This is a genomic window from Mycobacterium sp. 1482292.6 (assembly GCF_001672995.1).
In the GTDB taxonomy this organism is placed as follows: domain Bacteria; phylum Actinomycetota; class Actinomycetes; order Mycobacteriales; family Mycobacteriaceae; genus Mycobacterium; species Mycobacterium europaeum_A.
The window spans coordinates 1-57,671 of the sequence record NZ_LZKV01000232.1 but is presented as its reverse complement, the minus strand read 5'-3'; the positions used below and the strand labels follow the sequence as shown (position 1 = coordinate 57,671).

The window sequence follows — 57,671 nt, the reverse complement described above, 5'->3', positions numbered from 1 at the left end:
CGCAAGGCGCCGCGCGGGGATCCGTTCACCGCATCCTGCGGCGGCGCCACGGAGGCCGGATTGCCGGTGATCATGCCGACCACCCGATCGACGTCGAGCGCCGAGCGAAACGTGTTCTCGCCGTCCACCCGGTTCTGTTTGACGCTGTTGGCGAAGTAGTCGATCTGCGCCGAATACTCCTCGCCGCGAAGGTAATACCACACCTGTTCGGTGAGGTCGGTCGTGTACCGGATGGTCCAGCCCTTGCCGAACTCGGGGAGCCGGGGGTGCGCCTCACGCAGGTAGATCTGGCACTCCTGGCGGTCGGCGGTGATGCGGCCGTTGGTTCCCCACACCGAGACCTTCGTCGACATCTTGCGGAAGCTCTCGTCACTCCAGTTCACGCACAGCTGCCCGGTCGCGCCGTCGGGATAGCGCATGGTGCAGTAGACCTCGTCGTCGACGTCGCGCGAGAACACGCTCTGGCGGACCACCCCGTCGACCGAATGCGGCACGCCGGCCACGAAGTTGATCAGATCGATGGCGTGACAGGCGTAGTCGTAGAGGGCGCCGCCACCCTCGGCCTTCACGCCCCGCCAGGTGCTGCCCTTTTCCCGGAGCACCACCGGACCGTACGCTTCGGCGCGGACATGGTGGATGCGCCCCAGCGCGCCGGAGGCGACGATCCGCGCCGCCTCCCGGAAGGAGCCGATGAAGCGGCAGTGATAGCCCACCTGGGTGACGAGCCCCCGCGTCTCCGCCAGGGTCACCAGCCGCTCGCCATCCGTGACATCGAGCACGAACGGCTTCTCGCAGAAGACGTGTGCCCCAGCCGTTAGCGCCTTTTCGACGATCGGTGCGTGCAGCCTGGAGGGGACGGCGACCACGACCGCTTCGGCGTCGGTCGCCGCCAGCATCCGGTCGAAGTCGTCGTAACAGTTCAGGCCGGTGTATTTGGACAGGACGTCGCGCACATAGCCGGCCGAATCACAGATGCCCACCACGTCCAGGTCTGGATGCGTGCGCAGGATCGCGAGATGCGACAGCCCCATCTTTCCGAGACCGACCAGGGCCGTACGAATCATCGTGTGCGCCTTTCACTCTTCGTTCGAGTCCCGCGGCGACGTGTGCGGCGAAGGTGTCGAGCCGCAGGGGCGGGAGGGGTTCCACTTTGCTCGGATGATGGCGCCCGGTGCACGGATGCAGCACGGCCGCCGCGCAGTCGATCGCTGCGCCGACGCCTATCAAGACATACGGGCATCCCTGTCCTCGTACGCAGTGAGATCGCCTGCTCTAGGGGCGCTCAACGCAACGATGATGACGTTAGCATCGGTGGGTTGCCGATTTCGGCGATCTCGTCGATCTCGTCGCCCGCCGCCCGTCGGCGGCGTACATCCACCCGGTGCCGGCCGAGTTTCGTTTGTATATGCCAGAACGCGATTGAGGCGAGGCCGGGTTCATTACCATTGAGCTGCCACCGCGCCTCGTGCGGTGAGGGCGGGAGCGAAAGCTCTTGTCGTGCGGCCGAGTTTGGTCGCGAGCGCCTGAGATGAGGGAGGACATGGGCCGCCTGCTCCTCATCGCGTCCTCCGGCGGGCACATCTACGAAATGTTTTGCCTGCGGGAGTTCTGGCAGGACAAAGATCGGTTCTGGGTGAGTTTTCCCACCGCCGACGCCCGGTACCTGCTGCGCGACGAGAAGGAGATCTACTGGGCGGCGCACCCCACCGTCCGCAATGTTCCCAACCTGCTGCGCAATCTGGTGTTGGCGCTGCGGCTGCTGATCCGCCACCGGCCCGCGATGATCCTGACCACCGGATCGGGCGTGGCCGCCCCGTTCCTCTGGCTGGCCTGGCTGCTGCGAATCCCCACCGTCTTCGTCGAGTCGATCACCCGCATCACCGAGCTGTCCCTGACCGCCCGGATGGTAAAGCCTTTCGCCTCCCGGTTTCTGGTGCAGTGGCCCGAGTTGGTCGACCGCATTCCCCGCACCGAATATCACGGGAGGATCGTGTGATCTTCGTGATCATGGGGATGGAGGTGCACCCGTTCGACCGGCTGGCCCGCGCGGTCGACGAGCTGGCCCGGGCGGGCACGGCCGGGGAGGACTTTTTCGTGCAGCTCGGCACCTGCCGCTACGAACCGCGCCACGCGAAGTTCGAACGCTTCCTGTCCTTCGGGGACGTCTGTGACCAGATCCGGTCCGCATCGGTGGCCATCAGCCACGCCGGCGCCGGATCGGCCTTGCTGTGCATCGAGCAGGGCAAGCATCCAGTGGTGGTGCCCCGTCGCTCGCGGCTCGGTGAACACGTCGACGAGCACCAGCTGCCGTTCGCCGAGAAGCTGGAGGCGGGCGGCCTGGCCACCGTGGTCCTGCAGATGGAGGAGCTTCCAGCGGCGATCGCGGCGACGCGGTCTCGGGTGGCACCCGCCGATGCGCTGGGCCGCGCCCGCGAGCTGACCGGATGGCTCGAGACGTTCTGGCGTGGACTGGCCTGAGCGTTTCAGGTCAGCGCCGCCGGGCCGTCGTCACCGCGGCGATGACCTCCAGCAAGCGGTCCGCGACCAGCTCGACCGAGCACCGCAGTGCGTAATGGCGTGCGGCCTCGGCCCCTTGCGCCGCGGCGACGTCGGGGTCGGCCAGGAAGTCGAATGCGGCGGCGAGCCCGGCCACGTCGTCGATGCCGACCGGGGGACAACCCGGTGGCTGGTACTCGGGCAGGGCACCGGCGGTGGACACGATCGGCATCACGCCCAATTGCATCGAGAGCACTTGCACGCCGCTTTGCGAAGCACGCCGGTAATGGGCGATCGAACCCTTCGCGGCAGCCAGCGCCGGGATGACGTCGGCGTAACGGAAGCTGCCGTTGCGCCAGCGCGCGTGTTTGGGCAGGGCGGTCGCCTCGAGTGACCCGCCGCCGATGAGCACCAGATCGTCTCCGCGCCAGGCGCCCCCGAGCACATGTCGCTGCCAGCCCTGCAGCACGACGTCGACGTTCTTGTACGGGTTGAGGCGGCCGAACATCACGAAATCGCGGCGCCCTTGCGGCCCGACGAACGCCGGCAGCCGGTCCAGGTCGAGGTCGCTGGCCAGCGGCACGACATGCACGGGCGTGCCGGCGATGTCGCGGCGCGCGGCGACGGCGGTCGCGACGTAATCGCTGTAGGTGACGGTGGCCGCCGAACGGGCGCCCCAGCGGTCGAAGACCGCACGTTCGTAGGCCGGCGTCAGTTCGTCGGGATCGTGTGGCCGATCGTCGTGCACCACCTGGATGCGTGGGACCCGTCCGGCCAGCGCGATCCAGCGGGGATCTCTGACCAGTTCGGCGATCACCACGTCCGGCCGGTACTCGCGGATGCGGCGCCAGGCCCGCAGCGTCGGGAGCCACGTTGCGCCCCTGCGGAATCGCGGGTCGAGCACCAACTCATAATCGCGCGCGGCGTCGGACTCCGGGTGCTGGTCGGAGGTCACCAATAACACGTCGGCGCCGTGGCGCAGCAGCGCTTCGGCCTGCACGCGCACCGCCGGCCGTGTCCACGGCGAAAGCCAAAGCACCCGGGGCGAATTCACAGCACGGCCTCGATCGCATCGAGGTAGGCATCGGCCATCGCCTCGACCGTGTAGTGCTTGCGCATGCGCTCGTAGCCACGTTGCCCCACCGACGGCAACGCGCCCAGGTCGGCCAAGATCCGGGACAGCTGTTCTCGCCAGCCCGAGACCGACACGGGCTCGACGAGGAATCCGGCCCGGCCAAAGTCCAGCATCTCCGGGACAGCGCAAACCGCCGACGCCGCAACCGGTATGGCTCGCGACATCGCCTCGAGGATCACCACCGGGAAGGCCTCGGAGCGGCTCGGCACGCACAGCAGATCCGCGTCGGCCAGGGCCGGGCCGGGCCCCGCCGACCAGCCGCGCCACTGCACCCGCTCGCCCAGGCCGGCAGGGGTGGCCGCCTGCAGCCTCTCCCGGTCGGGTCCGTCGCCGAAAATGGATAACCGCCAGGGCATCCCGTCGAGCCCGCTCAGCGCCTCGATCAGCAGGTGGGGGTTCTTGTGTTCGACGATGCGGGACAGCATCACCAAATGCAGCGGCTCGCCGCCAGGTCGCTGCCGGGGGCTCGGCTCGCCGATGTCCGCGACACCGTTGGGTGCGATGAATCGCCGTCCCCGCAACCGATGCTGGGCGACCAGCATGTCCCAATGCCGTTGCGCCAACACGATGAATCCGTCGGCACGCCGCATCGCCGCCGTCAACGGCCGCGAATAGATGGGCCGGTCCTCCTCGGGGGGGACGTGCGGCGCAACCAGCCAGCGTCGCTTTCGGCCGGCCGCGCGCCACAAACTACCGAAGCCCACCTCGGTGTTGGTGTCGCCGGTGACGACCACCGCCGGACCCTCGGCGACGTCGACCATCGGCGCCCACCAGGGTTGGCGCACGACGCGCACGGCGTCCGGAATCTCCGAGATCAGGGGGCCGAGCCGCTGAACGCAGACGATGGTGACCGGGAAGCCGCGACGGACCAATTCCGTTGCCAGCAACGCCTTTTGCCGCTCGGCCCCGCCGTAGACCAGGCGGTTGGTGGTGATCACGATCGTCGGCAGCGGCGTGCGGCGGCCTCGGGCGGCCCCCCGCGCGACCCGCGGTGGCCGCCGCAACCGGTCCAGCAGGGCGGCGCCGGCCAGATACGCGTCGGCGAGGTGCACATTCTTTTGGTGCTCGAGCAGCAGCGCGGCGTTGGCCCGGCGCAGGTCCTGATCGCGGCCCGCATCGCCGTCAGCGGGTGGCGCGGTGGCGCGTTCGGCGCCGAGCTCGTCGGCCGACAGAACGCGCCATCCCGCAGCGCGGGCCCGGGCCTGCCAGTCGGCGGCCTCGCCGGAGCCGAAGAATTCCTCGTCGAAGCCGCCGATGGCGTTCCAGGCAGCGCGGTTGATCGCCAGCACGGTCGCGCCCGCAACGGGTCTCGGCCGTATCGTTGCGAGGCCCCGTGGTGCCCAACCGGTTTCGGCGGCCCGCACAATCGGTGAAACCGCCGCCACCCGAGGCTCGCGAAGTAACTCCCGGGTGCGGGTGAGCGGGCCCAGCAGCCGGGCGTCGGGATCGAGCACCAACAGGTCGGCGTCGGCGGGGGCGTGGTCCACCAGCGCGTTGCACGCCGCGGCGAAGCCGACATTGCCCGGTTTCGACACCCATTGCACCGCAGGGTATTCCGCGGTCAGCTCGGCTCGTCCGGGAAGTTCCTCGTCGCTGTTGTGGTAGACGTAGACCGCCGCCGCGGTCAGCTGCTCGGCGACACTGGCCAGGCAGCGCTGTAGCGACTCGTGGCTGCGACGGTGCGCGATGAGCACCGCCAGCGAGCGGACGGTGGGCAGGTCGGTCGGCTCGCCGACCGGACGCTTCAGATACGCCCGATCCGTTGTGCGTTTCATGCCGCCAGCTGATTGCGGCGCAGGGAGGTCAGGCTCGACCAGCCGAGCGGGCCCGCGACGGCGCTGGTGGCCAGGTAGGCCGCCGCGGCGGCGAGCAGGACCACGACGACGTGATGCCCCGAAAGTAGCAGCGCCACAGCCACACTCGCTGCCGTCGGGATCAGCAACCGCAGCACGAACAGCATCGGCGTGCGGTAGCCGCAGTGACGGCGCAACCACCAGGTGCTGACCATCATGTTGAAGAACTCCGTGCACACCAGCGCGACGCCCGGCCCTACCGCACCGTACCGCCCCGCAAGGCTGAGGTTGAGTGCGACGTTGAGCACCAGGGTGGCCATCGTCAACCAGAACAGGATCCGCTGATGATGACTGGCGACCAATCCCTGGCCAAGGGTGCCGCCGACGAAACGCAGGGCCGCCGCGACGAACAGCAGCGCCAGCGTCGGCGTGCCGCGCTCGACGAACGCTTTGTCGCCGAAGAACGCGATCAGCGGTCCGGACAGCAGCGCCCCGACGGTGGCCACGGGTACCGCCACAAAACACATCAGCTCCACGCTGCGGCGCAGAAATCCCGCGAAGGCGGCGACGTCACGCGAAAACAGCTCGGTGGCCGTCGACAGCGTCGACTTGTGAAAGATCAGCGAGACCACGATGGTGTTGAACGCGACCGTGAAGGCCAGCCCGTACACCCCGACTTCGGAATGCGTGCTCAGCAAGGACAGGATCACGCCGTCGGCGCGGCAGTACAGCAGGCCGACCACCAGGAAACCGATCAGCGGCAGGCTTTCCCGTAACAGGTCGGCCGCCTCGTGCGGTGCGAAGATCGGGCGCACCGAGATTTGCCGCGTCGCCGCGGCGCCCTGGATCAGCAGCTGCACGGCGGGCGGGATCAGCTGCGCGACGGCGAACCAGATGACGTCCGACCGCATCGCAACCAGGCAGGCGACCATGGCCAGCGTGCCCGTTCGGGCGGCGACGTCGGAGATGGCCACCGCCGAGAATCGGACGGTGGCAAGAAATACCGGCTCGAAACGGGTCACCATGGTCTGCATCAGCAACGCTCCCGAGAGCACGACGAGCATCACTCGCACCTCGGGGTCGTGATAGATGAGCAATCCGGAGACGGCGGCCAGCACCGCCAGTGGCACGCAATAGATCAGGGCCAGGCCGCTGTTGATGCGCACCAGGCGCTCCAGATCGCCGCGGCCGGAGGTCACCCGGCGCACGATCACCGTTGCAATGCCGAGATCGGCCAGGCTCGTCCACATGGCGATGAAAAGCACCGCGATGGAGAGTTGGCCGTAACGCCCGGGCCCCAGATAGCGAGCGGTCATGGCCACCGAGACCACCGAGGCCAGCATGCCCAGAGCGCGGCAGATCAACTGGATCGAGAACGCGTGCGCCATCCGGGTGAGCGGCACCGACGGCACCACCGCATCGGCTGCCGTCGGCTCAGTCATGGCTCGCGAGCCTAGTAGGCTCCGTGGCTTGTGAGTACCGCTTTCACCGTCTTGGCGATAATCACCAGATCGCCTGACATCGACCAGTTGTCGACGTAGGACTGATCCAGCCGCACCGACTCTTCCCAGGAAAGGTCCGAACGGCCGCTCACTTGCCACAGTCCGCTGACTCCGGGCTTGACCAGCAACCGGCGCTTCACGTCGTTTTCGTAGTTGTCGACCTCGCGCCGCAACGGAGGCCGCGGCCCGACGACGCTCATGTCGCCTTTGAGGACGTTGATGAACTGGGGCAGCTCGTCGATGCTGTAGCGGCGAAGGATTTTGCCGATGGGGGTGACCCGGGGGTCGTCGCGCATCTTGAACAGCATGCCGCCGGCGCCCTCGTTGAGTGACAGCAGTTGCTCGAGCTGGGTGTCCGCCCCGTCGGTCATGGTGCGGAACTTCAGCATCGTGAAGGGCTTTCCGTCGACGCCGATGCGTTCCGACGGGTAGAAGACGGGCCCCCTGCTGGTCAGCTTGATGGCGATGGCAGCAGCGATGAGAATGGGCGCGGTGGCGACCAGCGCCGCCAGCGAGAACAGGAAGTCGAAGGCCTGCTTCTGAAAGCGGTGTGCCCCTTCGTATTGCGGCTTGTCGACGTGCAGCAGGGGCAGGCCCGCGGTGAGGCGCAGCGTCAGGCGCGCCGCGGTCACGTCCATCACGCCAGGGGACACCACCAGGTCGACGTCCATCGTCTCGAGCTGCCACATCAGCTCTCGGATCCCGTGCATCCCAAAGTGATCCGTCTGCGTCAGCGCCACTGTGTCCGCGCCGCAGCTGGCGATAGCGGTGGCCGCATGCGTCTGGTCGCCCAGGATCGGGATTTCCCGGCCGCCGATGGTCAGCGTGTTGCCGCGGCCCGGACCATAACCGGGGATGCAGACACCGACCACGATGCAGCCGGCCAGCGGATTGCGGGCCAGTTCGTGCGCGAGGTGGGTCACCGCCTGGCGGTCGCCGATCGCCAAAACCCGGGTCTGGCAATGGCCGTCGGCCCGCTTGCGGTTGACGTGCTTGCGCCACCCGCTGCGGCTTCCCAACAACGCCAGCGTCCCGACGGGCAGCGCGATGGCCAGATAGCCGCGGGCCAGATCGACCTTGGCAAGCAGCGTGACCATCGCGATGATCCCGAATGTCCAGAAGGATGCCGTGCCGATCCGCCGGTACTCCTCGATGCCCGCCCCGATGATCCGGCTCGAGCGCGTCTGGAACACCGCGAGGGCCGACAGCCACAGTGCCGCGAAGAGGAAGGAGAACAGCGTCATCGTCGGGTCCGAGTAACCCGAGGTGTTCGCGATCTCCCCGAACCGGACATACTGAGCCAACAGCACCGACGCGCAGACGATCACCGAGTCGCTGATCCGCAGGTACTGCGAGTACTGATCCTGCCAGCGCCGCAACGCGTTGCCGCCGGCCGAGGACGCCGGAGCGGCGGTTGCCGGGGAGCCGTTGGTGTCGCCGCGGCGCACCGCGGTCGTGTCCGCGGGCCAGGGCTTAACCGGTCGGCGGCTGGGCATGATGTCCACGGTGTTGCGAATCATTACCGACTGATGCATGTCGCCACCTGTTCCACTGGAACCAATCTGGGTTTGCGTGCGGGCCAGCTCGCGTCCTGCTCCGAGATGACCGTGACCGGAATGGGCCACGAGATGCCGAATTCGGGGTCATCCCAACGGATCCCCTGCTCGTCGGTCATCGCGTAGTCCCCGCTGACCTGGTAGCTGACCTCGGTGTCGTCGACCTGAGTCTGGAAGCCATGCGCAACGTAGGGCGGCAGGTACAGCGTCCGGTGGTCGTCGGCGCTCAAGTCGACCATCACGTGGTCGCCATAGGTCAGCGAGTCGGGACGGACGTCGACCGCGACGGCGGCGATGGCGCCGCGCGTGCAGCGGACGAGCTTGGCCTCGGCGTGTGGCGGCACCTGACGGTACAGCCCACGCACGGTGCCCCGGGTGTAGTTGAAGACGATATTCGTCTGCGAGACATCGAAATTCAGCCCGTGATTGGTGAAGTCCCTGGCGCAGAACGTCCGTGAGGAGAACCCGCGATGGTCACGGTGGATTTCTAAATCGATGACGGTCACCCCGGCGACCTTGGTGGGCGTGTATTTCACTTACCGCTCCTTCTTGACTACCGGGCCTGGAAAACCGTTGCGCTCATGCGTGGGTTTACGCGTATCCGGCGGCCGGCGGGCGGGTCATCACGGTCGGGATAACGCCGTATCGGGGTCCGAGCGACTTGCCCGTCGCGGCCGCCAGGCGCGGCAACGACCCCATGACGCTGGGGGGCACGTTCGCGCCGGCGAGGTTGATCGCGGGCAGCGCGGAGACGGCGCTGTTGGCGGCCGGGATCACGCTCGTCCAGCTCGCCGGCACGGCCAGCGGGCCCAGCGACGCGGCGCTGCCGAGGCTGCCGAAGACACCCGAGCCGATCGAGCCGAGCGATCCGAGCGCGCCCGCGCCGGAGCTCGCCGCGCTGGCTGCCCCCGACACCGCGGCCGCGGCCCCGCTGCTGGCGGCATTCGCCAAGCCCTGTGCGGTTTGGGCCATGCCGAGGATGGAGGACATCCCATACAGCGGGGTGGCCGCCGCCGAGAACGCGCTGGGAATGGCGCCGGGTATACCCGACGCGAGGCCCGTCATGATCGACGAGTCGGTCGCCGTGCTCCCGGTGGTTCCGAGGGTGGTGCCGACGTCGCTGCCGGTGTCGGTCAGCATGGAGACGCTGGACTTCATCGGCGAGGAAAGCTGGTGCAGCGTGGTGGGCACCTTCGACACCACCTGGGCGAGGTTTGCCTGCTCGGTTTGCGCGGTGACCCGCCCGACCGTCGCGGCCTGCTCGGCCATCCCGCTCTCGTTGGTCATCTTGGGCGCCGGGTTGAACTGGGTCACCGAGCACGCGGCCGCGGAGCCCGCGGCGTACTCGTACATCGCCGCGGCGTCCTGCGCCCACATTTCGCCGTACTCGGCCTCGGTGGCCGCGATCGCCGCCGCGTTCTGGCCGAAGAAGTTGGTCGCGACCAGCATCGCGAGCTGCGCCCGGTTGGCCGCGACCGCCGGCGGGGGGACCGTCGCCACGAAGGCGGCTTCGTAGACCTCCACGGCGAGCCGCGCCTGACCGGCCGATTCCGCTGCCCGGGCGGCGGCCCCGGCCGTCCACGCCATGTACGGCGCGAACGCGGAGGCCATCGCCAGCGACGACGGGCCCATCCAGCGCTGGGTGGTCAGGCCCGCGATAACCGTGCGGTAGCAACTCGATGCGGCATGCAATTCGGCGGCCAGGCCGTCCCAGGCCACCGCGGCGGCGATCAGCGAAAGCGGGCCGGGTCCGGTGTACATCCGGATGGAGTTGATCTCCGGCGGAAGCGCTCCGAAATCGATCATTTCAGACCGTGACGGGCTGCCGGGCCGACGCGGCGCCGGCGGCGGGAGAGGTGGAGGCGATCGTCGGTGCGTCGACAATCCGCTGGTCAGCCGTGGTCCGTCGGCCGGTTGAGGCCTGTGACCAGCGGTTCGCCGTGACGAACGACATGTGCTTCCCCTTATGCGGTGCAGACGGTCGAGACGATGTTTAGGCCGTTACCAAACTGACGATCTGACAATAGCGTACAAAACATACCAATGGTTTGACAATACCGTGTGATCTAGACCTCAGGTATTTACGCACGCGTCAAACGGGACAGCCGTATGACTGCTAACCTCTGGAGTGGGCTACATGTCTTGAGCGACACGGGTGCGTGTTCGCTCCCACCCCTGAAGAACCGAGGTAGTTGTGCCCTGCATGAGCAAGGCGTTCGACGACGTAACGGCGGGCGAAACGGCCCGCGGCGTCGGCCTCGGCCGAAACGGCGGCGCCCAACCCGCGCCGCGGGGTACCTGAGCTCGCGAGTGTTATGACGACCCATTCGACTGACGGACGAGCGGACGCGACCCGGCAACAGATCCTGCGGGCCGCATCCCACCAGTTCGCCCGGCGCCCCTACCACGACGTCGGTCTCGACGACATCCTCGCCGAGGCCGAGCTGACCAAGGGCGCCATGTACTTCCACTTCAAGTCGAAGCACGCCCTGGCCGTCGCGATCATCGACAGCCAGACCGAAGCCGGCGCCGTCGCCGTGCAAGAACTGATGACGCGCGGCCTCTCGGGCCTCGAGACCCTGATCGACTTCTCGTATCTGATCGCCATCAAGGACATCAAGACCGATGCCGTCAGGTCGGGACTGAATCTGATGGAGTCGGTCGGCCTCTCGGACGGGCTGCAGGCGAAGTTGTTCGATCAGTGGATCAAAGCCCTGGGCAGGGTCGCCGAGCAGGCCAAGGCCGAGGGCGATATCAACGACGAGTGTGACCCGCAGGACATCGGCCGCCTGATGGTTTCGCTGCACATGGGGCTGCGCAAAACCAGCGACCTGGACGACCCCGAGCGGTTCCTGCGCGACCTGGAGAAGTGCTGGTCTTTGCTGCTGACCGGGATTCTGCAAGCGGACCGCACCGAATACTTCCGCCAATTCCTCAGGCGGCGTGCGGCGCTCGCCATCACCACCAGTTCAGCGGATGCCGACGACCAGTAACGGCGCGGGCAGTTTGCACGGTCGGATCGTTGTAACGACTGATACTGTGAGCCGTCTTGCGGGCAATGTGAAACCAGATGAGCGCTCTGCGCATCCGATGAGATCCCGGAGGTGCGTGCACCATGGCGCGCCAAGTTCGCTCTGAAGCCACCCGCCGGAAGATCCTCGACTCCGCCATCGAAGTGTTCAGTGACGTCGGGTATGCCGCCGCCGGTTGGAGCACCATCATCGAGCGGACCGGAATGACCAAGGGCGCCCTCTATCACCATTTCGATTCGAAAGAATCGTTGGCGTCGAACATCATCGAGGAAGGCTCCGACACCCTTCTCAGCGCTTTCCGCAATGTCTGCGGATCGTCGTCGCCCGGGCTGGAGAACCTGCTGCACGGCACGTTCACGATCGTGGAGGTGCTGAGCTCGGACAAAATGGCCCGCGCGGCCGCGCAATTGGCCACGGCGTTAAGCGGATTCAACGCCGCGGCCTCGCGGTTCTACGCCAACTTGATGCTGGAGACGGCGCAAGAGGCTCGGCGGGCGATCAAAGAGGGAGACCTCCGCAACGAAATCGACCCCGACGTGCTCAGCGCGTCGGTCATCGGCACCATCTTCGGGGCGCGGTTGGTAGCCAACGCGATATCCAGCCACGGCAGGATCGGCAACATCGTCGGCGACCCCACCGAGCGCCTGCATCAGATCTGGAACCTGCTGCTTCCCGGTGTCGTCTCCGAGGCATCGCTGCCCTACTTTCAGCAATTCCTCCGGCGCGAAGAAATGCGTCATGCCGCGGCCAGGGCGTCCCGCGAGGACGCCACCGCGGAATCGCAAACCGATTAGATTTCGCCCATAGCCGGTGCCGAGGCGCCGCGGGATCTCGAAGAGGCGTTGCGAGATACCTTTTCGCGGTCGCCACGACGGCGATTCCGTTATTGGGGTTGAAGCGCTTTCAACAATGCATACTGTTCCGGTGATATACCGGAAATCTCTCGGTCGAGTAATTGCGCTGGCCGGTGTCGTCGGATTCTTGCTGATGAGCGCTCCGGCATCATGGGCTGCGCCGGCCGACCCGGCCCCGTCGACGGACTCGACGACGACCCTGTCGCTGCTCGACGTCGGGTCCGCCTCCACCCTGGAATTCTGGGGGCTGACGAGCAGCCAGCAGCTGACCGTGCCGGTGCTGCACGGCCTGACGCCGGCCGCTTTGAATACGACGGTCGAGCTGCCGATCAATCTGCGGTCGGGGATGATCACCGTGACGCAGGGGGAGCGCACCCTTGCCAGGCTGAACCTGCCCACCGCCGACCAGACACCGATCGCGATCCCGTTGGCGGGCGCGGAAGTCAACGACAATTGGCTGACGGTCACCGTGCACGCATACCTGGTTCCGGTGGACGGATACTGCCTGTATCAGGAAAGCCCCCTGCGGCTGACCAACGGAACCGTCACCTACACCGGGGCCGAATTGCCGCCGACCACCGTGGCCCATTTCCTGCCGCCGGTGCTGCGGAAGCTGAGCATCTATCTGCCGCAGTCGCCCTCGACGGCGGAGTCCGACACGGCAATTCAGCTCGCCGCCTCCGCCGCCGCGCACTACGGCAAGCAGGTTCCCGACATCGCGGTAATCCCCCTGCAGGAAGGCCAGGCCGCGCCCCCGGCCCCGCCGCAATCGCTGGAGCGCCAGATCGTCGTCAAAGAGGGCCCGGACAACGGGCTTTCGCTGCAAGGCTCCTCCGGTGTGCCGTGGCTGTTGATGTCGGGGCCGTTGAACCGAACCGACGACTCGGACACGGCCGCGTTGTTCAGCGACGTGTCGGAGCTGGCCCTGTCGGCCAAGGCCACGCTGGATTCGCCGAAGCCCAAGGTGCAACTGCCCGGCAATACCGCCTCGCTGCGCGAGCTCGGACAGCCCTTCGCCAACTCGACCTCACTGCAACCGCGGGTGTCGATCGGAGTGGACCAGACCAGGTTTGGCCGATCCATCCACTCGGTGCGGGTGCATCTGCAGGGGTCCTACACCCCGACGTCGAACAACGGCGTCGGCCAGATCGCGGTGACGATCGGCCCGGAAACCATCGACCACTGGCCCACCGACGGCCACGGCACCATCGACCGCTGGATCGACGTGCCCGACCGGCTGCTGCAGCGCTACACCAACCTCGAGTTGGTACTCGACGTGGCGAGCAATGTCGGACACTGCGGCGACTTCTACACCGCCGGACCGGGAAATCAACTGCTCACCCTGAACATCAACGGCGACAGCACGGTTGAGAGCAGCCCCGCCGCGCCGCCGGTGCCCGACGGTTTTCAGTCGATGCCCCAAACCCTGATGCCCCGCGTCCAGGTCGGCATCGCCGAGCACTCGTTCGTCGACACCGTGCGCGCGCTCGACATTGTGGTGGGCCTGCAGCGAATCAGCTCGATACCGATCGACACCACTGTCACCGGTATCAAACAGGCGATCGACTCCTCCGATCCCGCACTGCTGATTTCCGCCGACGGGTGGAACCAGTCCGAGGTGGCGCTGCCGGTGGCCGCGGGGCCTAGCGGCCCGATCACCGTCAGCGCCGTCGGCCCCGGTGACAAGCCGGCCAAGCTCACACTGGACCCGGTGCTGCGGTTCGCTTCTCTGCAAACGGTTTTCAACCACGGGCGGTCGCTGCTGATCGCGACGTCCAACGGCGCGCCCGGGCAGCTCGACGAGCTGATCAGGTGGCTCAAGAGCGACAACAACAAACACTGGCAGCGGCTCAAGGGTGTCGCGGTGGTGTCGGTGCCCGGGCAAGACCCGGTGACCGTCGACCACCCGCCGCTGGCCGCCGGCGCCTCGGCCGGGGGATCGGCGAGCCATTCCAACCTCGACTGGCTGTACTGGTTCGGCGCGGGCTGGGTGGCGGTGGCCATCGTCGGCGCCGGGGTGATCCTGTGGCGGGTCAGGCGCGAATCATGGCGGCGCCGATAGCGTTTGACCGTCGATGGCGCGAATCAGGGACATCGAGATCCGCCCCGCCGTCAGGAGCATCGCAGCCGCAGCGCTGTGCGCCGCCGGTGTCCCGGCACTCACCCGGCGACGACATCGCGACGCGCTCGCCATCGTGATGTTCCACGGCGTGGAAGACGCGCCGCTGTCGCCGCCCTGCTGGCATGTCGGCGGGATGGCGATGTACCGCCGCCAATTGGAGTACCTGCGCAAGCACTTCAACGTCCTCGCGCTCGAGGAGGCCCTGGCGGCCCTTGCCGACGGGACGCTGCCGCCACTCGCGGTGGCGATCACGTTCGACGACGGCACCGGCAACCTCGCGACCCACGCTCTGCCGGTGCTGCGCGAGTTGAACCTGCCCGCGTCGGTGTTCCTGGCGACGGGTCCGATCGGCACCGGCGAAACATTGTGGCCCGACCGGCTGTGGCTGGCGATCGCCCGCACCGCGGTGGCCGAAGTCGACTTGGCCGCACTGAAATTGGGGACGCGTTCGCTCGACGGCGACGCCAGGCGCGGCCGGGTCTACGCGGCGGCGGTGGAGGCGCTGAAGAACCTCGGCGACACCGAACGCGTCGCCGTGCTGGATGAGGTCCTGGCCGCGCTCGGGTACCGCGACGACGGGGACGCCGGCCCGTTCCGGATGCTCACCTGGGAGCAGGTGCGGGACATGGCCGGTGACCCGCTGGTGAGGCTGTATCCGCACACGGTGACCCACCCCATCCTTGCCCGGTGTGGCGACGACAAGGTCGAACGGGAGATCACCGATTCCTGTGTAGCGATCGAACGTGAGACCGGCTCAACGCCAAGGGTTTTCGCCTACCCTAATGGCCGGCCGCAGGATTTCGATGACCGGGCCAAGGATGTCTTGCGCCGCCGCGGGGTGCGCTGGGCGCTGTCCACCACACCGGGATTCGCCGATCGCGGCTGCGACCCGCTGGCTTTGCCGCGGCTGGCGGTCGGCGGCAACGCCACGTTCGACCATTTCCGGCTCACGGTCTGCGGCGGCCTGCCGCGGCGGCGGCACAAGCCCGGCGCGGCCGGCCGCCGCTAAGGGTCAGCGGCGCTAGCGCGCCTCTTCCCAGAGCTGTTCGGTCAGATCCTGGAACGCCGCGAGGGCGAACTGATCGTCCACCCGTCGTACGGCGGACTTGCTCATCATCGCGCGCACCACCGAGCCGTCCTTGTGCGCCAGTTCGACGACCATGTTCGCCAGCGCGTGCACCGTCGCCAACAGCGAATCCGAGGCGGGGGCCTGATGGAAGATCTGTTCGAATCGCAGCGACAGGGTCTCTTCCGGCTCGTAACCCATCATGTCGGCAAATGCGGTGTTGGCGAACAAGATACTGCCGTCGTCTCCGATCGCCAGCACCGGAACCGGGATCCGCTCCAGCACAACCAGTGCGGGCAGCTCCTTCAAGGTCGTCATCGGCGATTGGCTCTGTTGCCTGTTCTGGCGTCGTTCCACACCGAAGATTATGGTCTATGCCAGAAGTTATGTTGGACACATTTGTCCAAAGCGTTCCCGATGAATTGGCCGTGGCGCCGAACTCGCTTGCTCTTCAACCGAATTGTCCGGGTCTTCGACCGCTGGTCACGCGGCGTTGAGCGGTCCGCTCACTCGACCTGGTAGCGGGGAAACACCCCGGTCGGAGCGGGCAGCGCCGTGCCGGGCGCCAGGCGCGTGCCGATCGCGGCAAACGCTCGTTGGTCTTGCGCCTGCCCGAGCAGATCCAGCAGCTTGCCGGCCGAGTCGGGCATGACGGGCTGCACCAGCAGCGCGGCGATGCGCACCGCCTCGCAGGTGACGTACAAGACGGTGCGGAACCGCGCCTGATCGGCCTCGGACTCGCTCTTGCGCAACACCCAGGGTTGCTGCGCCGAGAAGTACCTGTTGGCCTCGCCGAGCATCAGCCAGATCGCTTCCAGGGCCAGGTGCATCGCCTGCGCGTCGAAATTGGCCCGGACGCGTTCCAACAAACCGTCGGCCGTCGCGAGCAATTCGGTGTCGGCGGCGATCAGCTCGCCGGGTTCGGGAACGACCCCGTCGAGGTTCTTGGCGATCATCGACAAAGACCGCTGCGCCAGGTTGCCGAGCTCGTTGGCCAGGTCGGAGTTGATCCGCGTGACGATGGCGTCCTCGTTGAAGCTGCCGTCCTGGCCGAACGGAACCTCGCGCAGCAGGAAATAGCGCACCTGGTCGACGCCGAGCGTGTCGATCAGGTTGATCGGGTCGACCACGTTGCCCACCGACTTGCTCATCTTCTCGCCGCGGTTGAGCAGGAACCCGTGCGCGAAAACCCTTCGCGGCAGCTCGATTCCGGCCGACATCAGAAAAGCCGGCCAGTACACGGTGTGGAACCGGATGATGTCCTTGCCGATCATGTGCAAGTCGGCCGGCCAATAGCGCCGGAACCGTTCCGATTCGGTGTCCGGGTAGCCGACCCCGGTCAGGTAGTTGGTCAGCGCGTCGACCCAGACGTACATCACGTGGTCGGGGTGCTCGGGCACCTGCACGCCCCAGTCGAATGAGGTGCGCGAGATGGACAGGTCGCGCAGCCCGCCCGAGACGAAGCTGACCACCTCGTTGCGCCGCACGTCGGGTCGGATGAAATCCGGGTTCGCCTCGTAGTGGGCCAGCAGCTTGTCGGTGTAGGCCGAGAGCCGGAAGAAGTACGTCTGCTCCTCGGTCCACGTCACCGGGGTGCCCGTCTCGGTGGCCAGCCGGGTCCCGTCGTCGAGGAGCTCGGTCTCCGATTCGACGAAGAACCGTTCGTCGCGCACCGAATACCACCCGGAGTAGGTGTCCAGGTAGATGTCACCGGCGGCCGACATCCGGCGCCAGAGCTCCTTGGACGCCTCGTGGTGGTCGGGATCGGTGGTGCGGATGAACCGGTCGAAGGAGATGTTCAACCGTTCCTGCAGCCGCTGGAACACATCGGAGTTGCGCCGGGCCAGCTCGGCCGTCGGGATGCCCTCGGCCGCCGCCGTTTCGACCATCTTGAGGCCGTGCTCGTCGGTGCCGGTCAGGAACCGCACATCGAACCCGTCGAGCCGCTTGAACCGGGCGATCGCGTCGGTCGCGATGTACTCGTACGCGTGCCCGATGTGCGGATCGCCGTTGGGGTAGGTGATCGCGGTGGTGACGTAATAGGGCCTCATCGCCCTCAACCTTATTTGGGGGCCCATATTGTGTGCGCGTGAGCTCCAAACGTCAGCCGCCCCCGGCCCCCGAGCCGTTGCGCCCGCTCGTCGATGCGCACACGCACCTGGACGCGTGTGGCGCCGCCGACGCCGAGGGGGTGCGGGCCATCGTGGACCGCGCCGCGGCGGTCGGGGTTGGCGCGGTCGTCACGATCGCCGACGACCTGGACTCGGCGCGCTGGGTCACGCGCGCGGCCGAGTGGGACCCACGGGTCTATGCCGCGGTGGCGTTGCACCCCACCCGGGCCGGCGCGCTCGACGACGCCGCGCGCGCCCAGATCGAGCGACTGGTGGCCCATCCCCGGGTGGTGGCCGTCGGCGAGACCGGCCTGGACCTCTACTGGCCGGGGCGGCTGGACGGTTGCGCGGAGCCGGCCGTGCAGCGGGAGGCCTTCGCCTGGCACATCGACCTGGCGAAGCGCTGCGGCAAACCGCTGATGATCCACAACCGGGACGCCGACTCCGACGTGCTCGACGTGCTGGCGGCCGAGGGCGCCCCGGACGCCGTGATCTTCCACTGCTTTTCCTCGGATGCGGCCATGGCCCGCCGCTGCGTGGACGCCGGGTGGCTGCTGAGCCTGTCGGGCACCGCGAGTTTCCGCAACGCGCACGCGCTGCGCGAAGCCGTTCCGCTGATACCGCCTGAACAGCTGTTGGTGGAGACCGATGCGCCATTCTTGACACCCCATCCCTATCGGGGGACGGCGAATGAACCGTATTGCCTTCCTTATACTGTTCGGGCGATCGCCGAGCTGGTGGATCGCCACCCGGAAGAGCTGGCCGAGATAACGACGAATAATGCTCAACGGGTGTACGGATTGGTCACAGTGTGAGGTAAACGACCAGGCGATTTGGTTTAAATTCGCCGCGTCGGAGTTGCCCAACCTTGACCGGTTCGTTACCGTCTTGTGATCGAACGGTTGGGCCTACGGGCCCTTAATTTGTGACTTGCTGCCGAATGAGTGGGTTGTTGAGGGTTGGGTAACGCGCGTTGAGTGTATTGACAAAACTTCATCAGAATCCTTCGCCGATGTTGCGGCTCGTGGTCGGAGGGCTGCTGGTAGTCCTGGCACTCGCGGGCGGATACGCGGTATCGGTGTGCAAGACGGTCACGCTGACCGTCGACGGGGTGGCCATGAAGGTCACCACCATGAAGTCCCGGGTCATCGACGTCGTCGAAGAGAACGGTTTCGCCATCGACGAGCGTGACGACCTGTACCCCGCCGGTGATGTCACGGTGCACGACGCCAGCAAGATCGTGCTGCGGCGCAGCCGCCCCCTGCAGATCTCGCTGGACGGCCATGACACCAAGCAGGTGTGGACCACCGCTTCCACCGTCGACGAGGCGCTGGCCCAGCTGGCGATGACCGACACCGCCCCGGCCGCGGCCAACCGCGGCAGCCGCGTTCCGCTGGCCGGGATGGCGCTGCCCGTCGTCAGTGCCAAGACCGTCCGCATCAACGACGCGGGTGCGATCCGCACGGTGCACCTGGCGGCACCGAACGTCGCCGGCCTGCTGAGCGCCGCCGGCGCGCCGCTGCTCGACAGCGACCAGGTGGTGCCGGCCGCGTCGGCGCCCATCGTCGACGGCATGGAAGTTCAGGTGACGCGTAACCGGATCCAGCAGGTGACCGAGCGGATCCCGCTGCCCCCCAACGCCCGTCGCATCGAAGATCCGGGCCTGAACATGAGCCGCCAGGTCGTCGAGGATCCAGGCAGCCCGGGCACGCAGGACGTCACCTTCTCGGTGGCCACGGTCAACGGCGTCGAGACCGGCCGGCTGCCGATCGCCAACACGGTGATCACGCCCGCCCGCGACTCGGTGGTCCGCATCGGCACCAAGCCCGGCACCGAGGTGCCTCCGGTCAGCGACGGCTCCATCTGGGACGCGATCGCGGGTTGCGAAGCCGGCGGAAACTGGGCTATCAACACCGGAAACGGGTACTACGGCGGTGTGCAATTCGACCAGGGCACGTGGGAGCGAAACGGCGGGTTGCGGTTCGCCGCCCGCGCCGACCTCGCCACCCGCGAGGAGCAGATCACCGTCGCCGAGGTGACCCGTGAGCGCCAGGGTTGGGGTGCGTGGCCAGTGTGCAGCGGAAGAGCTGGTGCGCGCTGACCATCCGGCTACTCGGGCGCACCGAGATCAGGCGGTTGGCCAAAGAACTCGAATTTCGGCCACGGAAATCGCTGGGCCAGAATTTCGTCCACGACGCCAACACGGTGCGCCGGATAGTCTCGACCTCCGGGCTCAGCCGGGCTGATCACGTCCTGGAAGTCGGGCCGGGTCTGGGGTCGCTGACCCTGGCCCTGCTCGACCGTGGCGCCGCCGTGACGGCCGTCGAGATCGACCCGGTGCTGGCCGAACGGCTGCCCCAGACCGTCGCCGAGCATTCCAACAGCGAGAGCCAGCGTCTGACGGTGATCAACCGCGACGTCCTGACCCTCCGCCGCGACGAGGTGGCCACTGGGCCGACCGCCGTGGTCGCGAACCTGCCGTACAACGTCGCCGTCCCGGCGCTGTTGCACCTGCTCGCCGAGTTCCCGTCCATTCGCACCATGACGGTGATGGTGCAGGCCGAGGTCGCCGAGCGGCTGGCCGCCGAGCCCGGCGGCAAGGAGTACGGCGTGCCCAGCGTCAAGGTGCGCTTTTTTGGCCAGGTTCGTCGTTGCGGCATGGTGTCGCCGACGGTCTTCTGGCCGATCCCGCGGGTCTACTCCGGGCTGGTACGCATCGACCGGTACGCGACCTCGCCATGGCCCACCGACGAGGGCTTCCGGCGCCAGGTCTTCGCACTGATCGACATCGCGTTCGGGCAGCGCCGCAAGACGTGCCGCAACGCGTTCGTGGACTGGGCCGGCTCGGGCAACGAATCGGCGGATCGGTTGCTGGCGGCCAGCATCGACCCGGCGCGCCGCGGCGAGACGCTGTCGATCGACGACTTCGTGCGGTTGCTGCAGCGCTCCGCGGATCGATCCCACGCCACGCCCGAGGCGACTCCCCGCATCGCCGAACAGGGCGCCTCGGCCGGCTGACGGTAAGCCGCCGAAGGCGCCGTTGCGTGTGGTTGGCTCCGAGCAGCGATAGTCTGCTGCGGTGGCTGAGAATGTCTGACGGCAATACCGCCGCGCAGTGGGTGCCCACCGGGTCGGTCACCGTTCGGGTGCCCGGAAAAGTCAACCTCTACTTGGCGGTCGGTGACCGCCGCGAGGACGGCTACCACGACCTGAACACGATTTTTCAGGCCGTGTCGCTGCTCGACGAGGTGACGGTCCGCAACGCCGACGTGCTGTCGCTCGACATCGTCGGCGAGGGCGCCGAGAAGCTGCCCACCGACGAACGCAACCTCGCCTGGCAGGCCGCCGAGCTGATGGCCGAACACGTCGGCCGGGCGCCGGACGTGTCGATCATGATCGACAAATCCATTCCGGTGGCCGGCGGCATGGCCGGGGGCAGCGCCGACGCGGCGGCCGTGCTGGTCGCGATGAACTCGCTGTGGGAACTCAACGTGCCCCGCCGCGACCTGCGCATGCTGGCCGCGCGGTTAGGCAGCGATGTGCCGTTCGCGCTGCACGGCGGCACCGCGTTGGGCACCGGTCGCGGCGAGGAGTTGGCGACGGTGTTGTCCCGCAACACCTTTCATTGGGTACTGGCGTTCGCCGACGGAGAGCTGCTGACGCCGGCGGTGTTCACCGAATTGGACCGGCTCCGCGAGGCGGGCGATCCGCCGCGGCTGCCCGCGCCCGGGCCGGTGCTGGCCGCCCTGGCCGCCGGCGATGCCGAGCGGTTGGCCCCGCTGCTGGGCAATGAGATGCAGGCGGCGGCCGTGAGCCTGAACCCGGGGCTGCGCCGGACGTTGCGCGCGGGGGTGGCGGCCGGGGCGCTGGCAGGCATCGTGTCCGGGTCGGGCCCGACGTGCGCCTTCCTGTGCGCGTCGGCGGCCGCGGCGGTCGACGTCGGCACCGAGGTGTCCGGGGCGGGCGTGTGCCGCACGGTGCGGGTGGCCAGCGGGCCGGTGGCCGGCGCGCGCGTGGTTCCCGCGCCCACCGAAGTGTGAATCTTTTCCCATTTTGCGCATTGGTTTGGCGCGTCCCTAAGAGGAGTTTAAGATGATCCGCGGTGACGGGATCCGTTGAGCAAGATCACTTAATTGCATCGTCCGCCGGGCGCTCCGGCGGACGATTAATTCATGGGCCCCGCCGAGTTTTCCCGGGCCCGTTTCGCGCTCATCGGGCCGGCGACCGCCGCCTCGTCATGGCGGGTGTGGACGCATCATCGATCCGAGACCTAACCGCCGCCCAACCGTGTTTACGTGCTTGCGGCGAAGTGTTGGCCACCGGGCGGAACATGAGATTCCGGGCGTTGGGACGAGGGCTGGAACCGAGGAGGACTCTGTGAGCAGGTTTACCGAGAAGATGTACCGCAATGCCCGGTCCGCGACGACGGGCATGGTCACCGGTGAACCCCACGAACCGGTCCGCCACACCTGGGGCGAGGTCCACGAGCGCGCGCGCCGCATCGCCGGCGGCCTGGCCGCCGCCGGCATCGGGCCCGGCGACGCGGTCGGCGTGCTCGCCGGTTATCCGGTGGAGATCGCGCCGACGGCGCAGGGCCTGTGGATGCGCGGGGCCAGCCTGACCATGCTGCACCAGCCCACGCCGCGCACGGACTTGGCCGTGTGGGCCGAGGACACCATGAACGTCATCGGCATGATCGAGGCGAAGGCCGTCGTCGTCTCGGAGCCCTTCCTGGTGGCCATTCCGGTGCTGCAGGAGAAGGGAATCCAGGTCGTCACCGTCGCTGACCTGCTCGCCGCGGAGCCGATCGACCCCGTCGAGGTCGGCGAGGACGCGCTCGCGCTGATGCAGCTGACGTCGGGGTCCACCGGATCCCCCAAGGCGGTGCAGATCACCCACCGCAACATCTACTCCAACGCCGAGGCGATGTTCATCGGCGCCCAGTACGACGTCACCAAGGACGTCATGGTCAGCTGGCTGCCCTGCTTCCACGACATGGGCATGGTCGGCTTCCTGACCATCCCCATGTACTTCGGCGCCGAGCTGGTCAAGGTCACCCCGATGGACTTCCTGCGCGACACGCTGCTGTGGGCCAAGCTCATCGACAAGTACAAGGGCACCATGACCGCGGCGCCCAACTTCGCCTACGCGCTGCTGGCCAAGCGGTTGCGCCGCAACGCCAAGCCCGGCGACTTCGACCTGTCCACACTGCGGTTCGCGCTGTCCGGCGCCGAGCCCGTCGAACCCGCCGACGTCGAGGACCTGCTGGATGCCGGCGCGCCGTTCGGCCTGCGGCCCTCGGCGATCCTGCCCGCCTACGGCATGGCCGAAACCACGCTGGCCGTGTCGTTTTCGGAGTGCAACGCCGGTCTGGTCGTCGACGAGGTCGACGCCGACCTGCTGGCCGCGCTGCGCCGCGCCGTCCCGGCCACCAAGGGCAACACCCGCCGGCTGGCCACGCTCGGGCCGCTGTTGCAAGACCTCGAGGCGCGCATCATCGACGAGAACGGCGACGTGATGCCCGCCCGCGGCGTGGGCGTCATCGAGCTGCGCGGCGAGTCGCTGACGCCCGGCTACCTAACCATGGGCGGTTTCATCTCGGCCCAGGACGAGAACGGCTGGTATGACACCGGTGATTTGGGCTACCTGACCGAGGAGGGCCACGTCGTGGTCTGCGGCCGCGTCAAGGACGTCATCATCATGGCGGGCCGCAACATCTATCCCACCGACATCGAGCGCGCCGCCTGCCGCGTCGAGGGCGTGCGGCCCGGCTGCGCCGTTGCGGTGCGGCTGGACGCCGGCCACTCCCGCGAGACGTTCGCCGTGGCGGTGGAGTCCAACGCCTTCCAGGACCAGGCCGAGGTGCGTCGCATCGAGCACCAGGTCGCCCGGGAGGTGGTGGCCGAGGTCGACGTGCGGCCGCGCAACGTCGTGGTGCTCGGGCCGGGCACCATTCCGAAGACGCCGTCGGGCAAGCTGCGCCGGTCGACCTCCGTCAGCCTGGTCACCTAGCCCGGCGAGCAGACACAAAAGCACGCAAAGCTGCGGCGTGTCGGGTGCTTTCGCGTCTGCTCGCGGTCGCCGGGCTACCAGGCGTGAACCTGGTTCTGCGCGGGCTCTAGCCCCACGTCGATCAGCAACTCGGTGGCATCGGCGGCCTGCTCGCAGATGGTGGGCACCTCGGCGCGCTCGGCGGCGCTGAAGGCCTCCAACACGAACGCCGCCGGGTCCTTGCGTCCCGGCGGGCGGCCGATACCGATGCGGACCCGCTGAAAATCCTTGCTGCCCAAGGCGTTAGCGACCGAGCGCAGACCGTTGTGGCCGCCTTCGCCGCCGCCGATCTTGAGCCGAATGCGCCCAAAGTCCAAGTCGAGGTCGTCGTGGATGACGATGAGGTCGCCCGGTGTCACCGAGTAGAACTTCGCCAACGGGCCGACCTGACGGCCGGATTCGTTCATGTAGCAGCGCGGCTTGGCCACCACCACCGGGCGCCCGGCGAGCCGGCCGCTGACGATCTCGGCGCCGGACCGCTTGTGCGCCTTGAACTTCGAACCCATCCGGGCCGCGAGCAGGTCGGCGACCATGAACCCGACGTTGTGCCGGGTCCGGGCGTAGTTGTCTCCGGGATTGCCCAGGCCGACCACCAGCAACGGCTCGGCCACGTTGTGATCCGCCTACTCGGACTCGGCTTCGGCGGCCTCGTCGTCGCCGGCCTCGGCCTCTGCTTCGCCCTCGGCGGCCGCGGCTTCCTCGGTGACCTCGCCCGCGCCCTCGGCTTCGAGCTCCTCTGCCGTCGGCGCGGTGACCACGTTGACCACCAGGGTCTCGGGGTCGGAGATCAGGTTGACGCCGCTGGGCAGGGTGATCTGTCCGGCCGTGAACTGGGTGCCGGGCTCGGCGCCCTCGACCGACACCGCCAGCTGCTCGGGAATCGACAGGGCCTCGGCCTCGATCTCGATGGCGCTGGCTTCCTGGGTCACCAGCGTGCCGGGCACGGCCTCGCCCTCCACCACAACGGTGACCTCGACGACGACCTTCTCGCCGCGACGCACGACCAGCAGGTCGGCGTGCTGAATGGTGCGGCGGATGGGGTGGATGTCGAGCGACTTGGTCAGGGCCAGCTGCTCGGAGCCCTCGATGTCGAGGGTCAGCACGGCGTTGGTGCCGGCGTGGCGCAGCACCGCGGCGAAGTCGTGGCCGGGCAGCTCCAGGTGCTGCGGGTCGGTGCCGTGGCCGTAGAGGACGGCCGGGATCTTGCCGTCGCGGCGGGCTCGCCGGGACGCGCCCTTGCCGGTCTCGCCGCGAACGGCGACCTTCAACTGGTTGAGTGCTTGCTTGGCCATCGTGTCGCTCCTGTGTGCTCGCCTGTGTGTCGGGGCACGGCCGGGGTCGCGACGATTCGTCGGTCTCCGTCGATAACGGTGCTGGTCAGCCAGCCACCCTCGCCGTGACGCCCGGCCAGGTTAGCGCATCCGCACCTCAGAGGGGAAATTTGGTCTTGGTGAGCTGCTCGGACAGCGACCACAGCGCCGCGGCGGTGGCGGTGTCCCGGGCGCGGCGGCTGCGCGCAACCGGTTGGGTGCGCCCCATCTGGCCGAAGCGGGGACCCACGAAGGTGTCCCCGGGCAGATCCTGGGACGCCGCGTACAGCGTTTGGCGGGCGCCGAAGTCGGCGTTGGTGGCGACCACCCGGGTGACGGCCGACATCAGCGTGTCACCGAGTTTGCGCCCGGAGGCGCCCTGCAGGTTGGTGTGCGAGTAGCCGGGGTGGGCGGCGATCGCGCGCAGTGGGGAGCCGGCGGCGGTCAGGCGGCGCTGCAGCTCGCTGGTGAACAGCAGGTTGGCGAGCTTGGACTGGCTGTAGGCCAGCCACGGCGAGTACCGCCGGTGCTGCCAATTCAGGTCGTCGAGGTTGATGCTTCCCGGCCAGTGCGCCATCGACGACACCGTGACCACCCGATCCGTGAGCTTGGGCAGCAGCAGGTTGGTCAGCGCGAAATGGCCGAGGTGATTGGTGCCGATCTGGGTCTCGAAGCCGTCGACCGTCAGCGCGAAGGGGGCGGCCATGATGCCGGCGTTGTTGATCAGCACGTCGGCCTGGCTCACCCCGTCGGCGAACCGGTGCACCGACGACAGTTCCTGCAGGTCGAGCTCACGCACCTCGACCTGGCCGGCCATCTGTCGGGCGGCGGTCTCGCCCTTGCGGATGTTGCGCACGGCCATGATGATCGTGGCCCCTCGTCGCGCCAGCTCGCGGGCGGTCACGAAGCCCAGCCCGCTGTTGGCGCCGGTGATGATGACGGTCCGTTCGGCGAACGACGGGAGATCTGCGGCGGTCCAGCCAGTCATGACTGAACAGTAGCGACATCGAACTCCAGCGGCAGGGTCATGGGCCCGGTGATTCCGCTGATGGCCTTCCATGGGGCCGGGCCGGTGCGGCGGGGGTTGGGCATGCGGCGGGTGATCACCCGCAGCGCCTCGGTCAGTTCCAGGCGCGCGAGGTGCGCGCCGAGGCAGTAGTGCACACCGCCGCCGAAGGTGAGCATCGCCGGAGGGTCCTCGCGGGTGATGTCGACGCGCTCGGGCCGGTCGTACACGCTCGCGTCGCGGTTGGCCGCGGCGGTGTTGGCCAGCACCAGAGTGCCGGCCGGAATGCAGACTCCGGCCAGCTCGACGTCTTCGGCCGTCTGCCGAATGGTGCCGAAAATGATTGGGGAGTAACGCATCAGCTCATGGACCGCGTTGGCGGCAAGCTCGGGGCGCCGGGCCAGCAACTCCCACTGGTCGGGGTGAGCGGCCAGCGTCTGCACCGCGGCGGCCAGCTGGTTGCGCGTGGTGTCGGTACCGGCGCCGAGCAGCGTCGCGCACAGCATGAGTAGCTCGTCGTGGGTCAGCCGGTCACCGTCGTCTTCGGTGCGGATGAGCTCGGAGATCAGGTCGTCGGACAGCGATGCGCGTCGCCGGGCGATCAGCTCCTCGAGATAGGCGTCGAGCTGATCCCACGCAGCCAGGATCGCCGGGCCGTCCTCGGCGACGTTCCAGTCGAAGATCTTCTTGATGTCATCGGTCCAGTCGCTGAACAAGTGCCAGTCCTCGGGCGGTGCGCCCAGCAGCGCGCAGATGACCGGCGTGGGGTAGCGGCGGGCGATGTCGGAGACGACGTCGCAGTGGCCCGCGGCCGTGAGCGGCTCGACCAGGCCGGTGATGATCTCGCGGACCAGGGTGCGCAGCCGCTCGGCGCCCCGGGGTGCGAACGCCTTCGACACCAGCCGGCGCAGCCGGTGATGCGCCTCGCCGTCGAGCCCGAGGATATTGCTGATCGCCCGGTCCCACAGCGGGCCGGAGGTGACGCCCTGCAGGTCGAGCCCGAGGCCGCGCGCGGTGACGAATCTGCTGTCGCGCAACACGGTTCGAACCAGTTCGTAGCTGAGCACTTCCGGCCCGTGCGGGCCGATGGCGATCGGCGACAGCTCGCGGGCGGCGTCGATGATGCGGTGCGCGTCGTCGGGGTCGGTGAGGTGGTCGTAGGCGATGACGGGCAGGCCGGCGTCGAAAACGTTCGGGCGGGTGGTCGTTTGGGCGATTGTCATCGGGGTCTCCTCGGTCGGGTTGAGTCGACTATCCGGCCCGGCGCGGCGAAGACCATCCGCCGCGGCGCGCATATCTGCGCGCCCGGGGGTCGTAGATCCGGATGCCCGCCCGTGGTGGATCTGCGCGCATTGGCCGATGTTTTGCCCCGTCGAGGGCGCAATCCTGGCTAACATGAGCCAACACGCGGAGATAACGCCGCTAACCTGGGACGATTTGGGCGTGGTCGAGTTGCTGCCGACCGGAACGGTGACATTGCTGCTGGCCGATGTCGAGGGCTCGACGCGGCTGTGGGAAACGCAACCCACACAAATGACCGACGCGCTGGCTCAGCTGAACAAAATCGTGAACGAGTCGGTCGCGGCGCATGACGGGGTGCGCCCGCTCGAACAGGGTGAGGGCGATAGCTTTGTGGCCGCCTTTGCCCGGGCATCGGATGCGGTGGCGTGTGCGCTGGAGTTGCAGCGCGCCCCGTTGGCGCCCATCCGGGTACGCATCGGCATACACACCGGTGAAATCCAATTGCGCGACGACGCCAACTACGCGGGCCCGACGATCAATCGCACCGCGCGGTTGCGCGATCTCGCGCACGGAGGGCAGACCGTGTTGTCGGGCGCGACCGAATCGATGGTGGTGGACCGGCTGCCCGACGGCGTGTGGCTCGCCGACCTGGGTAGCTACCCGTTGCGCGATGTACCGCGTCCGGAGCGTGTTGTCCAAGTGTGCCACCCGGATCTGCGCAATGACTTCCCGCCGCTTCGGGTGCGCACTGTGGTTGCGTCGCACAACCTTCCGGCACAGCTAACCAATTTTATTGGGCGCCAAGAGCAAATGAGGGAGTTGGAGCAACTGGTTGGCGGCAACCGGCTGGTCACCTTGACCGGCGCGGGCGGCGCGGGCAAGACCAGGCTTTCCGTGGAAGTCGCCGCTGCACTTAACGGCGAATTTTCCGATGGGATCTGGTACGTCGACCTGGCCCCCATCACCAATTCTGCTGTGGCGCCATTGACAGTCGCCCGCACCTTAGGGCTGCCCGATCAGCCTGGCCGCTCCACGATGGACCTGCTCTTACGGTTCTTCGGCGACAAACGGATGTTGCTGGTGCTGGACAACTGTGAGCATCTGCTCGACGCATGCGTGGCGATGGTCGTCGAGTTACTTGCGGCATGCCCACATCTGGCGATTCTGACGACCAGCCGGGAACCGCTCGGAGTGGCCGGCGAACTGACGTGGCGGGTCCCTTCACTGTCTCTCAACGACGAAGCGATCGAGCTGTTCACCGACCGTGCCCGTCGGGCGCGCCCCGGGTTCGTTGTGGACAAGGACAACACCGCGCAGGTGACCGAAATCTGCGCCCGCTTGGATGGCATGCCACTGGCGATCGAGCTTGCCGCGGCACGGGTTCGCGCGCTGTCGCCTGACCAGATCTTGGACAGCCTGCATGACCGGTTTCGGCTGCTGACCGGAGGTGCACGCACCGCGGTGCGCCGCCAGCAGACGCTGCGAGCGTCGGTGGATTGGTCGCATGCGCTGCTCACCGAGCCTGAGAAGGTGCTGTTTCGAAGGCTGGCGGTGTTCGCCGGTGGCTTCGACCTCGATGCCGCCCAATCCGTCGGCGCCGACGGCGAGGTGGAGCGGTATCAATTGCTGGACCAGCTGAGCCTCTTGGTCGACAAATCTTTGGTAGTCGCCGACGACACCGGCACCGGCATGCGATACCGCTTGCTGGAAACCGTACGCCAGTACGCGCAAGAAAAACTCGGCGAGTCCGGCGAGGCCGACCAGGTGCGCACCCGCCACCGCGACTACTACACCACCAGGGCTATCGCATTCGGGACTCAGGGGCTGGCCGGTGTCGATCCGCTATTACGTTGGGCGCAACGGGAAATCGAGAATCTACGAACCGCTTACGGCTGGAGCCGAGAGAACTCGGACATCGAAACAGCGATGCGGCTGATCCTTTCGCTGCAACCACTGTGGTTGCGGGCCGGCCGCGTCGGTGAAGCACTGGCGGGTTTGGACGCTGTCTTGACTGACGAAGGGCCCTTGCCTATCACACCTGCCGTGCGGGCAGGTGCGGTGATCGAGCGGCAGTTCCTCGCTGCTTGGTTGGGCCTTCCAACGGAATTGAGTGCTGCACAGGACGCATTGGGCGTCGCTCGTCAGCTCAACGACCCGGCATTGATCACCCGCGCCCTCATCACATGCGGGATGAGCGCCGTCTACACGCCCGATGTGGTCCAGCGCTACTTCGCCGAAGCAACCGAACTGGTCCGCGCGGCTGGAGACCGGTGGACTCTATGCCAAATCTTGAGCCACCAGGCGACGGTTGGCGCCATGTCCGGTGAACCGACCGCAGCACGTGCGGCCGCCGAGGAAGGACGCGACCTCGCCGATGCGCTCGGCGATCGGTTCTACTCACGGAACTGCCGAACCTGGCTCGTCGTAGCGCTGATGATGCAGGGAAACCTTGCCGAAGCGGCCGAAATCGCACGTTGCTTGGCTATAGAGGCCGCGGAGGCCGGGGATGTGTTGATGAATGCTTATGGATGCCTGGTGCATGGCGTGGTACTGGCCCGCCAAGGGCACGGGCCGGCCGCACACGCAGCGGGGCAATCCGCGGGGGTAGCCGCAGAGGTGCTGGGTGGAGTTTCCGAAGACTCGGTGTACGCGGTCCTGGCTGACGCCGCGTTGGCCTCCGGTGATGGGTCTTCGGCAATGCGGTTCTGCGAGATGGCATGGGAGCACAGCAATCCGCTGCGGGAAGTGTTCACCAGATCCACCGCCCCGCTCGCCCAGGCGGCCTTAGCAAGCGGTGATGTGCCCACAGCGCGCCGCTGGGCCGACGAGAACATTGCACTGACACCGGGCTGGCAACGAGTGCCGGCGCTGGTAGTACGCGCCTACATTGCGATGGCCCAAGGTGACCCGGGGCAGGCCGAGCGTGACGCTCACGAGGCTCTCACGATCGCCGACGGCACCCGCGGATATTTGCATGTTGACGACGCCTTGGAATGTCTTGCCCGCTTGGCCGCCGCCAACGGCAGTCACCAGCACGCGGCGCGTCTGTTGGGCGCAGCGGAGACCATACGGCAGCGGATGGACCACCCTCGCTTCCCGATGTATGAGACAGAGTACGCGTCCACCGTGGCGAAGATCCGGGAAGCACTGGAACAGACAGACTTTGACGCCGCCTGGGCCGAGGGGGCCGCTTTATCCACCGAGGAAGCGATCGCCTACGCCCAACGTGGCCGCGGCGAGCGGAGGCGCCCGGCCACCGGCTGGGACTCCCTGACTCCGATGGAAACCGATGTGGTGCGCCTGGTGCAGGAAGGCTTGGGCAACAAGGAGATCGGGGCCCGGCTGTTCATCTCACCGCGCACCGTGCAGACCCACCTGACGCACGTCTACGCCAAGCTCGGCCTGACGTCCCGGGTCCAGCTCGTTCAAGAAGCCGGTCGCCGCGCTTGAATCACTTTGCCGCGACCACGAATCCGTTGATGATCGTGTTGATGTCGGTTGACTGCGCGGCGGCCTGATCGGCGAAGCCGGTGATGGTCAGCTGCACCAGGTACCGCTGGTGGGCGGGTGGCGATCCGGTCGCGATGACGATGCGGTTCCAGCTGTGCAGCCGCATGCCACCCTCGAGGTCGTAGCTGCCCTGGATCATCGAGGAGGGAAAGCCGTTGTAGGGCTTGCCGGAGGCGTCCAGCTGCTTGAAGTTCGGGAACAGTTGCGCGTCGTCGTTGCCGTGCTTGATCACCTGGGCCGGGTCGAACTCGCCGTTGAGCTTGAACACCACCAGGCGCGCCGTCGGAAATTTGCCGCCTTGGGAGATGATCAGCGTTTGTGGGCTGATGTTCGGGCTGGTGAACGGCGACCAGCCCGGCGGTGTCGGTATCGACACCGTCAGGTCGGGCAGCGAACCCGGTGCCACCGGTTCCCCGGTCACCCCGATGCCCTGCAGATACTGCGACAACGGAACCGGCTTCTCGGCCGGCTTGGTCGTCGTCGCCGTCGACGTCGTCGACAGGATCGATTGGTAGTCAGTCGGTTTCGGTGCACAGCCGCCGGACGAGAAAGCCGCCGCAATCATCGCGGCAGCGGCCATGCGCCGGCCGAGCCGAGTCACAGAATCTCGCGGACCGCGTCGATCGGGCGGGCCAGCCGAGTGCCCTTCGGGGTGACGACGAAGGGGCGTTCGATGAGGATGGGGTGTTCGACCATGGCGTCGAGCAACTGATCGTCGGTGGCGTCGGCGAGGTTGAGCTCGTCGTAGAGGGATTCCCGCTTGCGCACCGCGGTGCGCACGTCGATGCCGGCGTCGCGGATCATCTTCACCAGCTCGCCACGCGACGGCGGGGTCTTGAGGTATTGGATGACGGCGGGCTCAATGCCGTTGTCGCGCAACAGGTCCAGCGTCTTGCGGGAGGTGCTGCATTTGGGGTTGTGGTAGATGACAGAGTCGGCCATCTAGGCGTCTCCGTCGAAAAGCCCTGTGACCGAGCCGTTTTCGAAGACGGCGCGGATGGTGCTGGCCAGCAGCGGCGCGATCGACAGCACCGTGAGCTGCGGGAAACGCTTCTCCTCGCCGATGGGCAGGGTGTTCGTCACGATCACTTCCCGGGCGCCGCAGGCGGCCAGCCGCTCGGCGGCCGGATCGGAGAGCACGCCGTGGGTGGCCGCGATGATCACGTCACCGGCGCCCTCGTCGCGCAGCAACTTGACCGCGCCGGCGATGGTGCCACCGGTGTCGATCATGTCGTCGATCAGCACGCAGGTGCGGCCGGCCACCTCGCCGACGACGCGGTTGGACACCACCTGATTGGGCACCCGCGGGTCGCGGGTCTTGTGGATGAAGGCCAGCGGGACGCCGCCCAGCGCGTCGGCCCATTTCTCGGCGATGCGCACCCGGCCGGAGTCGGGCGAGACGACCACCATGTTGCCGTCGGGGTAGTTGTCGCGGATGTAGCCGGTCAGCAGATTCTGTCCCCGCATGTGGTCGACGGGTCCGTCGAAGAAGCCCTGGATCTGGTCGGTGTGCAGGTCGACGGTAACGATCCGGTCCGCGCCCGCGGTCTTGAGCAGGTCCGCGACCAGCCGCGCCGAGATCGGCTCGCGACCCCGGTGCTTCTTGTCCTGCCGGGCGTACGGGTAGAACGGCATGACGGCGGTGATCCGCTTGGCGCTGCCCCGCTTGAGGGCGTCGATCATGATCAGCTGTTCCATCAGCCAGTTGTTGACCGGATCCGGCGCCGACTGCAGGACGAACGCGTCGCAGCCGCGCACGGATTCGTGGAACCGCACGAAGATCTCGCCGTTGGCGAACTCGCGCGCCGTCTGAGCGGTGACGTGGACGTCGAGCTCCTTGGCCACCTGCTCCGCCAGCTCCGGATGCGCACGGCCGGAGAAGAGCATCAAATTTTTGCGGTTATCGGTCCAGTCGTGGCTCAACGCACTGCCCTCGCCATATCGGGGTGGGGAATGGAACGCCCCATCGTACGAGGCGAATCGTACGGAAATGTGGCCGGGTTGCCAGCGAACGAATGCACGGTGTCTAGTCGGCTTCTGGCGCGGGGCCCGCTGTGGCGGTTTGACCGGCGGCTTTCTCGGCGGCCTCGGCCGCTTGCGCGGCCGCACTGCCGGGGCGCTTGCGCCGCACCCAACCCTCGATGTTGCGCTGCGGACCGGCGGAGACCGCCAGGGTCCCGGGTGGGACGTCGTTGCGCACCACCGTTCCCGCGCCGGTGTAGGCGCCGTCGCCGACCGTCACCGGCGCCACGAACATGGTGTCCGAGCCGGTGCGCACGTGCGAGCCGATGGTGGTCCGCCGCTTCGATTCGCCGTCGTAGTTGACGAACACGCTGGACGCGCCGATGTTGCTGTGTTCGCCGATGTCGGCGTCCCCGACGTAGGTCAGGTGCGGCACCTTGGACCCGGTGCCGATGGTGGCGTTCTTGGTCTCGACGAACGCCCCGAGCTTGCCGTCGTCGCCCAGCACGGTGCCCGGCCGCAGGTAGGTGAAGGGGCCGACGGTCGCGCCTGCCCCGATGGACGACGACGTGCCGTGGGTGCGCACCACCGAGGCGCCGTCACCGACGCTGACGTCGGTCAGGGTGGTGTCCGGCCCGACGACGCAATGCGCGCCGACCTGGGTGCGGCCCAGCAGCTGCGTGCCCGGGTGGACGACGGTGTCGCGACCGATCGTGACGTCGACGTCGATCCAGGTGGTGGCGGGGTCGACGACGGTGACGCCGGCCATCTGGTGGGCCGCGATGATGCGGCGGTTGAGCTCGGCGCCCAGCTGGGCGAGCTGGACGCGGTTGTTGACGCCGGCCACCAGCGCGCTGTCGTCGACGTGGCGGGCGTGGATGGCCAGGCCGTCGCCGCGCAGGATGGCGATGACGTCGGTCAGGTAGAGCTCCTGCTGGGCGTTGTTGGAGCTCAACCGGTTCAGCGCCGAGCGCAGCGCCGCGGTGTCGAAGGCGTAGACGCCCGCGTTGACCTCGCGTATCTCGCGCTGCGAGGGCGTGGCGTCGGCGTGTTCCACGATCGCCATCACCTCGTTGTCCTGCGTGCGCAAGATGCGGCCGTAGCCGCTCGGGTCGCTCACCGTCGTGGTCAGCACCGTGACCGCGGCCGGCGCGGCGCTGTGGCTGGCGATCAGGTCGGCCAGGGTGTCGGCGTCGAGCAGCGGGGTGTCCCCCGAGGTGACGACGAGCACTCCGGCGTAGTCGGCGGGCAGTGCGGACAGCCCGCACAGGACCGCGTCGCCGGTGCCGCGGGGCCGGTCCTGCAGCGCCACGTCGATGGGACGTCCCAGGGCGTCGGCCCAGTCGGCGACCAGCGGTGCGATGCGCTCGTGGTCGTGGCCCAACACGACGGCCAGGTGCTGGGGGGCCACCTTGGCGATCGCGTGCAGCAGGTGGGCCAGCATGCTGCGCCCACCGATGGTGTGCAGGACTTTCGGGGTGTCCGACCGCATCCGGGTGCCGGGCCCGGCCGCTAGCACCAGGACCGCGGTGTCACCAGGAGACGACATCGACCCTCCTCGTTGGGTTTGTCCGCGCGGGCTGCGCGCGTCAAGCGCCGACACGCCGTCAAGCGTGTCACCTCAGCTGCGGTGAAGGCAAAAACCGAGCCGTAGAACGACTCTTCAGGTCAACCCGTCGAGTGTGGGCCCTGCGTAGGGAAACTGTGGTCGTTTCATGCCTAGGCCCCACGCTCGATGCGGACGAAGCTCCGTCGCCAGGACTCGAACCTGAACTATCTGAACCAAAATCAGAGGTGCTGCCGATTACACCACGACGGATCGCTAACCCACGGCGAGCGGCGGGTTGGGACCGCTCGCGCCAAGATGACTTTAGTCCGACGACGGTGCGGGCCGCTTGCGGGCTGAGACGGAGTCGGACAAATCTAGACCCAGTCCGACGACGGTGCGGGCCGCTTGCGGGCTTTCGACCGATACGCTGATTGACGTGGCCGTGCTGGACCCCCAAACGCAGAAGGACCCGGACAAAGAGGTGCGGGCACCGCGCGCGCGGATGACCGGCACCGAGCGCCGCCAACAGCTGATCGGCATCGCACGCACGCTGTTCGCCGAGCGCGGGTACGAGGGCACCTCGATCGAGGAGATCGCGCTGCGCGCGAACGTGTCCAAGCCGGTCGTCTACGAGCACTTCGGCGGCAAGGAAGGCCTCTACGCCGTCGTCGTCGACCGGGAGATGTCGGCGCTGCTGGACGGCATCACGTCGTCGCTGACCAACAACCGGTCGCGGGTGCGGGTCGAGCGGGTGGCGCTGGCGCTGCTCACCTACGTCGAAGAGCGCACCGACGGGTTCCGGATCATGATCCGCGACTCGCCGGCCGCGATCAGTTCCGGCACCTACTCCAGCCTGCTCAATGACGCCGTCAACCAGGTCAGCTCGATCCTGGCCGGCGACTTCTCCCGCCGCGGCCTGGACCCCGGGCTGGCGCCGTTGTACGCGCAGGCGCTGGTCGGCTCGGTGTCGATGACGGCGCAGTGGTGGCTCGACACCCGCGAGCCGAAGAAGGAAGTGGTGGCCGCGCACCTGGTCAACCTGATGTGGAACGGCCTGACCCACCTGGAAGCCGATCCCCGGCTGCAGGACGAGTAGCCGGCCCGCACGGCTAGCCGCGGTCGCGGGCCAGCAGGTCGGCCACCGTTTCCCGGCGAACCAGTTCGCGGGCCCGGCCGTCCTTGACCGCCACCAGCGCCGGGCGCCCGACCATGTTGTAGTTCGACGCCATGCTGTGGTGATAGGCGCCGGTGCAGGCCACGGCCAGCAGGTCGCCGGGGTGCAGGTCTGCGGGAAGCTCGACGTCGCGGGCGATCTCGTCGCCCGACTCGCAGTGCCGGCCGGCCACCGTGACGCGCTGCTTGAGCCCGAGCGGGTGCCGGTTCGCCAGCGCGACCTCGTAGCGCGCGACGTACAACGACACCCGCGGGTTGTCGCTCATGCCGCCGTCGACGGCGACGAAGGTGCGGCCGTTGTTCTGCGCCTTGATCGAGGACACCCGATACAGCGTGACACCCGCCCGCCCGCTGATGGCCCTGCCCGGCTCCACCACCACCTGCGGGCGGGGGAAATGCTCGGCGGCACAGGCGTCGTCGAGGGCGTTCTCGATGACATCGGCCAGCTGTTCGAGGTTGAGCTCGTGATCGCCGGGGACGTAGGGGACGGCGTGCCCGCCGCCGATGTTCAGCTCGGTGAGGATGACGCCGTGCCGGGCCCGGATATCGGCCATCGCAGGGATCATGCGGCGGATCGCCTCGCCGTACAGGGCGGGGTCGGTGACCTGGGAGCCGATATGGCAGTGCAGGCCGACGAGGTCGAGGATGGGATGCGCCAGCACGCGCTGCACGGCCTCGGCGGCGTGGTCGCCGGCGAGGGTGAAGCCGAACTTCTGGTCGCTGACGCCGGTGGTGACGGCGCGGTGTCCGTGGATGTCGATGTCGGGGGTTACCCGGATGAGCACCGGCTGGCGCCGCCGCGCCAGACCGGCGAGGTAGGCGATCTCCATGCAGGAATCCAGCACGATGCGCCCCACGCCGACGCGCACCGCTTCACGCAACTCCTCGGGCGATTTGGCGTTGCCGTGCAGGACGATGCGGGCCGGGTCGAAACCACCGGCCAGGGCGACGGCCAGCTCGCCGGCCGAGCAGACGTCGATGCCCAGGCCCTCGTCGCGGGCCCAGCGCGCCACGGCGGTACTCAGCAGCGACTTTCCGGCGTAGACCACCTCGACGCCACGCAACGCCCGCCGGTAACGGCGGGCGCGATGCCGGAAGTCGTTTTCGTCGATGACGTAGGTCGGGGTTCCGAACTCGTCGGCGATGTCGGCCAGGGGTACGCCGCCGACGCACAGCCTGCCCTCCTCGTCGGGGTGGGCGGTGACGGGCCAGATCGCGGGATCGAAACGCGGGGGAGCCGCGTGACCGAGGGACGGCAGGATGTCCAGCAATGTCATGAATTCAACGTGCGCCCGCGGGTAGTCCGGTGGTGCTTTTCTTACGATCCCTTGACGGCGGCGAGCTCAATATTGACGTGGTTCGGTGCGTCCGGCCCTGTCGCGCAGGGCCCCTAGAATGGAATTCATCATGACCGCACCGGGGGCTGCTCGCCCAGAAACCCCGATCGCGGGGCTCGTTGAATTGGCGCTCACCGCGCCGACCTTCCAGCAGCTGATCGACAGCGCGGCCGCGTCGCCGGCCGAGTTGAGCCTGGTGGGTCCAGCCAGCGCACGGCTATTCGTCGCCAGCGCGCTGGCGCGGTTGGGCCCTCTGCTGGTAGTCACCGCGACCGGGCGCGAAGCCGACGACTTGACCGCCGAACTGCGCGGCGTCTTCGGCGACGCCGTTGCGGTGTTCCCGTCCTGGGAAACGCTGCCGCACGAGCGGCTTTCGCCCGGCGTCGACACCGTCGGCGCCCGTTTGACCGTGCTGCGCCGACTGGCCCATCCCGATGACGCGCGGCTGGGCCCGCCGCTGCAGGTGGTGGTGACCGCGGTGCGTTCGCTGCTGCAGCCGATGACGCCGCAGCTGGGCCTCGTGGAGCCGGTCACGCTGACCGTCGGCGCCGAAGTCGAATTCGAGGGCGTGATCACCCGGCTCGCCGAGTTGGCCTACACCCGGGTCGACATGGTGGGCCGGCGCGGTGAATTCGCCGTCCGCGGCGGCATTCTCGACGTCTTCCCGCCGACCGCCGAGCACCCGGTGCGCATCGAGTTCTGGGGTGACGAGGTCAGCGAGATGCGGATGTTCTCGGTCGCCGATCAGCGCTCGATCCCCGAGATCGAGGTCGACACCGTGATCGCGGTCGCCTGCCGGGAACTGCTGCTGACCGATGACGTGCGGCGGCGCGCCGCCGAACTGGCCGCGCGGCACCGCACCACCGAGCCCGCCATCACCGGCAGCGTCACCGACATGCTGGCCAAGATCGGCGAGGGCATTTCGGTCGACGGCATGGAGGCGCTGCTGCCGGTGCTTCGGCCCGGCGAGCACGTGCTGCTCACCGACCAATTGGCCCCGCGCACACCGGTCTTGGTGTGCGACCCCGAGAAGGTCCGCACCCGGGCCGCCGATCTGATCAAGACCGGTAGCGAATTCCTCGAAGCATCGTGGTCGGTGGCCGCGTTGGGTACCGACGCCCCCGTCGACGTGGCGCAGTTCGGCGGGTCGGGATTCGCCGAACTCGACGACGTGCGGGCCGCGGCGGGCCGCGCCGGGCATCCGTGGTGGACGCTGAGCCAGCTGTCCGACGAGTCGGCCGTGGAACTGGAGATCCGGGCGGCGCCGTCGGCGCGCGGGCATCAGCACGACATCGACGGCATCTTCGCGATGCTGCGTGCGCACGTTTCCACCGGCGGCTACGCCGTCGTCGTCGCGCCCGGCGCCGGGACCGCGCACCGCGTGGTGGAACGGCTGGCCGAGTGCGACACCCCCGCCGCCATGCTCGAATCGGGCGCCGCCCCCAAGGCCGGCGTGGTCGGTGTGCTCAAGGGCCCGCTGCACGACGGCGTCATCATCCCCGGCGCCACGTTGGTGGTGATCACCGAGTCCGACCTGACCGGCAGCCGGGTGACGGCCGTCGAGGGCAAACGCCTGGCGGCCAAGCGGCGTAACACCGTCGACCCGTTGGCGCTCACGGCCGGTGATCTGGTGGTGCATGATCAGCACGGCATCGGCCGGTTCGTGGAGATGGTCGAGCGCACTGTCGGCGGCGCTCGGCGCGAGTACCTGGTGCTCGAATACGCGTCGAGCAAGCGGGGCGGCGGGTCCGACAAGCTGTATGTGCCGATGGATTCGCTGGACCAGCTGTCCCGGTACGTCGGTGGGCAGGCGCCGGCGCTGAGCAAGCTGGGCGGCAGCGACTGGACCAACACCAAGACCAAGGCGCGGCGCGCGGTGCGCGAGATCGCCGGCGAGCTGGTGTCGCTGTACGCCAAGCGGCAGGCCAGCCCGGGTCACGCGTTCGGCCCGGACACCCCGTGGCAGGCCGAGATGGAAGACGCGTTCGGCTACACCGAGACCGTCGACCAGCTCACCGCGATCACCGAGGTCAAGTCCGACATGGAAAAGCCGGTCCCGATGGACCGGGTGATCTGCGGCGACGTCGGTTACGGCAAGACCGAGATCGCGGTGCGGGCGGCGTTCAAGGCGGTCCAGGACGGCAAGCAGGTCGCGGTGCTGGTGCCCACCACGCTGCTGGCCGACCAGCATCTGCAGACCTTCACCGACCGGATGACCGGGTTCCCGGTCACGGTCAAGGGCCTGTCCCGGTTCACCGACCCGGCGGAGTCCAAGGCCGTCGTCGAGGGCCTGGCCGACGGATCGGTGGACATAGTGATCGGCACGCATCGGCTGTTGCAGACCGGGGTGCGCTGGAAGGACCTGGGCCTGGTGGTCGTCGACGAGGAGCAGCGGTTCGGCGTCGAGCACAAGGAGCACATCAAGAGCCTGCGCACCCACGTCGACGTGCTGACCATGAGCGCCACCCCGATTCCGCGGACGCTGGAGATGAGCCTGGCCGGCATCCGGGAGATGTCGACCATCCTGACGCCGCCCGAGGAGCGGTATCCGGTGCTGACCTATGTGGGTCCGCACGACGACAAGCAGGTCGCGGCGGCCCTGCGGCGCGAATTGCTGCGCGACGGGCAGGTCTTCTACGTGCACAACCGGGTCAGCTCGATCGACCGGGCGGCGGCCCGGATCCGCGAGCTGGTGCCCGAGGCGCGGGTGGTCGTCGCGCACGGGCAGATGCCCGAGGAACGGCTGGAACGCACGGTGCAGGGGTTCTGGAACCGCGAATACGACATCCTGGTGTGCACCACGATCGTGGAGACCGGCCTGGACATCTCCAACGCGAACACCCTGATCGTCGAGCGCGCCGACACCTTCGGCCTGTCCCAGCTGCACCAGCTGCGCGGCCGGGTCGGCCGCAGCCGCGAGCGCGGCTACGCCTACTTCCTGTATCCGCCGCATTCGCCGCTGACCGAGACGGCGTATGACCGCCTTGCCACCATCGCGCAGAACAACGAGCTGGGCGCGGGCATGGCCGTCGCGATGAAGGACCTCGAAATCCGCGGGGCCGGCAACGTGCTGGGCGTCGAGCAGTCCGGGCACGTCGCCGGCGTCGGCTTCGACCTGTACGTCCGGCTGGTCGGCGAGGCGGTGGAGGCCTACCGGGCCGCCGCCGACGGTCAGACCGTCACCACCGCCGAGGAACCCAAGGACGTGCGGATCGACCTGCCGGTCGACGCGCACCTGCCGCCGGACTACATCGCCAGCGACCGGCTGCGGCTGGAGGGCTACCGACGGCTGGCCGCCGCGGCCTCCGACGCCGAGATCGACGCGGTCGTGGAGGAACTCGTCGACCGATACGGGGCGCTGCCCGAACCGGCCCTGCGGCTGGTCGCGGTGGCGCGGCTGCGGCTGCTGTGCCGCGGCGCCGGCATCACCGAGGTGTCCGCGCCCTCGGCGGCCACGGTGCGGCTGTCGCCGATGACTCTGCCGGATTCGGCGCAGGTGCGGCTCAAGCGGATGTATCCGGCCGCGAACTACCGCGCCACGACGTCCACGGTGTCGGTTCCGATTCCGCGCGCCGGCGGGGTGGGCGCGCCGCGGCTGCGCGATGTCGAGCTGGTGCAGATGGTGGCCAACCTGGTCACGGCACTGCAAGGCAAGCCCCAGACGGACGTTGATATAACGAGCTCAGAACCCGCGAGAAGTGAGGAGCGACGAGCGCGATGACATCCATCGTCGTCTTGTTCGACCCCCGCCGCCCCTCGCTGGTGCCCGTCGAGGCCATCGAGCACCTGACCGGCGAGGTGCAATACACCGAAGAGATGCCCGTCGCGGTTCCCTGGTCGCTGCCCGCGGCGCGCCCGGTGCATTCCGGTGAGGACGCCCCGGTGCTGCTGTCGTCGGATCCCGAGCACCCCGCTGTCACCGCCCGGCTGGCGGCCGGCGCACGGCTGATCTCGGCGCCGGAGACGCCCCGCGGTGAGCGGCTGGTCGACGCGGTGGCGATGATGGACAAACTGCGCACCGCCGGGCCGTGGGAAAGCGAGCAGACCCACGATTCGCTGCGCAGGTTCTTGCTGGAGGAGACCTACGAGCTGCTGGACGCCGTCGGCAGCGGCAACGCCGAGCAGTTGCGCGACGAACTCGGCGACGTGCTGCTGCAGGTGCTCTTTCATGCCCGCATCGCCGAGGATGCGCCGCACTCCGCCTTCACCATCGACGATGTCGCCGCGGCCCTGATGCGCAAACTGGGCAACCGAGTTCCGGGAGTCCTTGCCGGGCAATCGATCTCGCTCGAAGAGCAGTTGGCCCAGTGGGAAGCGCGGAAGGCGGCCGAGAAGCCGCGGAAATCGGTGATGGACGATGTGCACACCGGGCAGCCCGCTTTGGCACTGGCCCAGAAGGTCATCGCCCGCGCCGGCAAAGCGGGCCTTCCCGCCGACCTGATCCCCGGCGAGATCACCTCGGTCTCGGTGTCGGCCGACGTCGATGCCGAAAGTGCGTTGCGGACCGCCGTTCTGGACTTCGTGGAGACGGTCCGCGGAGTCGAGCGGACGATCGCGGCGGCGCGCCGCGGCGCCGGTGTTCCTTCAGCGTTCGACGTGGCCCCGCTCGGTGAGATCTCCGAGCAGGAGTGGCGCGAGCACTGGCCGACCGCGGTACCGGTGGTCGACGATGCGGCGCCGGGGACCGACGGCCAGGCCGACGCGGCCGCCGAGGAGTCCGGCGCCGACGCCGCGGCCGACGACGCCTGACCGGGCCGCCGCCGCCCTTACCGAGGCGCCGTCGCCCACTAATTCGCGCTTTCGGCCGTGAAAGAGAGCGACCGACGGAATGTTTGCCCGATTTGGCCGTCCTGGCTGGGTAACATCGCCGATGAGGGTGCGAATCCCCGTGGTTGGCGTCGGTCTGACCGCGCTGGCCGAAGCGGCCAACGGCTTGCCGAGGGTTAGCTGAAACCGGCGGCGAGTCGGTGTGCCGGGGCCCGAGGCGACCGGGTAGGTCCCGGACGCATGGGACGATGGTGTGGCGGAAGTTGGGGCAGGCGAGTTTAGGGGAGCTCAGGAAAGCATGGTGTCGCCGAGGCGTTGGATGCGCGCGGCCGCCGTGATCGGCGCGACCGCGATCGTTCTGGCCTCCAGCTGTACCTGGCAGCTCAGCCTGTTCATCCCTGACGGCGTGCCGCCACCGGCCGGGGATCCGGTGCCCGCCGTGGACACCCACGCCAGCGGCCGGCCCGCGGATCAGTTGCGGGACTGGGCGGCGCAGCGGTCGGCGGCACTCGAGATCCCGGTGATCGCGCTCGAGGCCTACGCCTACGCGGCGCGGGTCGCCGAAGTCGAGAACCCGAAATGCCACATCGCGTGGACCACGCTGGCCGGCATCGGCCAGGTCGAGAGCCACCACGGCACCTACCGCGGCGCGCGGCTGGCCCCGAACGGCGATGTGAGCCCCCCGATTCGGGGTGTCCGGCTCGACGGCAGCGGCGGCACGCTGCGCATCGTCGACACCGAGGAGGCCGTCACCGACGACGACGGTGTGACGCGCGCCATGGGGCCGATGCAGTTCATCCCGGAGACGTGGCGGCTCTATGGTGTCGACGCTCACAACGACGGGCGCGTCAGCCCGGACAACATCGACGACGCGGCCCTCGCCGCGGCCGGTTACCTGTGTTGGCGCGGAAAGGATCTCGCCACGCCGCGCGGCTGGATCACCGCGCTGCGGGCCTACAACAACTCCGGGGTGTACGCCCGGGCGGTCCGCGATTGGGCCACCGCCTACGCGAAAGGTCACCCGTTGTAGCAGGATGTATCGCTGACCGGCGAAGCACGCACCGGCTACGACGCAAGGAGAACTCAGTGCCGATTATCGAGCAGGTCGGGGCCCGCGAGATCCTCGATTCCCGCGGTAACCCGACAGTCGAGGTCGAGATTGCCCTGATCGACGGAACGTTCGCCCGCGCCGCGGTGCCCTCCGGCGCGTCGACGGGCGAACACGAGGCCGTCGAGCTGCGCGACGGCGGCGAGCGGTACGGCGGCAAGGGCGTGCAGAAGGCGGTGCAGGCCGTGCTCGACGAGATCGGCCCGGCGGTGATCGGCCTGAACGCCGACGATCAGCGGTTGGTGGACCAGGCGCTGCTGGATCTGGACGGCACGCCCGACAAGTCGCGGCTGGGCGGCAACGCGATCCTGGGCGTCTCGCTGGCCGTGGCCAAGGCCGCCGCCGATTCCGCCGAGCTGCCGCTGTTCCGCTATCTCGGCGGCCCGAACGCGCACATCCTGCCGGTGCCGATGATGAACATCCTCAACGGGGGCGCGCACGCCGACACCGCCGTCGACATCCAGGAGTTCATGGTGGCGCCGATCGGTGCGCCCAGCTTCGCCGAGGCGCTGCGCTGGGGTGCGGAGGTGTATCACGCGCTGAAGTCGGTGCTCAAGAAGGAGGGCCTGAGCACCGGCCTGGGGGACGAGGGCGGTTTCGCCCCCGACGTGGCGGGCACCACCGCGGCCCTGGACCTGATCAGCCGGGCCATCGAGTCGGTCGGGTTCAAACCCGGCGCCGACGTGGCGCTGGCGCTCGACGCGGCGGCCACCGAATTCTTCACCGAGGGGACCGGCTACAAGTTCGAGGGCAGCACCCGCACCGCCGCGCAGATGGCCGACTTCTACGCCGGGCTGCTCGGCTCGTATCCGTTGGTGTCCATCGAAGACCCGCTGTCGGAAGACGATTGGGACGGGTGGGCGACCCTGACCGCGTCGATCGGTGACCGGGTGCAGTTGGTCGGTGACGACATCTTCGTCACCAATCCCGAACGCCTGGAAGAGGGCATCGACAAGGGCGTGGCAAACGCCTTGCTGGTCAAGGTGAATCAGATCGGCACGCTGACCGAGACGCTGGACGCCGTCGCGCTCGCCCACCACAGCGGCTATCGCACGATGATGAGCCACCGCAGCGGTGAAACCGAGGACACCACCATCGCCGACCTGGCCGTGGCCGTGGGCAGTGGGCAGATCAAGACCGGCGCACCGGCCCGCAGCGAGCGCGTCGCCAAGTACAACCAGCTGCTGCGGATCGAGGAGGCGCTCGGTGACGCCGCCCGCTATGCCGGCGACCTGGCCTTCCCACGTTATGCCGTGGAGGCGAAATAGCTTGACGCGCAACGGTTGACATGGCTGACGCGAGACGGCCCGACTCCAAACGGCGCTCCCCGGCCTCACGCCCGGGGAAGGCCGGGGATACGGGTCGGCGCCGTCGCTCGGCCAAGCCGTCCTCCAAGCCGTCGTCGCGGACGTCGCCCACCGCGAACCAGGCCGGCCGCGCCACGGCGCGAACGCAGCAAGAACATGTCGTCGAGCCCATCGTGCGCCAGGCCGCCGAATCGGTGGAGCAGCGCTCCGAGCAACGGCTGGGTTTCACCGCGCGCCGGGCGGCGGTGCTGGCCGCGGTGATCTGCGTGCTGACGTTGACCATCGCCGGACCGGTGCGCACCTACTTCGCCCAGCGCACCGAGATGAATCAGCTGGCCGCCACCGAGGCGGCGCTACGGCGTCAGGTCGCGGAGTTGGAGCAGCGCAAGGCCAAACTCGGTGACCCGGCCTACATTGCGGCGCAGGCCCGCGAGCGGCTCGGCTTCGTCAAGCCCGGCGACATCCCGTTCCAGGTGCAGCTCCCGCCGACGGCGGGCGAGCCGACGCAGCCCGGATCCCCGTCGGCGAGGCCGGCCAACACCGACCCCTGGTACACGTCGCTGTGGCACACCATCGCCGACGCCCCGCACCTGCGGCCGGCCAATCCGCCTGCGCCGCAGGCCCCGCCGCCTCCGACCGAACCGGGCTCGCCCGGTCCGGTGCCCGCACCGAACTCCACGGGTCCCGGTGGTTGATCGTGCCGACCTGGAAGCGGTGGCGCGCCAGCTCGGGCGCGAGCCGCGCGGGGTTATCGAAATCGCCTACCGTTGCCCGAATGGTGAGCCCGGGGTGGTGAAGACGGCACCGAAATTGCCCGACGGCACGCCTTTTCCGACGTTGTACTACCTGACCCATCCGGCGCTGACGGCCGCCGCCAGCAGGCTGGAGACGACGGGGTTGATGCGCGAGATGACCGAGCGGCTGGGCCAGGACGCGGAATTGGCGGCCGCCTACCGGCGCGCCCACGAGTCGTATCTGGCCGAGCGGGACGCGATCGAATCGCTGGGCACCACCTTCTCCGGCGGCGGAATGCCCGACCGGGTCAAGTGTCTGCACGTGCTGATCGCCCATTCGCTGGCCAAGGGGCCTGGTGTGAACCCGTTCGGCGACGAGGCGCTGGCGATCCTGGCCGGCGAGCCCGCGATGGCCGGCATCCTGGAGGCCGGCCGATGGTGAACGGCAGGCTCGCCGGAATCGACTGCGGCACCAACTCGATTCGACTGCTGATCGCCGACGTCGACGGTGGCCGGCTGCGCGACGTGCACCGGGAGACGCGCATCGTGCGGCTGGGCCAGGGTGTCGACGCGACCGGTGAATTCGCGGCCGATGCGATAGCCCGCACCCAGGCGGCGCTCGCCGACTACGCGTCGTTGCTGAAACAGCATGGGGCACAACGGGTGCGGATGGTGGCCACCTCCGCCGCCCGCGACGTCGCCAACCGCGACGCGTTCTTCGCGATGACCGCCGACGTGCTGGGCGCGGTCGGCCCCGGGGCGGTGGCGGAGGTGATCACCGGCGCCGAGGAGGCCTCGCTGTCGTTTCGGGGCGCCGTCGGCGAGTTGGACGCTGCGGCGGGGCCTTTCGTCGTCGTCGACCTGGGTGGCGGCTCCACCGAGATCGTCACCGGCGGCGATGCGGTGACGGCCAGCTACTCGGCCGACATCGGCTGCGTGCGGCTGACCGAACGCTGCCTGCATTCGGACCCCCCGACGCCCGAGGAAGTCGCGGCGGCGCGCCGGGTGGTGCGCGAGCGGCTCGAGGTGGCCCTCGGTGTGGTGCCCGTCGAGGGGGCGAAGACCTGGGTCGGGCTGGCCGGGACGATGACCACCCTGTCCGCGCTTGCCCACAACCTGACGACGTATGACTCTGCGGTCATTCATCTTTCGCGCGTCGCCGGTGACGATCTGCTGGCGGTGTGCGAACGGCTGATCGCCATGACGCGGGCCGAGCGCGCGGCGCTGCCGCCGATGCATGCGGGGCGCGCCGATGTGATCGCCGGGGGCGCCATCGTGGTCGAGGAGTTGGCCCGCGAGTTGCGCGCCCGGGCGGGCATCGACGAGCTGACCGTCAGCGAGCACGACATCCTGGACGGCATCGTGTTGTCCATCGCCGGGTAGGTCACATCCGCCACACCGGCCTCTACAACAGTGGACATATCTTTTGCCCGCCTCGTAGCGACAACTCGGTCGGTGTCGTACCCGTGTGCGACCGTCCGGGGATGGGCTATTCACTCAAAGGGATCGAGCTGCGCTACGTGCTGGCGATGCAGCTGGCGGTACATGGACCGGCCACCATCACCGAGCTGACCGAAGCGCTTGACTGGCATGGGTTTTGCGTTCGGGGCCGCCCATCGAAGGCGATCTCGGATGCGCTGCGCTGGGAGATCGGACGTGGCCGGGTGCGGCGCCTCGGGCAGGGCCGGTATGGGCCCGGGTACATGCCGCGCGGCACCGAACATCGGATCCATCAGCGCGTGTTGGCGTTACGCGAGGCGGCGGCCGAGTTGTCGCTGAAAGGTGGGCAATTAACTGACCTACCCGCGCGGAGGCCCGAGTGGCTGGTGTGATTCGGCCCAGCCGGCCGCGGGACAGGCGCGCAAGTCTCACACCTCGAATCGATACCCCATGCCGGACTCGGTCAGCAGGTGCTTGGGATGCGAGGGGTCATCCTCGAGTTTGCGGCGCAGCTGCGCGAGATACACGCGCAGGTAATGGGTTTCGGTGGCATACGCCGGACCCCACACCTCCTTGAGAAGCTCCTCGCGGCCGACCAACTTGCCGCGGTTGCGGACGAGGACTTCGAGCATCCCCCACTCGGTTGGGGTGAGGTGAACCTCGCTGCCGTGCTTGGTGACCTTCTTGGCGGCCAGGTCGACGGTGAACGATTCGGTCTCGATGACCGGTTGTTCGAGTTCGGAGGCCGCGGCGTTGCGCCGGACCGCCGCGCGCAGCCGCGCCAGGAACTCGTCCATGCCAAAGGGTTTCGTGACGTAGTCATCGGCCCCGGCGTCCAGCGCCTCGACCTTGTCCGACGAATCGGTACGCGCCGACAACACGATGACCGGCGCGGTGAGCCAGCCGCGCAGACCGGCCAGCACGTCGATCCCGGAGATGTCGGGCAGGCCGAGGTCGAGGATCACCACGTCGGGCTTGTGTTCGGCGGCGGCCCGCAATGCGCCGGCGCCGCTGGACGCGGTGATCACCTCATAACCCCGCACCGACAGGTTGATGCGCAGTGCGCGCAGGATCTGCGGCTCGTCGTCGATCACCAGAACGCGAGTCACAGTGCGCCAATCTGTTGCGGCGCAGCCAAATCCACGATCACCGTCAGCCCGCCTCCCGGGGTGTCGGTGGCCGTAATCGTCCCGCCCATCGCTTCGACGAAGCCCCGCGCCACCGACATCCCCAGGCCCACGCCGGTGGTGTTGTCGTGATCGCCGAGCCGCTGAAACGCTGCGAAGATCTGCTCCTCGGCCCCGTGCGGGATTCCGGGGCCTTCGTCGATGACGTTGATCAGGACGCGATCGCCCACCCGTCCGGCGTTGACCCGCACCACACAGTTGGGCGCATAGCGCAGCGCGTTGTCGATCAGATTGGCCAGCACCCGTTCCAGCAGCCCCGCATCGGCCATCACCATCGCATCGGCGACGTCGACCTTGACCCGGTCGATCGCGGACCGGAAGAAACCGGTGGCGCCAGCCCCGATGCTGACCAGGGCCCGCTGCACGGTCTCCTCCAAATACACGACGCGCAGGTCCGGGTGGATCACCCCGGCGGCCAAACGCGATGAGTCAAGCAGGTTTCCGACCAGCGCGGTCAGCTGGTCGATCGACTCCTCGATGGTGGCCAGCAATTCGGCGGTGTCGGTGGGGGAGAAGGCGACGTCTTCGGCGCGCAGGCTCGAGACCGCGACCTTGGCCGCCGCCAGGGGTGTCCGCAGGTCGTGGCTGACCGCCGACAGCAGGGAACGGCGCAGTTCGTCGGCCCGCACGATCGCCTCGGTGCGGCTGGCTTCCTCGGCGAGCTCGCGTTGCCTGATCAAACCCGCGGCCTGCCTGGCCACCGCGCCGAGCACCCGCCGGTCGCGCGCGGAAAGCTTCCTGCCGGCCAGCAGCATCCAGAACTCGTCGTCACCGACCTCGATCGCGGTGTCGGCGGAATCGATTGTCACACAGGGATCGCGGCCCACACACGCCACCACCTCACTCTTCCTGCCGCGAGCGAGCGCTTGGTCGTCGGGCTCGCGCAACATGCTGACGGTCCGCTGGGCGTAGGTCTCACGAACTCGCTCGAGCAGCGTTTCCAGATCGGCGCCGCGCAGCACCGAACCGGCGAACAGGGTCAGCAGCTCGGCCTCCTGCGAGGCGCGCCGTGCTTCCCGGGTGCGTTTGGCGGCGAAGTCGACCAGCACCGCGACGGCGACTGCGATGAGCAGCAGCACCAATTCGGTGATGGCACTGTTGGGTTCGGCGATGGTGAAGCTGTGCCGCGGGGCGATCAGGAAATAATTCAGCAGCAGCCCGGACAGCACGGCTGAAAGCACCGCGGGCGCAATGCCGCCCAACAGCCCGACCAGCAGCACGCCGACGAAGAACAGGGCGCTCTCGCCGCCGGTGTCCAGATACGGGTCCAGCGTCGTCACCGTGATCGCACAGATGACCGACGGTACGATCAGGGCCGCCAGCCACGACGCCACCCGGCGCTCGCGGGGCGCCAGCGAGGACGCGCGGAAGCCGCGCTTGGATTCCTCGTGGGTGACCAGGTGCACGTCGATCTTTCCCGACAGCTCGACGATCCGCGGGCCGATGCCCTCCTCGAACAGCCGGGCCCAGCGCGACCGCCGGGAGGTGCCGATCACCAGCTGTGTCGCGTTCATCTCGCGGGCGAATTCGAGTAGCGCCGTGGGCACCTCGTCGCCGACCACGGTGTGCATCGACGCATCCAGGCTGCTGGCCAGTTCCCGGATCTTGGCCATCCGCGACTCCGATAGCCCGGCCAGCCCGTCGCCGCGGATGACGTGCACCGCCATCAGCTCGGCGGTCGACTTCGAGGCGATCCGGGATGCCCGTCGTACCAGCGTTTCGGACTCGGGACCACCGGTGACCGCGACGACGACCCGTTCGCGGGCCTCCCACATGTCGGTGATCTTGTTCTCGGCCCGGTATTTGGCCAGCGCGGTGTCGACCTGGTCGGCCAGCCACAGCAGCGCCAATTCCCTTAGCGCGGTGAGGTTTCCACGGCGAAAGTAGTTCGACAGCGCGGCATCGATGCGATCGGGCGCGTAGACGTTGCCGTGAGACAGCCTGCGCCGCAACGCCTCCGGCGTGATGTCGATGAGCTCAACCTGGGAGGCCTGGCGCACGATGAAGTCCGGTATGGTCTCCTTCTGCTCGATGCCGGTGATCTGCGCGACGACGTCGTTGAGGCTTTCCAGGTGCTGGACGTTGACGGTGGAGATCACGGTGATGCCGGCGTCGAGCAGTTCCTCGACGTCCTGCCACCGCTTGGGGTTCTTGCTGCCCGGCGTATTGGTGTGCGCGAGCTCGTCGACCAGTACGACCTGGGGGTGTCGCGCCAACACGGCCGGCACGTCGAGTTCGGGGAAGCTGCCGCCGCGATATTCGACATGGCGTGGCGGGATCACCTCGATGCCCTCAAGCAGCTCAGCGGTTTTCGAGCGCCCGTGGGTTTCCACCACGCCCGCCACCAGATCGGTGCCGCGTTCCAGCCGCCGATGCGCTTCGCCCAGCATCGAGTACGTCTTACCCACGCCCGGAGCCGCACCGAGGTAGATGCGTAGCTCCCCGCGCTTGGGATGGTGGTCGCGGAGGCCGACGTCACTCACGTCAACCATCATCCCCCCTCGCCGCTAACTCGTGACCGGATACCGGTGGTCGAGTTGCAGATTAAGTTGCAGCACATTGACGCACGGTTCACCGAAGAACCCGAGTCCGCGCCCACTGCGGTTCTGCGCGACCACTGCACGGATCTGATCTGGGCTGACGTGGCGGACTTTGGCCACCCGCGCCACCTGCATCTCGGCGTAGGCGGGTGAGATGTTCGGGTCCAGGCCGCTGCCGCTGGCGGTCACCGCATCGGCCGGTACCGCCGGGACGGCCGGGGCGGCACCGCGGATCGGCACGATCTGGCCGATCGAATAGTCGTCGCCGTACTTGGCGCATTCGACGCGCACACCCTGGTAGACGGTGAGGAACGGGGCGGCTGTCGATCCGCACGGCTCGTTGACGCTGACCACCCGGGTCGGGCGGATGACGTTGCCGCGCGCGTCCCGCGGGCCGATCACCGACAGCACCGCACCCACGCCGCCGCCCGTGCAGAACGGTCGCGACCCGTCGACCCCCTCCAGCTTGCCGACCGCGGCGCTGCGCGTGCATACCGTCGTCAACAGGCTCGGTTTGAAGCCCGCGTCCGACGCCGACTTTCCGGCCGCCAGTTGCGCCGGGTCGGCGGGCGTGTCGACGATGCTTTCCGGGCCCAGGTTGCTGCCGCCCGACGACGTCGGGTCATACCCGGCGCCGGCGGCCGACGGACGACTCTGGAAGTACTGCGGCAGCGCGTTGCTGCTGGAGTCGGTGAACGATTGGCCGATCAGTCTGCTGCCCACCGGCTTTCCGTTGGCGGTCAGAATCGACCCTTCGGCCTGGTCGCGCAGCCCGGGAAACTGCGCGATGACCCAGATGAACAGGGGATAGGCCAGGCCGGTGATCGCGGTCAGCACCAGCAGCGTGCGCAGTGCCGCCCAGTGCAGGCGGACGAAATTCGAGAACGTCATGTCAGGACATCCCTGGGATGAATTGGACGATCAGGTCGATCGCCTTGATTCCGATGAACGGGGCGACGATGCCGCCGAGGCCATAGACATAGAGGTTGCGGCTCAACAACTTTGACGCGCTGCTCGGCGTGTACCGCACGCCCCGCAGCGACAGTGGGATCAGCAGCACGATGATGATCGCGTTGAAGATGACCGCGGACAGGATGGCCGATTGCGGGCTGTGCAGCCGCATCACGTTGAGCAGATCCAGGCCGGGAAACAGTGCGACGAACATCGCCGGGATGATCGCGAAGTACTTCGCGATGTCGTTGGCGATCGAGAAGGTGGTCAGCGCGCCCCGGGTGATCAGCAGCTGCTTGCCGATCTCGACGATCTCGATGAGTTTGGTGGGATCGGAGTCCAGGTCCACCATGTTGCCGGCCTCTTTGGCGGCCGACGTGCCGGTGTTCATCGCCACCCCCACGTCGGCTTGAGCCAGCGCGGGTGCGTCGTTGGTGCCGTCGCCCGTCATCGCGACCAGCTTGCCGCCCTCCTGCTCGCGCTTGATCAGGTCGAGCTTGTCCTCGGGCGTGGCCTCGGCCAGGAAGTCGTCCACACCCGCTTCGTCGGCGATTGCCTTGGCAGTCAACGGGTTATCGCCGGTGATCATCACCGTCCGGATGCCCATCTTGCGCATCTCGTCGAACCGCTCGCGCATGCCCTGCTTGACGACGTCCTTGAGGTGGATGACCCCGAGCACTCTCGCCTCGCCGCCCCGACTTTCCCCGACGACCAGCGGTGTGCCGCCCCCGGCGGAGATGCCGTCGACGACCTGACCAAGCTGTGGGGGGACCTTGCCCCCTTGGGCGCGTACCCATTCCGCGACCGAGCTCGCCGCGCCCTTGCGCAACAGGTGACCTTCGAGGTCGACGCCCGACATCCGGGTGGTGGCCGAGAACGTCACCCATTGGGCCTGGGACAGCTCACCCGGTGTGCGCGCACGCAGCCCGAAGTGCTGCTTGGCGAACACGACAACCGAACGGCCCTCGGGTGTTTCGTCGGCCAGGCTGGACAGCTGCGCGGCGTCGGCCAGCTGCTCGGCAGAGACACCGTCGAGCGGGATGAAGGCCGCGGCCTGCCGGTTGCCCAGCGTGATGGTGCCCGTCTTGTCCAGCAGTAGGGTGTTGACGTCGCCGGCGGCCTCCACCGCCCGCCCGGACATGGCGAGCACGTTGCGCTGCACCAGCCGGTCCATGCCGGCGATGCCGATGGCCGACAGCAGCGCACCGATCGTCGTCGGGATCAGGCACACCAGCAACGACACCATCACGATGCCGGTGACGCCGCTTGCGCCCAGCGCCTGGCCGTCCGGGACGCCCGGGTTGTTCACCTTGGCGTAGATCGCCAACGGCTGCAGGGTCGCCACGGCGAAGACGAAGATGATCGTCAGCGCGGCCAGCAGGATGTTCAGCGCGATCTCGTTCGGGGTCTTCTGCCGGTTGGCGCCCTCGACGAGCGCGATCATCCGGTCGATGAAGCTCTCCCCGGGCTTCTGGGTGATCCGCACGACGATGCGGTCGCTGAGCACGGTGGTGCCGCCGGTGACCGCCGACCGGTCGCCGCCGGACTCGCGGATTACCGGGGCCGATTCGCCGGTGATGGCCGATTCGTCCACCGACGCAATGCCTTCCACCACGTCGCCGTCGCCGGGGATCACCTGTCCCGCCTCGACCACCACGACGTCACCCTGCTGCAACTGCGGCGCGGCGACCGCTTCCTCGACCGCGGCCGCGCCGGGCGCCCAGTCCTTGAGGCGGCGGGCCAAGGTCTGAGTCTTGGCGCGGCGCAGCGTCTCGGCCTGGGCCTTGCCGCGGCCTTCGGCCACCGCTTCGGCGAGATTGGCGAACAACACCGTGAGCCACAGCCAGATCACGGTCAGCCAGGCGAACCACGTCGGGTCGATGATCGCCAGCGCGGTGCTCCAGGCGGCGCCGATTTCGACGATCAGCATCACCGGGTTGCGCCACAGGGTGCGCGGGTCGAGCTTGCGCAGCGCATCCGGGGTGGACGTCCACAGCATCTTGGGGTCGAGCAGCCCGCCCTGCACCCGTTTCCTGCCAGTGGCCGCCGCCGGCTGGGTCTGCTGCTCGGCGGGGTGGATCGCGGTCGCGGTCATCAGTGGATTCCTTCGGCGAGAGGCCCGAGCGCGAGCATGGGCAGGAACGTCAGGGCAACGACAATCAACGTGACGCCGGCGACCATGCCCACGAATTGGGGTCGGTGGGTGGGCAGGGTCCCCGCGGAATCCGGTGTGCTGCCCTGCCTGGCCAGCGACCCCGCCAACGCCAGAACGAGCACGATGGGCAGAAACCGGCCGAACGCCATCGCCAGGCCGAGCGCCGTGTTGTACCAGTCGGTGTTGGCGCTCAGGCCCGCGAAGGCCGACCCGTTGTTGTTGGCCGCCGAGGTGAACGCGTAGAGGACCTCGGAGAGCCCGTGCGGCCCGCCGTTGAGCATGCCGGCCCGTTCGCCGGGCAGCGCCATCGCGATCGCGGTGCCGGTCAGCACGATCAACGGGGTGACCAGGAAATAGCTTGCGGCGAGCTTGATTTCGCGCGGGTTGATCTTCTTGCCGAGGTACTCCGGCGTGCGCCCGACCATCAGCCCGGCCACGAAGACGGTGATCACCGCCAGCATGAGGATGCCGTACAGGCCCGACCCGGTGCCGCCGGGGGCGACCTCGCCCAGCTGCATGTTGAACATCGCGATCATGCCGCCGAGGCTGGTCAGCGAGTCGTGGGTGGAGTCGACGGCGCCGGTGGAGGTCAGCGTGGTCGCGGCGGCGAACACCCCGGAATCGGTGACGCCGAAGCGCTGCTCGACCCCCTCCATCGCCGCGCCGATCGACGTCGGCACCGTGCCGTGGTGTTGCGCCTGGAACCACAGCATGAACGCCGTGCTGGTGGTGTAGAGCGTCGCCATCACGGCCGCAATCGCGAAGCCCTGCTTGGTGTTTCCCACCATGCGCCCGAAGGTGCGCGGCAGCGAGAAGCCGATCACCAGGATCAAAAAGATTTCCAGCCAGTTGGTCCACACCGTCGGGTTCTCGAACGGGTGCGCGGAGTTCGCGTTGTAGAAGCCGCCGCCGTTGGTGCCGAGCTCCTTGATGACCTCCTGGCTGGCCACCGGGCCGCCGGTGATGGTCTGCTGGGTGCCGTTGAGGGTGGTGACCACCTGGTCGTGCAGGTGGAAGTTCTGGATCGCCCCGCCGGCCACCAGCAGAATCGCGCTGAGGACGGCGATGGGCAGCAGGATGCGCAGCGTTCCGCGGGCCAGGTCCACCCAAAAGTTGCCCAGCTCGCCGGTGCGTCTGCGGGCGAACCCGCGCACCAGCGCGACGGCCACCGCCATCCCGACGGCGGCCGACACGAAGTTCTGCACCGCCAGGCCGGCCATCTGCACCAGGTGGCCCTGGGTGGTTTCACCGGAGTAGGCCTGCCAGTTGGTGTTGCTGACGAAGCTGACCGCGGTGTTCCATGCCAGCGAGGGCGTCATCTTCGTGGCCGGATCGTGTAGGTGCAACGGCAACTTGTCCTGCACGAGCTGGAATCCGAACAGGAACAGGATGCTGACCGACGAGAACGCCAACACGCTGCGCGCGTAGGCGCCCCACGTCTGCTCGGAGCGGGCGTCGACGCCGATCACTCGGTAGATCGCCCGTTCGACGTGGAGGTCTTTTTCCGACGTGTACACGCGAAACATGTAGTCGCCGAAGGGCACGTGCACCACCACCACCGCCGCCACGAGTACGACGAAGAACAGGACCCCGGCCGTTGTCGTGTTCACTTAGAACCGCTCCGGGAACAGCAGCGCGCCTCCGAGGTAGAGCGCGATGAGGATCGAAAGCACCAGGCCGACCGCGTTTTGGTAGTTCACAGCCGCTCGACCAACTTCTGGGCCACGCCGAGTGCGGCGAACACCGCCACAGTCAGCACGACATACACCACCGCGCCCATCATTTCTCCGTCCCGTGCCTGCATACGAAAGGACCTCGACGAGCCAGCCACCGCGCGCCGGCCAAGTCAGCTCGAAACTAATTGGGGCACGCGGGCAACGGGCTTTGGGTTGACGCTTTCCTAACAGCGCCGCAGCGGCTCTTTACGTTTTCTTTACGGCCCGCCGACCCGGTAGATGCGCAGACAAAGGGCGAGTAAGGCCGGCTGAATTACCGGCTCGACGCGGGATGGGCCGGATCGTCCACCAACGGCAGCCGGACCCGGAAAACCGTGCAGCCCTCGGTGGATTCGGCCGTGACCGAACCATGATGGGCCTTGACGATCGAACTGACGATGGCCAGGCCCAAACCGTTGCCCGAGCCGTTGGATCTCGACTTGTCGGCCCGGACGAACCGCTCGAACAACCTGGGCAGCAGGTCCTCGTCGATACCCGGGCCGTCGTCGGTGACGGTTATTTCCGCAAACGGTGCGGGATCGTAACGGCGACAGGTGATTCCGGTCGTCACCGTCACCCCGGGCGGGGTGTGCACGCGGGCGTTGCTGAGCAGGTTGCTGACCAGCTGATGCAACCGGGCGTGATCGCCGCGCACCCACACCGGCTCGTCGGGCAGTTCCTTCACCCAGTGGTGCGTCAACGCGGCGACCCGCGCGTCGTTGACCGCATTGCTGACCACCTCGGCCAGGTCGACGTCTTCGGATTGCAGGTCTTGGCCTTCGCCCAGCCGGGACAGCAGGAGCAATTCGTCGACGAGCAAGGCCATCCGCCGTGCCTCGGACTCGATGCGGGCCAACGCGTATTCCGTGGTGGGCGGCAGCGCCGAACTGTCCTGGCGGGTGAGTTCGGCATAGCCCTGAATGGCGGCCAGCGGTGTGCGCAATTCGTGGCTGGCGTCGGTGATGAACTGGCGCATCCGCAGATCGGACTCGACCCGGTGCGCCAGCGCGCTATCGACATTGTCCAACAAGCGATTCAACGTGTGCCCGACGATCCCGACCTCGTTCTGCGGGTTGGTGTCCTGCGGGGGGACGCGGACGCTGATCCGGTGGTCGTCGCCGGTGAGCGGCATGGCGGCGACATCGGCGGCGATCGCCGCCAGCCGGCGCAGCGGGCGCAGCGTGTAGCCCACCACCCACACGGTGAGCCCGGCGGTGATCACCAACGCGGTCGCGGTGAGCACCGTGGTAGTGAGTTGTTTGCGCGCGATGATGCGGTCGGCGAGGTTCTGCGACACCCCGACGACGAGGACGTCGGACCCGACGACGGTGCTGTCGACGCGATGCGGCCCGAGCCTGCCGAGGATCTCGGTGCGCGGCGGTCCATCGCCCCACGATTGCGCTTGCAGATCTTGGACGACGTCGGGCGGCGCGGGCCTCGGTTCGTCTTCGGAGAACACCGCCGACCCGATCACGGTGCCGTTGTGCAGCACGGCGATGAGGTTGCCCGGCGTCTGCCCGGTGAACTCCAGCATCGCCTGGGCGATCGGCGGGGTGCCGGGATGCGACGAAACGTGTTCGCCGTTCTGGTATTTCGTGTACTGATGGCTGAACGCGTCCAGGGACTCGGCGACGTCGGCATCGCTCATGATGTTGACATAGCCGCGCAGGCTCAGCACCGAGACGATGCCGACCGTCACCAGCACCACGCTGACCACGGCCAGCACACCGAGCAACAACTGGCGGCGCAGCGAGTGGGGAAACCACCGGGAATAGGCCCCGGAGGCGGTGCCCCGGTCTCGGGTCATTCCGCCGGCCGCAGCATGTACCCCACCCCGCGGACGGTATGAATCATCGGTTCGCGCCCGGAGTCGATCTTTTTTCGCAGGTAGGAGATGTAGAGATCGACGATGCTGGTGCGCCCGGCGAAGTCGTAATTCCAGACGCGGTCCAGGATCTCGGTGCGGCTCAGCGCGCGGCGGGGATTGCGCATGAGGAAACGCAGCAGTTCGAACTCGGTGGAGGACAGCGATATCTTGTCGCCGGCGCGGGTGACCTCCCGGCTGGCGCTGTCGACCTTGAGGTCACCGACCTTGAGGGTTTCGGCGGTCGGCGTGGGTTGCTGGCCGGACCGGCGAAGCAGCCCGCGCAGCCGGGCGACCAGTTCCTCGAGGCTGAACGGCTTGGTCATGTAGTCGTCGGCGCCCGCGGTCAGACCGGTGACCCGGTCCATCACCGAGTCCCGCGCGGTGAGGAAGAGGGTGGGGGTGTAGGCGTCGGACTGGCGGACGCGTTCCAGGATCCGCAACCCGTCGACATCGGGAAGCATGATGTCGAGGACGAGGACGTCGGGGCTGACCCGGTCGAACTTGGCCATGGCCTCGCGCCCGTTGTGGGCGATGTCGACCACCCAGCCCTCGTAGTGCAGCGCCATCTTCACCAGGTTGGTCAGCGCCGGCTCGTCGTCGACCAGCAAAACCCTGATGGGGGATCCGTCGGCGCGGGAAATCCTGGGCAGCTGGCCCAGGATGGCTTGGCGTGGGCGCTGCGAACTGGAGTATTCCGACATCACGGTCATGTTCCTACATTGTGGCAAGGCACATACAGGATTGTCACGGAGTTCATAGAGTTCTCAAATGTGGCAAACCCTCCTCGGCCACGGTGGGAGGCCGTTCTCCCGCCCCGATGCGGTGCGAACCCGGCTCCGCGCCGCGCCGAGCCGCGCCGGATCGGGTTGCGGCCCTTGCCGATTCCGGATTCCTCGGCGGCCGCATCGCCGAGTCCATCCAGTGCCGTTGCGGCACAGGTGGATTGGGCTACCCGCATACGAAACCGGGGCCGCACACCAGATCGGTGCGCGGCCCCGGCGTCGAGAGAAGGTGTCAGGCCCAGCTGGACCCAACGGCGCTGTCGGTGCTGGCCATGTTGCTGCCCGCGGACTGGACCTTCTGTCCGTGGGAG

Annotated in this window: 48 protein-coding genes, 1 tRNA gene and 3 pseudogenes (1 of these 52 running past the window's edge); 23 read left to right on the top strand and 29 right to left on the bottom strand. The window is 68.1% G+C overall.

Features of this window, described 5'->3' with window-relative positions; genetic code table 11:
- On the bottom strand, positions 1 to 1,064 hold the 5' portion of the coding sequence (locus A5624_RS23565; protein WP_066871852.1) for a Gfo/Idh/MocA family protein. The gene continues 52 nt to the left of window position 1, outside the view; 1,064 of the gene's 1,116 nt are visible here — the first part of the coding sequence; its start codon is at positions 1,062 to 1,064; its stop codon lies beyond the left edge, outside the window.
- Between the two features lie 476 nt (positions 1,065 to 1,540).
- Between A5624_RS23565 and A5624_RS23560 the strand changes: the two genes are divergently transcribed.
- Positions 1,541 to 1,996, top strand: a complete 456-nt coding sequence (locus A5624_RS23560) for a polysaccharide biosynthesis protein (RefSeq protein ID WP_066871850.1) — start codon at positions 1,541 to 1,543, stop codon at positions 1,994 to 1,996.
- On the top strand, positions 1,993 to 2,478 hold the full coding sequence (locus tag A5624_RS23555) for a glycosyltransferase (RefSeq protein ID WP_066871847.1): 486 nt from the start codon (positions 1,993 to 1,995) through the stop codon (positions 2,476 to 2,478). Before A5624_RS23560 ends, A5624_RS23555 begins: the two co-directional genes overlap by 4 nt.
- A gap of 10 nt (positions 2,479 to 2,488) precedes the next feature.
- Here A5624_RS23555 and A5624_RS23550 read toward each other — a convergent pair whose 3' ends face one another.
- The 6 genes from A5624_RS23550 to A5624_RS23525 are packed head-to-tail and all read right to left on the bottom strand — an operon-like array spanning position 2,489 to position 10,288.
- Entirely contained in the window at positions 2,489 to 3,535 is a 1,047-nt protein-coding gene (locus A5624_RS23550) for a glycosyltransferase family 4 protein (RefSeq protein WP_066872006.1), read from the bottom strand.
- 11 nt (positions 3,536 to 3,546) lie between these two features.
- Positions 3,547 to 5,406 carry a glycosyltransferase gene (locus A5624_RS23545; RefSeq protein ID WP_066871844.1) on the bottom strand — a complete coding sequence of 620 codons (1,860 nt, stop codon included), beginning with the start codon at positions 5,404 to 5,406 and terminating at the stop codon, positions 3,547 to 3,549.
- Positions 5,403 to 6,866, bottom strand: a complete 1,464-nt coding sequence (locus A5624_RS23540) for a flippase (RefSeq protein ID WP_066871841.1) — start codon at positions 6,864 to 6,866, stop codon at positions 5,403 to 5,405. The genes A5624_RS23545 and A5624_RS23540 overlap by 4 nt, the downstream gene beginning before the upstream one ends.
- 11 nt (positions 6,867 to 6,877) lie before the next feature.
- Complete coding sequence (locus tag A5624_RS23535) at positions 6,878 to 8,461, bottom strand: sugar transferase (RefSeq protein ID WP_066871838.1); 1,584 nt, start codon at positions 8,459 to 8,461, stop codon at positions 6,878 to 6,880.
- Positions 8,446 to 9,018, bottom strand: coding sequence for a dTDP-4-dehydrorhamnose 3,5-epimerase family protein (locus A5624_RS23530; RefSeq protein ID WP_066871835.1), 573 nt, complete (start codon positions 9,016 to 9,018; stop codon positions 8,446 to 8,448). Before A5624_RS23530 ends, A5624_RS23535 begins: the two co-directional genes overlap by 16 nt.
- Before the next feature lie 55 nt (positions 9,019 to 9,073).
- Positions 9,074 to 10,288, bottom strand: coding sequence for a PPE family protein (locus tag A5624_RS23525; protein ID WP_066871832.1), 1,215 nt, complete (start codon positions 10,286 to 10,288; stop codon positions 9,074 to 9,076).
- Positions 10,289 to 10,797: 509 nt separating this feature from the next.
- Here A5624_RS23525 and A5624_RS23520 point away from each other — a divergent pair.
- The 4 genes from A5624_RS23520 to A5624_RS23505 all read left to right on the top strand — a co-directional run bounded on the left by A5624_RS23520 (position 10,798) and on the right by A5624_RS23505 (position 15,499).
- Complete coding sequence (locus tag A5624_RS23520; RefSeq protein ID WP_066871829.1) at positions 10,798 to 11,475, top strand: TetR/AcrR family transcriptional regulator; 678 nt, start codon at positions 10,798 to 10,800, stop codon at positions 11,473 to 11,475.
- Positions 11,476 to 11,597: 122 nt separating this feature from the next.
- The gene (locus A5624_RS23515) at positions 11,598 to 12,308 is read left to right on the top strand and encodes a TetR/AcrR family transcriptional regulator (RefSeq protein ID WP_066871826.1); all 711 of its coding nucleotides are present in this window, start codon (positions 11,598 to 11,600) and stop codon (positions 12,306 to 12,308) included.
- A gap of 115 nt (positions 12,309 to 12,423) precedes the next feature.
- The gene (locus tag A5624_RS23510) at positions 12,424 to 14,430 is read left to right on the top strand and encodes a hypothetical protein (protein WP_066871823.1); all 2,007 of its coding nucleotides are present in this window, start codon (positions 12,424 to 12,426) and stop codon (positions 14,428 to 14,430) included.
- Positions 14,431 to 14,452: 22 nt separating this feature from the next.
- Positions 14,453 to 15,499: a polysaccharide deacetylase family protein gene (locus A5624_RS23505; RefSeq protein WP_066872003.1), complete on the top strand. Its 1,047-nt coding sequence runs from the start codon at positions 14,453 to 14,455 to the stop codon at positions 15,497 to 15,499.
- Positions 15,500 to 15,511: 12 nt separating this feature from the next.
- Here A5624_RS23505 and A5624_RS23500 read toward each other — a convergent pair whose 3' ends face one another.
- Positions 15,512 to 15,874, bottom strand: a complete 363-nt coding sequence (locus A5624_RS23500) for a PAS domain S-box protein (RefSeq protein ID WP_051445841.1) — start codon at positions 15,872 to 15,874, stop codon at positions 15,512 to 15,514.
- A gap of 188 nt (positions 15,875 to 16,062) precedes the next feature.
- Positions 16,063 to 17,607: a methionine--tRNA ligase gene (metG, locus tag A5624_RS23495; protein WP_066871821.1), complete on the bottom strand. Its 1,545-nt coding sequence runs from the start codon at positions 17,605 to 17,607 to the stop codon at positions 16,063 to 16,065.
- 32 nt (positions 17,608 to 17,639) lie between these two features.
- Between metG and A5624_RS23490 the strand changes: the two genes are divergently transcribed.
- The 5 genes from A5624_RS23490 to A5624_RS23470 all read left to right on the top strand — a co-directional run bounded on the left by A5624_RS23490 (position 17,640) and on the right by A5624_RS23470 (position 23,679).
- Positions 17,640 to 18,482 (top strand): TatD family hydrolase, encoded by an 843-nt coding sequence (locus A5624_RS23490; RefSeq protein WP_066871818.1) that lies wholly within the window; start codon positions 17,640 to 17,642, stop codon positions 18,480 to 18,482.
- A gap of 158 nt (positions 18,483 to 18,640) precedes the next feature.
- Complete coding sequence (locus A5624_RS23485; RefSeq protein WP_197519021.1) at positions 18,641 to 19,768, top strand: resuscitation-promoting factor; 1,128 nt, start codon at positions 18,641 to 18,643, stop codon at positions 19,766 to 19,768.
- Complete coding sequence (gene rsmA / locus A5624_RS23480; RefSeq protein WP_066871812.1) at positions 19,732 to 20,685, top strand: 16S rRNA (adenine(1518)-N(6)/adenine(1519)-N(6))-dimethyltransferase RsmA; 954 nt, start codon at positions 19,732 to 19,734, stop codon at positions 20,683 to 20,685. The genes A5624_RS23485 and rsmA overlap by 37 nt, the downstream gene beginning before the upstream one ends.
- Positions 20,686 to 20,750: 65 nt before the next feature.
- On the top strand, positions 20,751 to 21,707 hold the full coding sequence (locus A5624_RS23475) for a 4-(cytidine 5'-diphospho)-2-C-methyl-D-erythritol kinase (RefSeq protein WP_197505110.1): 957 nt from the start codon (positions 20,751 to 20,753) through the stop codon (positions 21,705 to 21,707).
- Positions 21,708 to 22,044: 337 nt separating this feature from the next.
- Positions 22,045 to 23,679: a fatty acyl-AMP ligase gene (locus A5624_RS23470; RefSeq protein ID WP_066871806.1), complete on the top strand. Its 1,635-nt coding sequence runs from the start codon at positions 22,045 to 22,047 to the stop codon at positions 23,677 to 23,679.
- Between the two features lie 74 nt (positions 23,680 to 23,753).
- On the opposite strand, the gene pth is transcribed toward A5624_RS23470, so the two are convergent.
- The 4 genes from pth to A5624_RS23450 form a co-directional block, all read right to left on the bottom strand.
- The gene (gene pth / locus A5624_RS23465; protein WP_066871803.1) at positions 23,754 to 24,329 is read right to left on the bottom strand and encodes an aminoacyl-tRNA hydrolase; all 576 of its coding nucleotides are present in this window, start codon (positions 24,327 to 24,329) and stop codon (positions 23,754 to 23,756) included.
- A 12-nt stretch (positions 24,330 to 24,341) separates the two neighbouring features.
- Positions 24,342 to 25,010, bottom strand: a complete 669-nt coding sequence (locus A5624_RS23460; protein ID WP_066871800.1) for a 50S ribosomal protein L25/general stress protein Ctc — start codon at positions 25,008 to 25,010, stop codon at positions 24,342 to 24,344.
- A 136-nt stretch (positions 25,011 to 25,146) separates the two neighbouring features.
- Positions 25,147 to 26,016, bottom strand: coding sequence for an oxidoreductase (locus A5624_RS23455; RefSeq protein WP_066871798.1), 870 nt, complete (start codon positions 26,014 to 26,016; stop codon positions 25,147 to 25,149).
- Entirely contained in the window at positions 26,013 to 27,257 is a 1,245-nt protein-coding gene (locus A5624_RS23450; RefSeq protein WP_066871793.1) for a cytochrome P450, read from the bottom strand. Before A5624_RS23450 ends, A5624_RS23455 begins: the two co-directional genes overlap by 4 nt.
- Here A5624_RS23450 and A5624_RS29615 point away from each other — a divergent pair.
- The 3 genes and pseudogenes from A5624_RS29615 to A5624_RS29605 all read left to right on the top strand — a co-directional run.
- A pseudogene (locus A5624_RS29615) lies at positions 27,199 to 27,873 on the top strand (adenylate/guanylate cyclase domain-containing protein); the annotation flags it as partial. The gene A5624_RS23450 and the pseudogene A5624_RS29615 sit on opposite strands and share 59 nt — an antisense overlap.
- Before the next feature lie 875 nt (positions 27,874 to 28,748).
- A pseudogene (locus tag A5624_RS29610) lies at positions 28,749 to 28,802 on the top strand (hypothetical protein); the annotation flags it as partial.
- A 163-nt stretch (positions 28,803 to 28,965) separates the two neighbouring features.
- Positions 28,966 to 30,726: a LuxR C-terminal-related transcriptional regulator gene (locus tag A5624_RS29605; protein ID WP_369827517.1), complete on the top strand. Its 1,761-nt coding sequence runs from the start codon at positions 28,966 to 28,968 to the stop codon at positions 30,724 to 30,726.
- 1 nt (position 30,727) lies between these two features.
- On the opposite strand, the gene A5624_RS23440 is transcribed toward A5624_RS29605, so the two are convergent.
- The 5 genes from A5624_RS23440 to A5624_RS23420 form a co-directional block, all read right to left on the bottom strand.
- A complete protein-coding gene (locus tag A5624_RS23440; protein ID WP_066872000.1) occupies positions 30,728 to 31,366 on the bottom strand; it encodes an LpqN/LpqT family lipoprotein in 639 nt (212 codons plus the stop codon).
- Positions 31,367 to 31,383: 17 nt separating this feature from the next.
- Positions 31,384 to 31,728, bottom strand: a complete 345-nt coding sequence (gene arsC, locus A5624_RS23435; RefSeq protein WP_066871787.1) for an arsenate reductase (glutaredoxin) — start codon at positions 31,726 to 31,728, stop codon at positions 31,384 to 31,386.
- Positions 31,729 to 32,709: a ribose-phosphate diphosphokinase gene (locus A5624_RS23430; protein WP_064878996.1), complete on the bottom strand. Its 981-nt coding sequence runs from the start codon at positions 32,707 to 32,709 to the stop codon at positions 31,729 to 31,731.
- Positions 32,710 to 32,812: 103 nt separating this feature from the next.
- The gene (gene glmU, locus A5624_RS23425; protein ID WP_066871784.1) at positions 32,813 to 34,297 is read right to left on the bottom strand and encodes a bifunctional UDP-N-acetylglucosamine diphosphorylase/glucosamine-1-phosphate N-acetyltransferase GlmU; all 1,485 of its coding nucleotides are present in this window, start codon (positions 34,295 to 34,297) and stop codon (positions 32,813 to 32,815) included.
- 198 nt (positions 34,298 to 34,495) lie between these two features.
- Positions 34,496 to 34,567: transfer RNA gene (locus A5624_RS23420), tRNA-Gln, on the bottom strand.
- Positions 34,568 to 34,799: 232 nt separating this feature from the next.
- Here A5624_RS23420 and A5624_RS23415 point away from each other — a divergent pair.
- A complete protein-coding gene (locus A5624_RS23415; RefSeq protein ID WP_133259221.1) occupies positions 34,800 to 35,393 on the top strand; it encodes a TetR/AcrR family transcriptional regulator in 594 nt (197 codons plus the stop codon).
- A 13-nt stretch (positions 35,394 to 35,406) separates the two neighbouring features.
- On the opposite strand, the gene lysA is transcribed toward A5624_RS23415, so the two are convergent.
- Positions 35,407 to 36,747, bottom strand: coding sequence for a diaminopimelate decarboxylase (gene lysA / locus A5624_RS23410; RefSeq protein ID WP_066871779.1), 1,341 nt, complete (start codon positions 36,745 to 36,747; stop codon positions 35,407 to 35,409).
- Positions 36,748 to 36,877: 130 nt separating this feature from the next.
- On the opposite strand from lysA, the gene mfd reads away from it, so the two are divergent.
- The 8 genes from mfd to A5624_RS23370 all read left to right on the top strand — a co-directional run bounded on the left by mfd (position 36,878) and on the right by A5624_RS23370 (position 46,555).
- Positions 36,878 to 40,528, top strand: a complete 3,651-nt coding sequence (gene mfd / locus A5624_RS23405; RefSeq protein WP_197497913.1) for a transcription-repair coupling factor — start codon at positions 36,878 to 36,880, stop codon at positions 40,526 to 40,528.
- The gene (locus tag A5624_RS23400) at positions 40,525 to 41,556 is read left to right on the top strand and encodes a nucleoside triphosphate pyrophosphohydrolase (protein WP_066871773.1); all 1,032 of its coding nucleotides are present in this window, start codon (positions 40,525 to 40,527) and stop codon (positions 41,554 to 41,556) included. The genes mfd and A5624_RS23400 overlap by 4 nt, the downstream gene beginning before the upstream one ends.
- 319 nt (positions 41,557 to 41,875) lie before the next feature.
- Complete coding sequence (locus A5624_RS23395) at positions 41,876 to 42,604, top strand: lytic transglycosylase domain-containing protein (protein WP_156748818.1); 729 nt, start codon at positions 41,876 to 41,878, stop codon at positions 42,602 to 42,604.
- A 56-nt stretch (positions 42,605 to 42,660) separates the two neighbouring features.
- The gene (eno, locus tag A5624_RS23390; protein WP_066871767.1) at positions 42,661 to 43,950 is read left to right on the top strand and encodes a phosphopyruvate hydratase; all 1,290 of its coding nucleotides are present in this window, start codon (positions 42,661 to 42,663) and stop codon (positions 43,948 to 43,950) included.
- A 20-nt stretch (positions 43,951 to 43,970) separates the two neighbouring features.
- Positions 43,971 to 44,684 (top strand): septum formation initiator family protein, encoded by a 714-nt coding sequence (locus A5624_RS23385; protein ID WP_066871764.1) that lies wholly within the window; start codon positions 43,971 to 43,973, stop codon positions 44,682 to 44,684.
- Entirely contained in the window at positions 44,677 to 45,165 is a 489-nt protein-coding gene (locus A5624_RS23380) for a DUF501 domain-containing protein (protein WP_066871761.1), read from the top strand. Before A5624_RS23385 ends, A5624_RS23380 begins: the two co-directional genes overlap by 8 nt.
- The gene (locus tag A5624_RS23375; RefSeq protein ID WP_066871758.1) at positions 45,159 to 46,106 is read left to right on the top strand and encodes a Ppx/GppA phosphatase family protein; all 948 of its coding nucleotides are present in this window, start codon (positions 45,159 to 45,161) and stop codon (positions 46,104 to 46,106) included. Before A5624_RS23380 ends, A5624_RS23375 begins: the two co-directional genes overlap by 7 nt.
- 101 nt (positions 46,107 to 46,207) lie before the next feature.
- On the top strand, positions 46,208 to 46,555 hold the full coding sequence (locus A5624_RS23370) for a hypothetical protein (RefSeq protein ID WP_066871755.1): 348 nt from the start codon (positions 46,208 to 46,210) through the stop codon (positions 46,553 to 46,555).
- 36 nt (positions 46,556 to 46,591) lie between these two features.
- Here A5624_RS23370 and A5624_RS23365 read toward each other — a convergent pair whose 3' ends face one another.
- The 10 genes and pseudogenes from A5624_RS23365 to A5624_RS27735 all read right to left on the bottom strand — a co-directional run.
- Positions 46,592 to 47,272, bottom strand: a complete 681-nt coding sequence (locus A5624_RS23365; RefSeq protein WP_066871752.1) for a response regulator — start codon at positions 47,270 to 47,272, stop codon at positions 46,592 to 46,594.
- The gene (locus A5624_RS23360; protein ID WP_066871749.1) at positions 47,269 to 49,845 is read right to left on the bottom strand and encodes a sensor histidine kinase KdpD; all 2,577 of its coding nucleotides are present in this window, start codon (positions 49,843 to 49,845) and stop codon (positions 47,269 to 47,271) included. Before A5624_RS23360 ends, A5624_RS23365 begins: the two co-directional genes overlap by 4 nt.
- 12 nt (positions 49,846 to 49,857) lie before the next feature.
- A complete protein-coding gene (locus tag A5624_RS23355) occupies positions 49,858 to 50,781 on the bottom strand; it encodes a potassium-transporting ATPase subunit C (protein WP_066871746.1) in 924 nt (307 codons plus the stop codon).
- 1 nt (position 50,782) lies between these two features.
- A complete protein-coding gene (kdpB, locus tag A5624_RS23350; protein WP_066871744.1) occupies positions 50,783 to 52,936 on the bottom strand; it encodes a potassium-transporting ATPase subunit KdpB in 2,154 nt (717 codons plus the stop codon).
- Positions 52,936 to 54,606 carry a potassium-transporting ATPase subunit KdpA gene (gene kdpA, locus A5624_RS23345; protein ID WP_066871742.1) on the bottom strand — a complete coding sequence of 557 codons (1,671 nt, stop codon included), beginning with the start codon at positions 54,604 to 54,606 and terminating at the stop codon, positions 52,936 to 52,938. The genes kdpB and kdpA overlap by 1 nt, the downstream gene beginning before the upstream one ends.
- Entirely contained in the window at positions 54,607 to 54,696 is a 90-nt protein-coding gene (locus tag A5624_RS23340) for a potassium-transporting ATPase subunit F (RefSeq protein ID WP_066871739.1), read from the bottom strand.
- Positions 54,693 to 54,776, bottom strand: a complete 84-nt coding sequence (locus tag A5624_RS23335) for a potassium ABC transporter ATPase (protein WP_112631949.1) — start codon at positions 54,774 to 54,776, stop codon at positions 54,693 to 54,695. Before A5624_RS23335 ends, A5624_RS23340 begins: the two co-directional genes overlap by 4 nt.
- Before the next feature lie 209 nt (positions 54,777 to 54,985).
- Positions 54,986 to 56,518, bottom strand: a complete 1,533-nt coding sequence (locus tag A5624_RS23330; protein ID WP_066871731.1) for a cell wall metabolism sensor histidine kinase WalK — start codon at positions 56,516 to 56,518, stop codon at positions 54,986 to 54,988.
- Positions 56,515 to 57,288 (bottom strand): response regulator transcription factor, encoded by a 774-nt coding sequence (locus tag A5624_RS23325; protein ID WP_066871728.1) that lies wholly within the window; start codon positions 57,286 to 57,288, stop codon positions 56,515 to 56,517. The genes A5624_RS23330 and A5624_RS23325 overlap by 4 nt, the downstream gene beginning before the upstream one ends.
- A 304-nt stretch (positions 57,289 to 57,592) precedes the next feature.
- Positions 57,593 to 57,671: pseudogene (locus A5624_RS27735) on the bottom strand (type VII secretion protein EsxI); the annotation flags it as partial.

What these genes read in the sequence shown, in the direction of transcription:
- A5624_RS23540 (WP_066871841.1), bottom strand. Translation starts at nt 6,866, where the DNA reads ATGACTGAGCCGACGGCAGCCGATGCGGTGGTGCCGTCGGTGCCGCTC.
- A5624_RS23545 (WP_066871844.1), bottom strand. Translation starts at nt 5,406, where the DNA reads ATGAAACGCACAACGGATCGGGCGTATCTGAAGCGTCCGGTCGGCGAG.
- A5624_RS23360 (WP_066871749.1), bottom strand. Translation starts at nt 49,845, where the DNA reads ATGATGGTTGACGTGAGTGACGTCGGCCTCCGCGACCACCATCCCAAG.
- A5624_RS23525 (WP_066871832.1), bottom strand. Translation starts at nt 10,288, where the DNA reads ATGATCGATTTCGGAGCGCTTCCGCCGGAGATCAACTCCATCCGGATG.
- A5624_RS23400 (WP_066871773.1), top strand. Translation starts at nt 40,525, where the DNA reads ATGACATCCATCGTCGTCTTGTTCGACCCCCGCCGCCCCTCGCTGGTG.
- A5624_RS23460 (WP_066871800.1), bottom strand. Translation starts at nt 25,010, where the DNA reads ATGGCCAAGCAAGCACTCAACCAGTTGAAGGTCGCCGTTCGCGGCGAG.
- A5624_RS23450 (WP_066871793.1), bottom strand. Translation starts at nt 27,257, where the DNA reads ATGACAATCGCCCAAACGACCACCCGCCCGAACGTTTTCGACGCCGGC.
- A5624_RS29605 (WP_369827517.1), top strand. Translation starts at nt 28,966, where the DNA reads ATGCGATACCGCTTGCTGGAAACCGTACGCCAGTACGCGCAAGAAAAA.
- A5624_RS23440 (WP_066872000.1), bottom strand. Translation starts at nt 31,366, where the DNA reads ATGGCCGCTGCCGCGATGATTGCGGCGGCTTTCTCGTCCGGCGGCTGT.
- glmU (WP_066871784.1), bottom strand. Translation starts at nt 34,297, where the DNA reads ATGTCGTCTCCTGGTGACACCGCGGTCCTGGTGCTAGCGGCCGGGCCC.
- A5624_RS23415 (WP_133259221.1), top strand. Translation starts at nt 34,800, where the DNA reads ATGACCGGCACCGAGCGCCGCCAACAGCTGATCGGCATCGCACGCACG.
- A5624_RS23515 (WP_066871826.1), top strand. Translation starts at nt 11,598, where the DNA reads ATGGCGCGCCAAGTTCGCTCTGAAGCCACCCGCCGGAAGATCCTCGAC.
- arsC (WP_066871787.1), bottom strand. Translation starts at nt 31,728, where the DNA reads ATGGCCGACTCTGTCATCTACCACAACCCCAAATGCAGCACCTCCCGC.
- A5624_RS23510 (WP_066871823.1), top strand. Translation starts at nt 12,424, where the DNA reads ATGCATACTGTTCCGGTGATATACCGGAAATCTCTCGGTCGAGTAATT.
- A5624_RS23535 (WP_066871838.1), bottom strand. Translation starts at nt 8,461, where the DNA reads ATGCATCAGTCGGTAATGATTCGCAACACCGTGGACATCATGCCCAGC.
- A5624_RS23560 (WP_066871850.1), top strand. Translation starts at nt 1,541, where the DNA reads ATGGGCCGCCTGCTCCTCATCGCGTCCTCCGGCGGGCACATCTACGAA.
- A5624_RS23330 (WP_066871731.1), bottom strand. Translation starts at nt 56,518, where the DNA reads ATGACCCGAGACCGGGGCACCGCCTCCGGGGCCTATTCCCGGTGGTTT.
- A5624_RS23325 (WP_066871728.1), bottom strand. Translation starts at nt 57,288, where the DNA reads ATGACCGTGATGTCGGAATACTCCAGTTCGCAGCGCCCACGCCAAGCC.
- lysA (WP_066871779.1), bottom strand. Translation starts at nt 36,747, where the DNA reads ATGACATTGCTGGACATCCTGCCGTCCCTCGGTCACGCGGCTCCCCCG.
- metG (WP_066871821.1), bottom strand. Translation starts at nt 17,607, where the DNA reads ATGAGGCCCTATTACGTCACCACCGCGATCACCTACCCCAACGGCGAT.
- kdpB (WP_066871744.1), bottom strand. Translation starts at nt 52,936, where the DNA reads ATGACCGCGACCGCGATCCACCCCGCCGAGCAGCAGACCCAGCCGGCG.
- mfd (WP_197497913.1), top strand. Translation starts at nt 36,878, where the DNA reads ATGACCGCACCGGGGGCTGCTCGCCCAGAAACCCCGATCGCGGGGCTC.
- A5624_RS23520 (WP_066871829.1), top strand. Translation starts at nt 10,798, where the DNA reads ATGACGACCCATTCGACTGACGGACGAGCGGACGCGACCCGGCAACAG.
- A5624_RS23385 (WP_066871764.1), top strand. Translation starts at nt 43,971, where the DNA reads ATGGCTGACGCGAGACGGCCCGACTCCAAACGGCGCTCCCCGGCCTCA.
- A5624_RS23355 (WP_066871746.1), bottom strand. Translation starts at nt 50,781, where the DNA reads ATGACGTTCTCGAATTTCGTCCGCCTGCACTGGGCGGCACTGCGCACG.
- A5624_RS23370 (WP_066871755.1), top strand. Translation starts at nt 46,208, where the DNA reads ATGGGCTATTCACTCAAAGGGATCGAGCTGCGCTACGTGCTGGCGATG.
- A5624_RS23375 (WP_066871758.1), top strand. Translation starts at nt 45,159, where the DNA reads ATGGTGAACGGCAGGCTCGCCGGAATCGACTGCGGCACCAACTCGATT.
- A5624_RS23500 (WP_051445841.1), bottom strand. Translation starts at nt 15,874, where the DNA reads ATGACGACCTTGAAGGAGCTGCCCGCACTGGTTGTGCTGGAGCGGATC.
- A5624_RS23455 (WP_066871798.1), bottom strand. Translation starts at nt 26,016, where the DNA reads ATGACTGGCTGGACCGCCGCAGATCTCCCGTCGTTCGCCGAACGGACC.
- A5624_RS23335 (WP_112631949.1), bottom strand. Translation starts at nt 54,776, where the DNA reads ATGGGCGCGGTGGTGTATGTCGTGCTGACTGTGGCGGTGTTCGCCGCA.